Source organism: Halomonas sp. DP5N14-9, assembly GCF_019802175.1.
In the GTDB taxonomy this organism is placed as follows: Bacteria; Pseudomonadota; Gammaproteobacteria; order Pseudomonadales; family Halomonadaceae; genus Halomonas; species Halomonas litopenaei.
Genome location: NZ_JAHVHR010000031.1, coordinates 225,103 through 279,225, shown reverse-complemented (window position 1 = coordinate 279,225; position 54,123 = coordinate 225,103). Strand labels below are relative to the sequence as shown.

The window sequence follows — 54,123 nt, the reverse complement described above, 5'->3', positions numbered from 1 at the left end:
AGTGCGACCTTGGCCTTGAACTCACCGCTGTGCTGTCGACGTTTCCTGCTCATGATCAGGGTCTCCTGGTCGGTCTGATCAGAGCTTAGCGCCTGGTCCGAAATCTGGGGACCACTTCACCCGTCGCTATCGATCCCTCTTACGACAATGACATAAAAACCTCTCATTCTTGACATTTTTGCTTCTGACGTCTGCCTATACCACTGATTGTATTACTACCAAAGCATCCCTCCCCTAACCAATAGCCCCCCCCGCCCATGAGGATAGAAGCAGGCGACTGGGTGCGGGGATTCTTCCTTCAGCATACTCTTCCTATTCGCCAGAGCGTCGGATTCCCTGCAAACACCCTTCATCACTTACCGGCAAGGATTTTTACCATGAAATCTGGCTTGGATAGTTTCGTTGCCGTGCCCATCCTGTCGCCCCCGTTCGAGGAAGAAGACGATATCAGTACGGTTGCCAGCGTGGATGAGGATGGACTTCCCGGCGGTAATCTCGAAGGCCCGAGCGACCTTGGCGGGTCTGCGACGGTGGTCACCGGCACCATCCCCTACAGCTTTGGCAGCCTGGGAGCGGCAGATTTCGCGCCCTTCTCGTGGTCGTCCAGCGGCCTGCCGAGCCTGTCGTCCCAGGGCGAAGCGCTACACTACGTTGTTTCACCCAGCGGCAAGACCCTGGCAGCCAGGACCCTGGACGGCCAGACCGTCTTGCACCTGACCGTGACCGATATCGATACCGGGGCCTATCGCCTTGCCCTGCGCGCACCACTGGATTATCCCATCACAGGTAACGAGGATGATCTGGCCTTCTCGGTCAAGTACACCATTCGCGACAGCCAGAACAATCAAGCATCTGCCAGGGTAGGCATCGTGGTTGACGATGACTCCCCGACAAATACCATCGATTCACCCGTCGCCGTGGACGCTGGCGACAACGTGACCGGCTTCTGGCGCCAGCGCGGCGGCGCCGATGGCGTCGATTCCACCAAGGTGACCCTGGCCGGTAGCACCACCGAGTTCGACCTGGATCAACGCATCTTTACTCCACAGGGAAGCCTGACGGTCAACTCGGACGGCAGTTTCACCCTGAACGCGAGCCCCAACATCACCTCAGACACAGAGCTGGTCTTTCAGATTGTCACCACCGATGGTGATGGCGATAGCGTGGCAAGCGAGGGTCGCATCAGCGTCAATGCAGCACTACTGTCTGACGATCGCCCAACGACGCCCTTGAGTGATGGTGACCTTGCAACCTCATCGCCACTTGCCTTGCTCGATGAGGATGGCCTGCCGGGTGGCGAGCCCGGTGGAATCGGCGACATACCCGGCGAAGCAACCGTCGCCATGGGCAACCTCGGCTACGACTTTGGAGACGACGGCGCCGGCGACGTTGTCTGGGAAACCCACAACCTTCCTGATATCCGGTCCGGTGGCACAAGGATCGACTGGCAGCCAGGCGCTGAGGGCAAGCAGCTGACCGGACTCGACGCCGATGGCAGGACAGCACTTCACGTCGAGCTGCTGGACGTGGAGGACGGTACCTACCGCGTCACCCTGGCTCGCCCGCTGGACCATGGTGGGGTCAATATCGAGGACAATCTGGATCTAAGCTTTGGCTACCGGATCACCGACAGCGACGGCGACAGCGCCCTGGGTGAGCTGCTCGTGCGCATCAACGACGACTCGCCGGTGAAGGGACGATCAAACCAGGACACTCCCGCAGCCGAGCCACTCGATATCGCCGAGCTTCTCGATGACGGCGAGAGCGCTGGCAAACTCACTGACCCCGCCATCACTCCCATCTTGGCCGATGATCCGAGTCCCTCGCCGGTAACGGCGCAGACCTCTCTCGATAGCGAGATGGCTCCAGCGATCAAAGACGATCTGCGCACTCTGCTGGAGGATACGACGATCCCTGCCGATATCTAAGGCGTGCACCAGAAGTGCCTTGGCTCATCGACCTTTCGAATTGTGACTGACACACAGTCAGACCGCGCCCTGCAAGCAGGTCAATCGAGCGGTCCGCTTCGGGAGCGCTTTCTAGCGAGCAGGGCCGGCAGTATCCAGCCGACTCATCAGCTGCCTGAGGCCGCGCTCGAACTCGGCCTTGCCGCCGTAGGAAGGGTGACGCAGGGCGACGACCTCGCGCTCGGGAAAGGCAGCCTGGGCTGCCAGGGTGCCCTTTCGCCCTACCCCAGCCACCATCGTCGGCGTCGAGTGGGCAGCGACCAGCTGGTCCAGCCGCCTGAGCCAGTCGATGCCTTCGCGCAGCTCTGCTGCGCGTGGCGCGCGGTTGCTGTGCGTCCGCGCTATTTGATGGGGGTGGAAGGGAAAGGCGTTCCACACCAGCGGCGTCAGCCCAAGACGTGCGAAGCACTCCCAGGCGATGGTGGCGGTGGCTTCGCTGCCGCCCTCCGGTACCAGGGCGAGGTGCGGTTTCAGCGTCTCGATAAGGGGATGCTTACAAGAACGCAGTAGTGCCGGGCTCGACAACGGGATTCCGGTCTCGCCACCGCCCTTGAAGCCCAGTGCTTCGGCCACCAGCAGCAACCTGGGCCGTCCAGCGGCGGTCGTTTCCCTGGCGTGTTCCTGGATCAGCTCGAGATAGGCCTTCAGGTTGTCGGCCAATGGTTTCTTGCGCCAGGGATTGGCAACGTCTGGCCCATCCGGCCGTCTGCGCAATCGCCTGACGAATGAACGAACGGTGGTCTTTCCCAATCGCCCTGCTCCGGTGCTGATCGATCATGTAAATAACGCGATGGGCCCGCACATCAGAGGCCCTGAACGACGTCGGGGCGCCCAAAAGGCGCCCCGACGAACCGATAGTGCTTAGGCCTTAGCGCTCGCGCAGTACCTTGAGCATGCGCTTGAGCGGCTCGGCGGCGCCCCACAAAAGCTGGTCACCGACGCTGAAGGCGCTGAGGTACTCACCGCCCATGTTCAGCTTGCGCAGACGACCCACCGGGATGCTCAGGGTGCCGGTGGCAGCGGTCGGCGTCAGCCCATCGATGGTGGCGTCCTTGTCATTGGGGATGACCTTGACCCACTCATTGTGGCTGGCGATACGCTCTTCGATCTCGTCGAGCGGCACATCCTGCTTGAGCTTGATGGTGAACGCCTGACTATGAGAGCGCATGGCGCCGATACGTACGCACAGGCCGTCGATGGGGACCGGGCTGTCCTGGCGACCGAGAATCTTGTTGGTCTCGACGTAGCCCTTCCATTCCTCGCGACTCTGACCGTTATCAAGCTTGGAATCGATCCACGGCAGCAGGCTGCCGGCGAGCGGCGCACCGAAGTTGTCGGTGGGGATGGCGCCAGTACGCATCGCCTCGGTGACCTTGCGGTCGATGTCGAGGATGGCGCTGGCCGGATCCTTGAGCTCGCTTGCCACGCTGTCACGCAGGCCGCCCATCTGGTTGAGCAGCTCGCGCATGTGCTTGGCGCCGGAGCCGGATGCGGCCTGATACGTCATGGAGGTCATCCACTCGATCATGTCCGCCTCGAACAACCCGCCGAGGCCCATCAGCATCAGGCTGACGGTGCAGTTGCCGCCAACGAAGGTGCGCGCACCGGCGTCAAGCTGAGCGTCAATCACCTTGCGGTTGACCGGGTCGAGCACGATGGTGGCGTCATCGCTCATGCGCAGCGTGCTGGCAGCGTCGATCCAGTAGCCCTTCCAGCCGGCACCGCGCAGGTCTTCATAGACCTTCTTGGTGTAGTCGCCGCCCTGGCAGGTGATGATCACGTCCAGCGCCTTGAGCGCTTCGATGTCGAAGGCGTCCTTCAGCGGAGGCACGTCCACACCCACGTCGGGGCCGGCCTGACCGACCTGGGAGGTGGTGAAGAAGACCGGCTCGATGCCGTTGAAATCTCCATCTTCCACCATCCGCTGCATGAGCACGGAACCCACCATGCCACGCCAACCGACGAAACCGACTTTCAACATGTGAAGTCCTCCAGAAATCGAGTGAGGCAATCATTATACAGAAACCGGCAGCACCTTTCAGATGCCACCGGCACAGTCAGGATAAGCGACGCCCGATTGCCGGGCGCCAGCACCATTAACAAAGGCGTTAAAGCGCCGCCAGCACCGCATCCCCCATCTCACTGGTGGACACCTGGCGGGTACCCGGATAGGCGATGTCGGCGGTGCGCAGGCCCTGATCCAGCACCTTGCCCACCGCAGCCTCGATGCGCTCGGCCATGGCCGGCTCGTTGAGCGAATAGCGCAGCATCATCGCCACCGAAAGGATAGTGGCCAGCGGATTGGCGATACCCTGACCAGCGATATCCGGGGCGCTGCCGTGGCAAGGCTCGTACATGCCCTGGCCGCTTTCGTTGAGCGAGGCCGACGGCAGCATGCCGATGGAGCCAGTCAACATGGCGGCGGCGTCGGACAGGATGTCCCCGAACATGTTGCCGGTCACCACCACGTCGAACTGCTTGGGCGCGCGCACCAGCTGCATGGCGGCGTTGTCCACGTACATGTGCGACAGCTCCACGTCCGGGTACTCGGCGGACAGCCGCTCCATCACCTCGCGCCACAGGATGGTGACCTCCAGTACGTTGGCCTTGTCGACGCTGCAAAGCTTCTTGTCACGCTTGCGCGCCATCTCGAAGGCCACCCGGCCGATACGCTCGATCTCGCTCTCGCTGTAGACGTAGGTGTTGAAGCCGACGCGCTCACCGTCACGCTCCTCGACGCCGCGGGGCTGGCCGAAGTAGATACCACCGGTCAGCTCGCGCACGATCATGATATCGAGCCCGGACACCACCTCGGGCTTGAGGGTCGAGGCCTCGGCCAGCTGCGGATACAGGATCGCCGGGCGCAGGTTGCCGAACAGCCCCAGCTCCTTGCGCAGCCCCAGAAGCCCCTTCTCGGGTCGCTTGGAAAGGTCCTCGATGGTGTCCCACTGAGGGCCGCCTACGGCCCCCAGCAGGATGGCGTCCGCCGAACGCGCCTTGGCCAGGGTCTCCTCGGGCAAGGGCACGCCGTGGACGTCATAGGCGCCGCCGCCTACCAGCGCTTCCTCCACTTCCACGTCGAGCCCCTTGGCCTTGAGCGCCTCGAGCACGCGGCTGGCCTGGGCGGTGATCTCGGGGCCGATGCCGTCACCGGGAAGGACAAGAATCTTGCGGGTCATGAGATGGGGTTCCTGAAAGCTGGCAGAAAGATGAAGATCGAGAGAATCGTAAGCCCCGCCATCGGGCGGGGCCCGCTGTCGATGACAGACAGGTCTACGCCTTGGCCGGCTCGCGGAACAGCCAAGGGCGAGCGGTGCGATGACGCGCCTCGAAATCGGCGATGGCGGCCTCGTCCTTGAGGGTGATGCCGATATCGTCGAGGCCTTCAAGCAGGCAGTGCTTGCGGAAGGCGTCCACCTCGAACTCGAGGATCTCGCCGCCGGGGGTCACCACACGCTGGTGCTCGAGGTCGATATCGAGACGGTAGCCCTCGTTGGCTTCGACCTCGGCGAACAGCCGGTCGACCTGCTCTTCAGGCAGGGTAATCAGCAGGATGCCGTTCTTGAAGGCATTGTTGTAGAAGATATCGGCGAAACTCGGCGCGATGACCGCGCGGAAGCCGAAGTCCTCCAGCGCCCAGGGCGCGTGCTCACGGGAACTGCCGCAGCCGAAGTTGCGCCGTGCCAGCAGCACCTGGGCACCCTGATAACGCGGCTGATTGAGTACGAAATCCGGGTTCAGCGGGCGCTGGCTGACGTCCTGACCGGGCTGACCCTCGTCGAGGTAGCGCAGTTCATCGAACAGGTTGACGCCGAAGCCGGTACGCTTGATCGACTTCAGAAACTGCTTGGGGATGATCAGGTCGGTGTCGACGTTGGCCCGATCCATCGGCGCGACCAGACCCTCGAGGCGTTCGAACTTTTGCATGGCTCAGGCCTCCTGGCGAGCGGTGGTGGAATCAAACTGGCGCACATCGACGAAGTGGCCGGCGATGGCGGCAGCGGCGGCCATGGCAGGGCTGACCAGGTGGGTGCGACCACCGTAACCCTGACGCCCCTCGAAGTTGCGGTTGGAGGTGGAGGCGCAGTGCTCGCCGGCACCGAGCTTGTCGGCGTTCATCGCCAGACACATGGAGCAGCCGGGCTCACGCCACTCGAAGCCGGCCTCGATGAACACCTTGTGGAGCCCTTCCTCCTCGGCCTGGCGCTTCACCAGACCGGAGCCCGGGACGACCATCGCCAGCTGGATGCTGTCGGCGACCTTGCGACCACGGGCCACCTTGGCCGCCTCACGCAGATCTTCGATGCGTGAGTTGGTGCAGGACCCGATGAACACCTTGTCGAGGCGGATATCGGTGATCTTCTGGCGCGGTGACAGCCCCATGTACTCAAGCGCCCGGGTAATGCCGGTGCGCGCGGTGTCGTCATCGGCCTCGGCGGGATCCGGGACCTCACCGCTGACACCGGTAACCATCTCGGGGCTGGTGCCCCAGCTGACCTGAGGCTCGATGGACGCGGCGTCCAGCGTCACCACCTTGTCGAACACGGCGTCGGCATCGGAGACCAGCTCGCGCCAGTCGGCCACGGCGGCGTCCCACTGCTCGCCGCTGGGGGCAAAGGGGCGCTCGGCCAGATACTCGATGGTGGTGTCGTCCACCGCGATCAGGCCGACCCGGGCACCGGCCTCGATGGCCATGTTGCACACCGTCATGCGACCTTCCATCGACAGACTCTCGATGGCGCTGCCGGCAAACTCGATGGCGTAGCCGGTGCCACCGGCGGTACCGATCTCGCCGATGATCGCCAATACAACGTCCTTGGCGGTGACGCCCTCGCCCAGCTCGCCTTCGACGCGCACCTGCATGTTCTTCATCTTCTGCGCCAGCAGACACTGGGTGGCCAGCACGTGCTCGACCTCGGAGGTGCCGATGCCATGGGCCAAGGCGGCAAAGGCGCCGTGGGTGGCGGTATGGGAGTCGCCACACACCACGGTCATGCCCGGCAGCGTCGCACCCTGCTCGGGGCCGACCACGTGGACGATGCCCTGGCGCGGGTCATTGATGCGAAACTCCTCGATACCGAAGGCCTCGCAGTTGTCGTCAAGCGTCTGCACCTGGATCAGTGATACCGGATCCTTGATCCCGCTGTTGCCCTCGGAACGCTCCTTCACGGTGGTCGGCACGTTGTGGTCCGGGGTCGCCAGGTTGGCGTCCAGCCGCCACGGCTTGCGCCCGGCCAGACGCAGACCTTCAAAGGCCTGGGGCGAGGTCACCTCGTGCAGCAGTTGACGATCGATATAGATCAGCGCGGTGCCATCATCGCGCTCCTTGACCAGGTGCTGCCGCCACAACTTGTCGTAGAGTGTCTGGCCTGCCATGTGGTGTCTCCTCCGGGGGCTTGGCTCCAGGCGCCACGCTGGCGGTGGGCCTGTCGGTCGTTCTGAAGCCGCCCCTCTCGATTGATCGAAAACGGTCGTTTGCCGGTCCCGCGGACCTTGCCCGGGGATGGGATAGGTCGAGTGTCGCGCCACTCGCCAATAAAATCAATTCATGTTATTTATTCAAACGATTCCCAAGTGGAATACATCATTACCCGGCAAATCGTCGCCACTTTTCCTCGTCATCCGCCCCGGGAGCACCGCCATGGATACCCAGAGCCTGCAGGCCTTTCTCGCCGTGGCCGACAGCGGCAGCTTCTCCCGCGCGGCGGAACAGCTTCACCTCACCCAGCCGGCCGTCAGCAAGCGTATCGCCAGCCTGGAGGCACTGACGCGCGCCCGCCTGTTCGACCGTATCGGCCGCCGCGTCAGTCTGACCGAAGCCGGACGGCTCCTGTTGCCGCGGGCACGCCAGATCCTGGTCATGGTCGACGACAGCCGCCGGGCCCTGAGCAACCTGAGCGACGAGGTCAGCGGCGAGTTGACCCTGGCCACCAGCCATCATATCGGACTGCACCGGCTGCCGCCGGTGCTGGGCAGCTACGTCAAGCGCTACCCGGAGGTGCGCCTCGACCTGCGCTTTCTCGACTCCGAGCAGGCCTACCAAGGCGTGCTGGACGGCGATATCGAGGTGGCCCTGGTGACCCTGTCAGCCCACCCCGACCCTCAGCTTCGCGCCACCAGAGTGTGGGTCGACGACATGACCTTCGTTGCCGCCCCGGAGCATCCGCTCGCCCGGGAGAGCCGCGTAACCCTGGCGACCCTGTGCGAGCATGACGCCCTGTTGCCGGGGCCACTGACCTTCACCCGCCAGCTGATCCTCGAGCGGCTGGCCAGGCACGGTCTGACACCACGGGTGGGACAGTCGACCAACTATCTGGAAACCCTCAAGATGATGGCCTCGGCCGGGCTTGGCTGGAGCCTGTTGCCCGACCCCATGGTCGAGCGGGACATCGCCGGCGAAAGACTGGTCCGACTGGCCCTCGAGGAGCCTGCGATACAGCGCCCGCTCGGCTACCTGGTGCACCGCGACCGCACCCTGTCCAACGCCGCCCGCTCACTGCTCGAATGCCTCGACCAGGAAGCCGTGGCAGACCCCGCCTCACCTTGAGCGCACCACCACAGGGACGTCTGAATGACCCGCATGCCTCTCCCTCCACCGCGACACCGCCTGGCCGGCGCACTGACGTTGGCGGGCCTGCTGACGCAGATCGCAGGCCTGGGCCTCGACGGACTGCCGAGCTGGAGCGTCAGCCTGCCCTTGTGGGCCGCCAGCCTGCTGATGTGGCCGGACATTCCCCGGCGCAATCAGTGGCAGGCCGGCGTGCTGGCAGTGCTGGGGCTTGCCTTTTTGGTGCTGGCGGTGGTGGGCTTTGACGCCACCCCCGATATCACCACCTTGCTCGATGGCAACGCCTTCGTGGTGGCCATGCTGGTAGGGGTGAGCTTTATCGCCTTGATCGGGCGCCCCTCGGAGGGACCACCGAACAGCGAACCGGTGACCGGGCGCCGAGGTCTGGCCGGGACCTGGCTGGGGGTGCAGCTGCTCGGGGCCATCCTCAACCTGTCCGCGGTCTTCATGGTCGGCGATCGCCTGGAGCGCCGCGGTCGTCTGCTCGAGGTTCAACTACTGGGGCTCAACCGAGGGCTTTCCAGCGCCGCCATGTGGTCGCCGTTCTTCGCCGCCATGGGCGTGGCGGTCTCCCTGGCTCCATCGCTTGAATACACCACGGTGCTGGCCGCCGGACTGCCGCTGGCCTTTGCCGGCGGACTCTACAGCGTGTTCGAACTGTCACGCCGCTTCGACGTCAGCGAGGTCCCCGGCTTTTCACTGTCCCCCCGCAGTCTGCTGATGCCGGCCAGCGTGGCCGGACTGGTGATGGTGTTTCACTACGTCATCACACCGTCTCTGACCATCGTCAGCATCATCACCTTCCTGATGCCGACACTGGCGTTGGCCGCCAACCTGGCCAGGGGCGCTGCAGCGACCCGAGAACGCCTTGTTCGCCACCTCCATTATCGACTGCCGGGCATGCGCGGCGAAATCACCCTGTTTCTGTGTGCGGGACTTCTGACCAAGGGACTCTCGATCCTGGTCGCCGCCGCCACCAACGGTGACTGGACGCTGTTTGCCGACTTTGGCGTGGGGCCTGCCATGCTGAGTTATGTGGCCATCGTTGCCAGCGCCATTGCCGGCTTGCACCCGATCATCGGCATCTCGGTGCTGGCCTCGATGCTGGATCTGGATGGCCCCCACCAGACCCTGTTCGGTTTCGTCGCCCTGGCATCCTGGGGCGTGGGCACCGCCGTCGGCCCGCTGTCGGGCATCAACCTGTCACTGCAGGGGCGCTACGGGATCAGTGGCTATCGCATGATGAAGCACAATCTACACTACGCTCTGGTCATGTCGGCGCTGGTGCTGGTGGCGATCGCCTGCCTGGCCCAGGCCGTCTCGGCCTGAGCCGTACGCCAGACGATAGCCACCTGATATTGCGCGGACGGCGCGTTCGGCGGACGTCAGCCGACGCGCCCAAAGTAGCGATGGCCGCACTGATGGCAGGGCTCGATGCGCTTGACCCCGTGCAGTTCGACCACGGCGTCGCAGTGCACGCAGGACATGCGTCCCGGCGCCGCCAGTTCGCCGGCGGTGTAGTCGGCACGGGAGGCCTCAAGGTCGTCCTCGAGCTGCTCGCGCTCGATCACGCTGCGATCGGCGATCGACAAAAGCGAGTCGACCACCTTGCGCGACAGGATGGTCAGGTCGATGCCGAGCCAGCTGGCCACGCCCTCGCCGCCGGCAGCCAGGTAGCGCCGCATGTCCTTAAGATCACGTTCGACCCAGGCCCTGAGCAGCGCCAGTTCGTCCTTGGTGTACTCCTCGAGCTCCGCCTCGAACTCCACGGCGTCATCGAGATCCTTCTGCAGGTTGTCCCAGGTGAGGTCCTCGGCCCCTTCCTTGAGCCGGGCCAGTACCCGCTCATAGCCGTCGCGCAGACGATGTTCGCCGGACGAAGAATGTTGATCACTCATGACGGTGTCCTCCTTGATGCAGACAAGGACCGCTCGGGGTAACCCGAACGGAACACTGGCGGCCCACCATAGCCGGACCCCGGGCTGCTGGGGTATCCTTGCGGGCATCATTGCCGCGCCGGTGACAGGGCCGCATCAACCTTGATTCTGCACAACCCTGCCGCCGGACGATACCCATACCCTGCGCGCCGCCTTGGGCGCGCCTTGATTGCAAGGTACTCGAAGACCGCGATGGACGCCCAGTACAAGCCCCACGAAATCGAACACGACGCCCAGCAGTTCTGGAATGAAAACCAGTGTTTCAAGGCGATCGAGGATCAGGATCGCGAGAAATTCTACTGCCTGTCGATGTTCCCCTACCCCAGCGGCAAGCTGCACATGGGGCATGTACGCAACTACACCATCGGCGACGTGGTCAGCCGCTTCCAGCGCATGCAGGGCAAGAACGTGATGCAGCCGATGGGCTGGGACGCTTTCGGCATGCCGGCGGAAAACGCCGCGATCAAGAACCAGGTACCGCCGGCCAAGTGGACCTACGAGAACATCGACTACATGCGTGCCCAGCTCAAGGCGCTGGGCTTCGCCTATGACTGGGATCGCGAGTTCGCCACCTGCGACAGCGACTATTACCGCTGGGAACAGTGGTTCTTCACCAAGCTGGTGGAAAAGGGCCTGGTCTACAAGAAGATGTCCACCGTCAACTGGGACCCGGTGGATCAGACCGTACTGGCCAACGAGCAGGTCATCGACGGCTGTGGCTGGCGCTCCGGTGCGCCGGTGGAGCGCAAGGAAATCCCGCTGTGGTTCTTGAAGATCACCGACTACGCCGATGAGCTGCTGGCGGATCTGGACAAGGTCGAGTGGCCCGAGCAGGTCAAGACCATGCAGCGCAACTGGATCGGCAAGTCCAAGGGGGTCGAGCTGGCCTTCGAAGTCGATGGCGACGAGCCGCTCAGGGTCTACACCACCCGCCCCGACACCCTGTTGGGGGTAACCTACGTGGCGGTGGCCGCCGGCCACCCGCTGGCGATCAAGGCCGCCGAGGGCAAGCCCGAACTCGCCGCCTTCCTCGAGGAGTGCTCCCACGGCGGCACCTCGGAAGCCGAGCTTGCGACCATGGAAAAACGCGGCATGGCCACCGGCTTCGAGGCCATCCACCCGCTGACCGGCGACCGTGTGCCGGTATATGTCGCCAACTTCGTGCTGATGGAATACGGCACCGGTGCGGTGATGGCGGTGCCCGGCCACGACCAGCGTGACTGGGAGTTCGCCACCAAGTATGAACTCCCGATCCGCGCGGTGATCGCCGACGCCGATGGCCAGGCCCCGGACCTGTCCCAGGGCGCCTGGGTCGAGCACGGCAGCCTGATCAACTCCGGCGAGTTTGACGGCCTCGACTTCCAGGCGGCCTTCGACGCCATCGCCAGCCGCCTCGAGCGCGACGGCCACGGCGAGGTCAAGACCAACTACCGCCTGCGCGACTGGGGCGTGGCCCGCCAGCGCTACTGGGGCGCGCCGATTCCGGTCAAGTACGGCCCCGAGGGCCAGACCGTGCCGCTCACCGACGACGAGCTCCCGGTGGCGCTGCCGCTGGAGGTCACCGTGGACGCTTCCGGCTCGCCGCTCAAGAAGATGCCGGCGTTCAGCGATCTGGGCGATGGCTGGACCCGCGAGACCGACACCTTCGACACCTTCATGGAGTCCTCCTGGTACTACGCACGCTTCTGCTGCGCCGACAACCCGGAGGCCATGCTGGACGAGCGCGCCAACTACTGGCTGCCGGTGGATCTGTACATCGGTGGCATCGAGCACGCCATCCTCCACCTGCTCTACGCCCGCTTCTTCCACAAGCTGATGCGCGACTTCGGTCTGGTCGACTCCGACGAGCCGTTCCAGCGCCTGCTGACCCAGGGCATGGTGATCGCCGAGACCTTCTACCGCCCCGAGGCCAACGGCGGCAAGGAGTGGTTCAACCCCGCCGACGTCGAGGTCAAGCGTGACGACAAGGGACGCCCGCTCAGCGCCACCCTGATCAGCGATGGCCAGCCGGTGGAGATGGGCGGCATCGAGAAGATGTCGAAGTCCAAGAACAACGGCGTCGATCCCCAGGCCATGATCGATCGCTTCGGTGCCGACACCGTGCGCCTGTTCATGATGTTCGCCGCCCCCCCGGAGCAGTCACTGGAGTGGTCCGACTCCGGCGTCGAGGGCGCCCACCGCTTCCTCAAGCGGCTGTGGCGTCTGGTCGCCGAGCATCTGCAGGCCGGTACGCCGGCAGCGCTGGATGCCGCCGCCATCGCCTCGCTCGACGACGCCCAGCGCGAACTGCGCCGCAAGACCCACGAGACGATCAAGAAAGCCGGCGATGACATCGGCCGCCGCACCACCTTCAATACCGCCATCGCCGCGGTGATGGAGCTGACCAACGCCATCGCCAAGTTCGGCGATACCAGCCCTCAGGGCCTGGCGGTCAGCCGCGAGGCGATCGAGGCCTGCGTGCTGCTGCTGGCACCGATCACGCCCCACGCCTGCCACGCACTGTGGCGCTCACTGGGCCATGACGGTGCGGTCATCGATGCCACCTGGCCGGCGTTCGACGAAAGCGCCCTGGCGCGCGACAGCATCGAGCTGGTGGTGCAGGTCAACGGCAAGCTGCGCGCGCGCCTCGAGGTGCCCGCCGACGCCGACAAGGCCGCCGTCGAAGCACTGGCACTGGCCAACGACAACGTCCAGCGCCATACCGACGGCAAGACCCTGCGCAAGGTGATCGTGGTGCCGGGCAAGCTGGTCAACATCGTCGCCAACTGACAGCTCGCGGCGGGCGTCTCGCCCGCCGCGTCAGACTGTCGGTGATACCAGGACATGATGCCGAAGGCTGTGCCTTCGGTTTTTCCCTCACGCTGGACAAGGAGTTCCCATGCAGCGTCGTCACTTCCTTGGTCTGACCCTGGCCTCCGGCGCCGCCCTGCTGCTCGCGGGCTGCGGCTTCCACCTGCGCGGCGTCGGCGGCGAGGTGCTGTCCCTGGACAGCCTGGCGCTCGACGGTGCCGACACCCCCTTCGCCGAGCAGTTGACCAAGCGTCTGGAAAGCCTCGGCACCCGCGTCGACGAGACGGCGTCGCTGCGTCTCAACCTGGGTGGCGAAGACGTCAGCATCCGTCAGGTCGGCGTGCTCGACACCGGCTCTCAGGACCAGCAACTGGTGCTGCGGATTCCCTACTCGATCCAGCGTGCAAGCGATGGCGCCTACCTGGCCGATCGCCAGGCGGTGGAGGTGCTCGAGGAGTTCTCGATCACCGACGACAACCTGCTGTCCCAGGATGAGCTGCGCACGGATGCCCTGGAAAACGCCCGCCGCGAGGCCGTACGCCAGATGATCGACCGACTGCGCGCCATCGAGGAAGTCTGATTCACCCATGAAGGTCTTTGCCGACAAGCTGCCGGACGCGCTTTCGAAGTCCGTGCCCCCTGTCATCATCGTCGCCGGTGATGAGCCTCTGCAGCACATGGAGGCCTGCGATCAGGTCCGGGCCCGTGCGCGCGAGTCGGGCGTCGAGGAACGTGAGGTGCTCCACGTCGAGGCCAACTTCGCCTGGGGCCGCCTCACCGAGTCCGCGGCGAGCCTGTCGCTGTTCGCCTCGCGCAAGTTGATCGAGCTGCGTCTGGGCGGCGCCAAGCCGGGCCAGGAAGGCGGCAAGGCGCTCAAGGAGTACGCCGAACAGGCACAGGGCAGCGACAACATCCTGCTGGTCAGCTGCGCCAAGCTCGACGCCCGCGAGCAGAAGAGCGCCTGGTTCAGGGCGCTCGACAAGCTGGGGCTGTTCGTTCCGGTGTGGCCGGTCGACCCTTCCCGCCTGGGTTTCTGGCTGAGGGACCGCGCCCAGCGCCACGGTCTGTCTATGTCGCTGGACGCCGCCCGGCTGCTGGGTGAGCGCACCGAGGGCAACCTTCTGGCCGCCGATCAGGAACTGCAGAAGCTGGCCTTGATGCTTCCTCCCGGCGCCCAGGTATCCCCCCGTGACGTCGCCGGCGGGGTCGAGAACAGTGCCCGCTACGACGTCTTCACTCTGGTCGATGCCTGCCTGAAAGCCGAGCGCGAGCGCGTCCTGCGTATCCTCGCGGGACTGGCCGCCGAGGGTACCGAGCCACCGATCATCCTGTGGGCCCTGACCCGCGAGATTCGCACCCTGCTGTCGCTGCATCAGCACCTGGACCAGGGCCAGAGCTTCGAGCACGCCTGCAAGGCCCAGAAGCCTCCGATCTTCGACCGTCGGCGCCCCGCCTACCAGGAAGCCATCCGTCGCCTGCCACTCAAGCGTCTGCACAAGCTTCTGATGTTCGCCCAACGCCTGGACCTGTCGATCAAGGGCGCAGCGGACCTGCCGCTGGAACAGGGCATTCAGGACCTGGCGCTGACCCTCGCTGGCGGTCGTGGACTGCTGGCAGAAATGGCCTGGTCCTATCGCGTGGCGCCGTAGCCGACGATTCGTCTTCCTTGCTCTCGCATGATGTGGCCTGGCGTCCCCCCTGTGACGCCAGGATGGGATAGGTCAGCCCGGCCAATGGGGGTATGACCCCGCACTGCGGGTACTCTGCGCATAGAATAGGGCAAGCACCTGCATCATTACCCCTTGGGCGCCCAGCGCGTCTGGTCGCCAGCGACCGCGAGTGCCCCCATCATGACCCGTGTCTTCCCGCTGGTTCTGGCCGCCGGCGTCACCTTGCTTTCGACCGCCAGCGCCCTGCTGTTGCTCGGCTACCTGAGCCAGGTGCGCCAGCCCATGGGCGTTATCCGCGATGCCCTAATCATCGAAACGGCACGGTCTCAGGAAAATGTGGCGAGCATCGCTTCACTCAAGCAGTTTGCCGGCATCGACAACTCGCCCCGGGCTCACGAGCTCACGCAAGTGGCCGATACCCTCCAACACCGTCTACGGACGCTGGCGGGCACCGCCACGCGACTGCCCACCTCCCAGCGGGACAGCGTGGTCGGCTACCTGCAACGTGCCGAGCACTCGATCAACCTGATCGCTCCTTCGCCTCTCTCTGGCACCACCGCAGACATCGACGACACCTTGCCGGGGCTCGCTTCGACCATCGATGAGCTGGCCATCTATCTGGTGGAGACCGAGTCGCACCAGCGAAAGCTCGATCGACGCCTGGCATTGGTGGCTACCATCCTGACGGCGCTGGTACTGATGGTCGGCACGGTGCTGTTTGTCGCCTTGCTGCGTCTGGAACGCCACAGCAACGCGCTACACTACCTGGCGATGACCGACGACCTCACCCAGCTCTACAATCGTCGCCAGTGGCTCGACCAGGCCCCCCACCTGCTGGCCCTTCGGCGCCCAGCGGACAGCCCAGTGGCGCTGATGCTGCTGGATCTGGACAACTTCAAACGCATCAATGACGGCTACGGCCACCCCACCGGTGACAAGGTATTGAAGTCCTTCGGCGAGATGCTCAAGCGCGTGGCCAGGCGCAGCGATCTGGCGGCGCGTCTGGGGGGCGACGAGTTCGCCCTGCTGATGCCCCAGGCGGACGCCCGCAACGCCGAAACCGTCGGCGAACGAATTCGCCACGAAACCGAGCACTTCGACCTGACCCAGCCGGCGGCCGGCGCCAACCTTACGGTCAGTATCGGCATCGCCGTCTCAAGCCACGCCGATGACGACTTCTCCACCCTGTACCGACGGGCCGACCAGGCGGTCTACCAGGCCAAGCATCAAGGACGCAATTGCATCCGCCTGGGCTAGAGAAACCAACAACCTGCATGAAATTCCTGTACCACCTTCGTTATACTCCTGTTGTCGCCAACGCATCCGGCGGGCAGGATGCCACTGGATGCATGTCGCCATCACCAAGGATCGAACAATTCCCGACACCATCAACAAGGAAGCCCCCATGACTTCACGACTGCGCCGCTTGCTGTGTACCGTTCTGATGCTGTGCCTGACCCTGGGCGCCGCCAGCGCCGGGGCCGCCACCTCGGTCCCGCTGGCCTCGACCAACGACGTGCTGGCCTCCCAGCAGAGCCAGGACGCCCGAGAACGCATCCATCAGGTACTGGCCCGCGATGACGTACGCCAGCAACTCGAACTCCAGGGCGTCGACCCCGGTGAGGTCGAGGACCGCGTAGCCGCCCTGTCCGACGCCGAAGCTCAGCAGATGGCCGACCAGCTCGACCAGATGCCCGCCGGCGCCAGCGTCATTGGCGTGCTGTTCGCGGTCTTCGTCATCCTGCTGGTCACCGACATCCTGGGTCTGACCGACGTCTACCCGTTCACCCGCTAAGGACATGCGCGTGATGCGCTCATTCGTCTCGAGCGCCCGCCTGGCGGGCGCTCTTTCGTTGGTGATGTGGCTCACAGCCTGTGCCAGCGCCCCCGAACTGGACCACAGCGTCACCGCTACGCTGCCCCAACGCCAGCTCCTCGAAGACGTCCCCTTTCACCCCCAGCGTGACTACCAGTGCGGCCCGGCCACACTGGCCATGGTGCTCAACCATGCAGGGGTCGACGTCGGCGTCGATCAACTGATCCCCGAAATCTACGTGCCCAGTCGCAAGGGCAGCTTCCAGCCCGAGATGCTGGCCGCCAGTCGCCGGCACGGGCGAATCCCGTTCACTCTGGCGCCACGCTTCGCCTCGCTGCTCGAAGAGGTCGATGCCGGCCGCGCGGTGGTGGTACTGCAGAACCTGTCGCTGCCGGCCTTCCCGCTGTGGCACTTCGCGGTGGTCAACGGCTACGATCTCGAGAGCGAAGAGGTATTGCTACGCACCGGCGTCACCCGTCAGGATGCCACCGATTTCGGGCGTTTCGACGCCACCTGGCAACGTTCCGAGCGCTGGGCCTTCGTGGCACTGACGCCAGGAGAGCTGCCGGTGACGATTGCACCGGAGGCGGCCATCCAGGCCACCTCGGACTTCGAACGGGTCCAGGGGCCAGAGCAAAGCCTGCCGGCCTGGCAAGCCCTGGTCGATCGCTTTCCCGAGGAGGCCATGGGGCACTTCGCGCTGGCCAACGCCTACCATGCGGCGGGCCAGCCTGACGCGGCCATCGACGCCTGGCGCAGCGCTGTCGCCAAGGATCCGTCGCTGGCGCCGGCCTGGTTGAACCTGGGTCTCACCCTGGCGTCCCAAGGAGATGACGAAGGGGCTCGAGAAGCGCTCAGGCGTGCGGCTTCGCTTGACGGGCCCTGGCAGCAAAGCGCCAGGGAGGCGCTGAACGAACAGCAAGGAGGAGCTCGATGAGCTACGACATCGTGTTCAAGGGCGTCTACCAGGCGCCCGAGCCCGACGACGGCGCCCGAGTACTGGTCGACCGCCTGTGGCCCAGAGGACGCAGCCGCGAGTCCCTGGCGCTTACCGAGTGGTACCGGGAGGCCTCACCCAGCAATGCCCTGCGACGCCAGTATCAGCTCGAGGAGATCAGTTCCAGGGTCTTCGAGATTCGCTATCGCGGCGAGCTACGCGACCACCCCGACCGGCTGTATCCGCTGATGCGCCTGGCCCGGCGTGGCCGCTTGACGCTGGTGACCGCGGCACGCGATGTCGACAGCACCCATCTGCCCGAGCTGCGCCAGCGCCTGCTCGAGGCATTGCACCAGGAAGATCAGGAAGACGCCCTGCCCTCCTCGCCGCCTTGCTTTGCCCACGAGAGCGGCCAGCACTAGGGCTTGTCTGAAAAGTGCCTGCGCTCGGTAATACGGCGTTAAAAATCGGATCAAAATGCTCATTTACACCCCGTAAACTGCGCTTTCTCACCGATTTTTGCCTTGTCTAACCTTCGCTCGTCGACTTTTCGGACAGCGCCTAGGGCTTGTCTAAAAGCGCCTTCGCTCGTCGACTTTTCGGATAGAGCCTAGCGCTCAGGCACCGGATCCAGCAGGCGCCAATAGTCCGCCCCCAGACAAAAAAGGTGCCCAAGGGCACCTTTCTTGTCGGTCGTGCTGGCCGGCTCAGAACACCCGGTTGAGGCCATTCTGGGCGGCCACCCGGTAGGCCTCGGCCATGGTCGGATAGTTGAAGGTGGTGTTGACGAAGTACTTCAGCGTATTCGCCTCCCCTTCCTGCTGCATGATCGCCTGGCCGATATGGACGATCTCCGAGGCCTGGTCGCCGAAGCAGTGGATGCCGTAGATCTCCAGGGTATCCTGATCGAACAGGATCTTGAGCATGCCGACGGTATCGCCGGTGATCTGGGCGCGGGCGGTGTCCTTGAAGAAGGCATGGCCGACCTCGTAGGGCACCTTGGCCTCGGTCAACTCGCGCTCGGTGCGACCAAAGGAGCTGATCTCGGGGATGGTGTAGATCCCGGTGGGCACCTCGGTGACGTAGCGGAATTCCCGGTCCAGCAGCTCGTCGCAGGCGTTCAGTCCCTGATCGTAGGCAGCGCTGGCGAGACTCGGCCAGCCGACCACGTCTCCGGCTGCGTAAATGTGGGGCAGCGCCGTACGATAGTGCTCGTCGACCTGCAGCTGACCGCGGCCGTTGGCGGTGAGACCGATGTTCTCGAGGCCCAGCTGGTCGGTATTGCCGGTGCGGCCGTTGGCCCACAGGAAGGCGTCGGCGCGCAGCCGCTTGCCCGACTTCAGATGCACCGTGACGCCGTGTTCGTCACCCTCGACGCGCTCGTACTCCTCGTTGTGGCGGATCAACACACCATGCTTGCGCAGATGGTAGGACAGCGCATCGCTGATCTCGTCATCGAGGAAGGACAAGAGGCTGCCGCGGTTGTTGATCAGATCCACCTTGAGTCCGAGCCCGGAGAAGATCGAGGCGTACTCACAGCCGATGACGCCGGCGCCGAAGATGATAAGGGTACGCGGGGTGTGCTGCAGACCAAGAATGTTATCGGAGCAGTAGATACGAGGGTGGCGAAAATCGATGTCCGCAGGACGGTAGGGCCGTGACCCGGTGGCGATGATCACCTTGTCCGCTACCAGCTCTTCCTGGTTTTCACCACTGCCCCTTACCATCAGGGTGTGTTCGTCCTTGAAGCGCGCGATCCCGTGATACAGGTCGATGCGATTGCGCGCGTAGAAGTTGGTACGCATGGACACCTGCTGATCGATGGTCACCCGGGAGCGTTCACGCACCTTGGGGAACGAGAACCAGCGCGGCTCGCCGATATCCCGGAACATGCTGTTGGTGTTGAACGACATGATCTGGCGGACCTGATGACGCAGCGCCTTGGAAGGGATGGTGCCCCAGTGGGTGCAATTGCCGCCGACCCGCGCCTGCTTTTCGACCACCGCGACCCGCTTGCCATGCTTGGCCGCATTGATCGCTGCGCTCTCGCCGGCGGGCCCGGTGCCGATCACCACCACGTCATAGTTGTGGACTGCCATCGTGTCTTCCTTCTCCTGGAAACCGACCCGGATGTGAGATGCCGGGCACTGCTTATCATGAGGACGGCGCCTCGAGAGGCGCCGTCATGGTCAGGGGGCGTCGATGCTGCCGCTCAGCGACGAGTCGCGTCGTAGCCCAGGTCCAGTCCGCGATTCTCGTCGGATTGGCGGCGCTGACTGGTGGCGCGCTTCTTTGATTCTTCCTCGCACACTTCATCCTTGCCGCCGCAGATCTCGCAGCCGTCCTTCAGGCCAAGCTGGTTGAGCCCGCCGCAGGAGCCGGCGATGGGCTTGCGGCCAAGAATGACACCGATCGCCATGGCGCCGATGATCAGCAGCATGGCACCGAAAACGATAAGGTAGATGGTCATGATGGACTCCTCGCTGGATGGGGCAGGATGGCTCTGGTCACTTTCTCGCGAACACTTTGTCGCCAACACCATCGCCTGCCTTTCTCCCATTGGACAGCGGTTGGACAAGAGATATCCCTGGGCGGAACAACGAATGGCCGTCGCCATACGCCCGAGGCGTTGAAGGTACCGACTCGACAAGGTCCCGTGTCCTCGCAGGACAGTCAGCGGGGCATTCTCGAGTCGGCGCGACAATTATGCCAGAACTCCTCTCGCGGCAAAATCACAAGGCGCACAAACCAACGAGCCCCGCACGGGGCGGGGCTCGCAAGGTGCCCTTGGGCACACGGACAGGCGCGTGATCAGCCGCCGAAGTCATCCAGCATGATGTTCTCGGGCTCGACGCCGAGATCCAGCAGCATCTTGATGACGGAGGCGTTCATCATGGGCGGCCCGCACATGTAGTACTCGCAGTCCTCGGGAGCCGGATGGTCCTTGAGGTACATGTCGTAGAGCACGTTGTGGATGAACCCGGTCGGCCCTTCCCAGTTGTCTTCCGGCTGGGGGTCGGACAGCGCCAGGTGCCAGTCGAAGTTCTCATGCTCCTCGGCCAGCTTGTCGTACTCTTCGTTGTAGAAGGTCTCGCGCCAGGAGCGTGCGCCGTACCAGAAGGTCATCTTGCGCTCGCTGTTCAGACGCTTCAGCTGGTCGAAGATGTGGCTGCGCATCGGCGCCATGCCGGCACCACCGCCGATGAAGACCATCTCGGCGTCGGTATCCTTGGCGAAGAACTCGCCAAACGGCCCCATCACCGTGACCTTGTCACCCGGCTTCAGGCTGAAGACGTAGGTGGACATCAGGCCAGGCGGGTGGCTGGAGTTGGGCGGAGGTGTCGCGATCCGGATGTTGAACTTGAGAATACCCTTCTCTTCCGGATAGTTGGCCATGGAGTAGGCACGAATGACCTCTTCGGTGTTCTTGTGCGAGACGTCGAACAGACCGAATTTTTCCCAGTCGCCGCGGTACTCTTCCTCGATATCGAAGTCGGAGAACTTGATGTCGTAGGCAGGTGCCACCAGCTGCACGTAGCCGCCGGCACGGAAGGCCACTTCCTCGCCTTCCGGCAGCTTCAGGTTCAGCTCCTTGATGAAGGTGGCGACGTTGGGGTTCTCGATGACCTCGCATTCCCACTTCTTGACGCCGAACACTTCCTCGGGGACCTGGATCTTCATGTCCTGCTTGACCGGTACCTGACAGGACAGACGCCAACCGACCTTCTTCTCGCGCAGGGTAAAGTGGCTTTCCTCGGTGGGCAGGATCGAGCCGCCGCCCTCCTCGACCCGGCATTTGCACTGGGCGCAGGAGCCGCCGCCGCCACAGGCGGAGGACAGGAAGATGCCGTTGGCCGCCAGGGTGTTGAGCAGCTTGCCGCCGGCCTGGGTGGTCAGGGTGTTCTCGGGATCGTCATTGATCTCGATGGTCACATCGCCCGAGCTCACGAGCTTGGAGCGGGCCGCCAGGATCACCGCCGTCAGACTGATGACGATGATGGTGAACATGACGACGCCGAGCACGATGACTGTTGTATCAACCATGTCGGTTTCCTATTGCTAGGGTTAGGGCCTGCACCGAGGGCTAGAGCCCCCGGTGCAGGGCACTCAGAGCTGGATGCCGGAGAAGGACATGAAGCCCAGGGACATCAGACCCACGGTGATGAAGGTGATGCCCAGTCCCTGCAGGGAAGCGGGCACATCGCTGTACTTCAGTTTTTCGCGGATACCGGCCAGGGCGGTGATCGCCAGCGCCCAGCCGACACCGGCGCCCAGGCCATAGACCACGGACTCACCGAAGTTGTAGCTGCGCTCGACCATGAACAGGGTGCCACCCAGGATGGCGCAGTTCACGGTGATCAGCGGCAGGAACACGCCGAGGGCGTTGTAGAGCGCCGGCACGAACTTGTCGAGGAACATCTCGAGGATCTGCACCAGTGCGGCGATGACGCCGATGTAGGACAGCAGACCCAGGAACGACAGGTCGATGTTCTCGGCGCCGGCGATGCCGGTCCAGGACAGCGCACCTTCCGCCAGCAGATACTCGAGGATCAGGTTGTTCACCGGCACGGTGATGGTCAGTACCGCTACCACGGCGATGCCCAGACCGATGGCCGAGGATACCTTCTTGGACACGGCCATGAAGGTACACATGCCCAGGAAGAACGCCAGTGCCATGTTCTCCACGAACACCGAGGCAACGAAAAGGCTCAGATAGTGTTCCATGTTACACGGCCTCCTTCGGCTGGGTGTTTTCCTTCATCACGAACTCGTTGTCCTCGACCTGCTCCGGGTTGAGGCTGCGCAGCACCCAGATGATCAGACCGATGATGAAGAAGGCGGACGGCGGCAGCAGCAGCAGGCCGTTGGGCACGTACCAGCCACCGTTCTGCACGGTTTCCAGGATGGTCACGCCGAACAGGCTGCCGGAGCCGAACAGCTCGCGGAAGAAGCCGACGGTCATCAGGATGAAGCCGTAGCCCAGACCGTTGCCGACACCGTCGAGGAACGACAGCGTCGGGGTGTTGGTCATGGCAAAGCCTTCGGCGCGGCCCATCACGATGCAGTTGGTGATGATCAGACCGACGAATACCGACAGCTGCTTGGACATCTCATAGGCAAAGGCCTTGAGGATCTGGTCCACCACGATCACCAACGAGGCGATGATGGTCATCTGCACGATGATACGGATGGAGGACGGAATGTGATTGCGGATCAGCGAGACGAACATGCTCGAGAACGCCGTCACGAAGATCACGGCCAGACTCATGACCAGCGAGACGCTGAGGCTCGAGGTCACCGCCAGCGCCGAACAGATACCGAGGATCTGCAGGGCGATGGGGTTGTTCTTGAAGATCGGCGTCAGGATGACGCCCTTGGGAGTCGGTGCAGACATCGTCAGGCTCCTTCGCTGTCGTCAGAGGGGCTGGCGTCGGCGCTGGCCTGGCTGTCCACGCCATCGCGGAAGCGCGCCAGGTAGTGACCGAAGCCTTCCTCGCTCAGCCAGAATTGCACCAGCTTGGTCACGCCGCGGCTGGTCAGAGACGCGCCAGACAGGGCGTCGACCTCGGTGGACTCGCTGGCACCACCCTTCACCAGCTGGATGGCCGGCTCCATGGTGTCGCTCGAGGCGTAGATTTCCTTGCCTTCCCACTGCGCCTTCCAGCGCGGGTTGTCGACCTCGCCACCCAGGCCAGGTGTCTCGGCGTGGGAATAGAAGGTGATCCCGCCGATGGTGTTGCCGTCACCCTGCACAGACAGGTAGCCGCGCATCAGGCCCCACAGGCCCTGGCCACGAATCGGCAGCACGATCTGCTCGGGGTTGTTCTCGTCACCGACCAGATAGATGGTGGAGAACTGCTCCTGACGGCCGAGACCGGCGATGTCCTTCTCCCCGGACAGGGTGCGCGACTGGGCCGGATCCTTGGCGGCCTGGAAGCCGTCATAGGTCTCGGGATCGACCTCATCGGTGTACTCCCCGGTGTCGAGATCGACGACCTTGGCGGTCACCGCCTGGGAGAACTCCTTGCCGACGTCCATGCCCGGTTCGTACAGGTCGGCCACGGCCAGGATGTTGGACTTGCGGTCCAGCTCCTGGTTGCGCTCCTGGCGCGCCTTGAGTCCCACCGCCGCCGTCGACACGATGATCGAGCAGACGATACACAGGGAGAAGGCGACCGTCAGGATCTTCTTGATGGAGTTGTTACCTTGTGCCATCAGGCGGTCTCCTCGGCCACGACAGCGGTGCGCTTGGCGCGACGCTTGATGTTGGCCTGAACAAAGAAGTGATCGATGAGCGGCGCGAACAGGTTGGCGAACAGGATCGCCAGCATGATGCCCTCGGGGAAGGCCGGGTTGACCACACGGATCAGTACCGTCATCACACCGATCAGGGCGCCGAAGATGAAGCGACCCGGGTTGGTCATGGACGCCGACACGGGATCGGTGGCCATGAACACCATGCCGAAGGCGAAGCCACCCACCACCAGGTGCCAGTACCAGGGCATGGCGAACATGGCGTTGGTGTCGGAGCCGATCAGGTTGAGAATGGAGCTCATCGCTACCATGCCGAGGAACACGCCGGCAACGATCCGCCACGAGGCGATCTTCATGCCGATCAGCACCACCGCCCCGATCAGGATCGCAAGCGTCGAGGTCTCACCCACGGAGCCGGGAATGAAGCCAAGGAAGGCGTCCCACCAGCTGTACTGGTCCTGCAGTGCGGCCATACCGCTCTGATAGGCGGTGGACAGCGGCGTCGCGCCGGTGAAGCCGTCGGCAGCGACCCACACGGCATCACCGGAGATCTGCGCCGGATAGGCGAAGTACAGGAAGGCACGACCGGTCAGCGCCGGGTTGAGGAAGTTCTTGCCGGTACCACCGAAGATTTCCTTGCCGATCACCACACCGAAGGTGATGCCGAGCGCCACCTGCCACAGCGGGATGGTAGCCGGCAGGATCAGGGCGTAGAGCACGGAGGTGACGAAGAAGCCTTCGTTGACCTCGTGGCCGCGCTTGATCGCGAACAGCACTTCCCAGAAGCCACCGATGACGAAGGTCACCAGGTAGATCGGGAGGAAGTAGGTAGCGCCCAGCACGAAGTTGGACCACAGGCTGCCGGCGTCGTGGCCACCGGCGAAGGTCAGCAGGATCATCTCGCGCCAGCCGCCCATGGAGTCGTAACCCGCGGCGATGGCCTCATTGGCCTGCCAGCCGGCGTTCCACATGCCGAAGAACATGGCCGGGAAGGTGCAGAACCACACCGTGATCATCATGCGCTTGAGGTCGATGCCGTCACGCACGTGAGCCGTGGTCTTGGTCACGCTGGGAGGCGCATAGAAGATAGTGTCCACCGCCTCGTACAGCGGATAGAACTTCTCGTACTTGCCACCCTTGTGAAAGTGCGGCTCGAGATTGTCGAGTGTCTGTCGAATACCCATCATCAGGCCTCTTTCTCGATCATGGTGAGGTTGTCACGCAGGATGGGACCGTACTCATACTTGCCCGGGCACACATAGGTGCACAGCGCCAGGTCTTCTTCATCCAGCTCGAGGCAGCCGAGCTCCATCGCCGACTCGATGTCGCCGACGATCAGCGAACGCAAGAGCTGCGTGGGCATGATGTCCAGCGGCATCACCTTTTCATACGCACCCACCGGCACCATGGCGCGCTCGGAGCCATTGGTCGAGGTGGTCGGCGCATAGTTGCGCAGGCCCTTCAGGCTCGACAGGTAGATACCCAGTACCGAGTGACGATTGGCACCCGGCGACAACCAGCCCATGAAGGCACGCTTGTTGCCCTCTTCCAGCAGGGTGATCTGGTTGTGGAAGCGGCCCAGGTAGCGCAGGCTGCCTTCGGCGGTGAAGCCGGAGAACACGCCTCCGCTGATGACGCGGGTGTCATCGGCAGACTTGATCTCGTGATCCAGCAGCTCGTCAGTGCTGGCACCCACACGGGTACGCACCAGACGCGGACGCTCGGCACGCGGGCCGCCAACGGCGACCACTCGGCTCAGATCCAGCTTGCCTTCACTGAACAGCTTGCCGAAGGCGATCACGTCCTGATAGCCGATGTGCCAGACGCGACGCTGCAGCGACACCGGGGACAGGAAGTGAATGTGGGTACCGACCAGGCCCGCCGGATGGGGACCGGCGAAGCTCTCGTGGTGGACGCCCTTGACCTTGGTGCCCGGAATCTGGGCATCGGTGGCGGTGCACAGGAACACCTTGCCCTCGGTCAGTCGACCCAGCACCTTGAGGCCGTCCTCGAACGCCTCGGCCTGCTCGTTGATGACCAGCGACGGATCGGCGGCCAGCGGCTGGGTGTCGATGGCGGTGACGAAGATGTCGGTGGGTACGGCGTCGGGCGCCGGGGTACGCGAGAACGGGCGAGTGCGCAGCGCGGTCCACAGACCGGACTCCACCAGTTGGTCGACCACGGTCTGACGTTCGAGGGACTCGAGCGCATCGCGGCCATGAGCCGTGAAGGACTCGGCCTCGGCGCTGTCGTCGACCTCGATCACCACCGACAGGAGCCTGCGCTTTTCCCCGCGATTGATCGCCACTACTTCACCCGAGGCCGGCGAGGTAAAGCGCACGCCCTCGATCTTCTTGTCGGTGAACAGTAATTGGCCCAGCTTGACCTTGTCCCCCTCCTTGACCTCCATGGTCGGCTTCATGCCGATATAGTCGGTCCCCAGGAGCGCCACGTGGCGCACCGGTCGCGCATCCTCGATACGCTGCTCCGGCGCTCCCGTGATGGGGAGATCCAGGCCTTTCTTGACTTCGATCATAGACTCGCCCAGTTGATGGATCGTAGATAATGGACGGAGGTTCGGTGGAAATGAGAGGAATTCTTGTTATAAGCCACGCATCACCAGTCACGCCGAGGCGACATCGAACCACCCCGAAAAATCCCCAGCATTATAAAGACAAGCCAGTGGATTGACCACATGATCGAACGTCGCAGAACTGCGTGATTCTGCAAAACCGCTTCCATCCCAAACAGAAAAACCCCTTGCCAAACAAGGTTGGCAAGGGGTATTCGAGCTACCTCAACGCGAGACTCTCGCCCCGCTCGGCACGGACTAGGCGTGACGCGGCAGCTTACAGAAGGCCACGTTGGAGATCTGCTGCAGGATACGAATCACCTGGCAGCTGTAGCCGAACTCGTTGTCGTACCACACATAGACCACCGCGTGGCGGCCCTGGGCGATGGTCGCCTTGGCGTCGACGATGCCGGCGTGACGGTTGCCGACGAAGTCGGTGGAGACCACCTCCGGCGAGTCGACGAAGTCGATCTGTTTCTGGAAGGCCGAGTCGATGGACATGCGGCGCAGGTAGTCGTTGAGCGACTCGGCGTCGGTCTCGCGCTCGAGCGACAGGTTGAGGATCGCCATCGACACATTGGGCGTGGGCACGCGGATGGCGTTGCCGGTCAGCTTGCCACCCAGCTCCGGCAGTGCCTTGGAAACCGCCTTGGCAGCACCGGTCTCGGTCAGCACCATGTTCAGCGGTGCGCTGCGTCCGCGACGGTCACCCTTGTGGTAGTTGTCGATCAGGTTCTGATCGTTGGTGTAGGAGTGAACGGTCTCGACGTGGCCATGCTCGATGCCGTATTCGTCGTTCATCACCTTCAATACCGGCACGATGGCGTTGGTGGTGCAGGACGCCGCGGAGATGATGCGATCATCCTGGGTGATGTCGCCATGATTGATGCCATAGACGATGTTTTTCAGGTCGCCCTTACCCGGAGCGGTCAGCAGCGCCTTGGACACGCCCTTGCACTCCAGGTGCTGACCGAGGCCAGCCTCGTCGCGCCAGATACCGGTGTTGTCGACCACCACGGCGTTGTTGATGCCGTAGGCGGTGTAGTCCACATCGCTCGGCGAATCGGCGTAGATCACCTGGATCACGTTGCCGTTGGCGGTCAGGGTGCGGGTCTCCGGGCACACGCTGATGGTGCCGTCGAAGGGACCGTGAACGCTGTCACGACGCAGCAGGCTGGCGCGCTTTTCCAGATCCTTGGCGATATCGCCACGACCGCGCACCACGATGGCCTTGAGGCGCAGCAGGTTGCCGCCACCGGCCTTCTCGATCAGCACGCGGGCCAGGATCCGGCCGATCCGACCGAAGCCGTAGAGCACCACGTCCTTGGGCTCGCCATTGCCGGCGTCAGGATCGTGACAGTCGACAATCTCGGCCAGCTGCTCGCGCATGAACGCCAGCGCATCGCCACCGCCCTGCTTCTTGAATGCCACACCCAGCTTGCCCACATCGACGTGAGCCGGCCCCAGATTCAGCTGGGTCATCGCCTGTACCAGCGGGAAGGTATCCTGCACCGACAACTCGGTACCTTCGATCTTCCTGACGAAACGATGGTCCTTGAGGATGCGGATGACGCTGCGGTTGAACAGCGAACGTCCGAACATGGTGGTGACCACGTTATTGCGACGATACAGGCTGCCGATCAGCGGGATCATCTGCTCGGCCACGGCCTGGTTGTCGTGCCATTGCTGGAAGACGATATCGGGTTGCTGGCTCACGAGAGACCTCTAAGTCTGATGGGGAAACGAGCGTATTATCAGCTCCCCCCTTGAAAGGGGCAATGACTGTATGGTCGCACCTCCTGTAGGCCCGTTACACAAATCGCGGTTTGACTACATGAGCGAGATCGGGCTGGTATGATGCCTGCTCGACCTCTGAACGCCAGCGAAACGACATCCTCTATGCCTACCTTTTCGCCGCTCGATCCGCCGCATCCCCAGGGCGCCCGTGACACCCTGTACCTCACCACGCCCGCCGGCAGCGCCAGCGCCCTGGCGCTTTCGCGCCTGGCTGCCGACGCGCCACTACTGGTGATTACCCAGGATACCGCCGAGGCACTGAGGCTCGAGAACGAACTGGCCTTCTATGCCGACGTGCCGGTACTGCCCTTCCCCGACTGGGAGACGCTGCCCTACGACAGCTTTTCGCCCCATCAGGACATCGTCTCGTCGCGGCTGCGCACCCTCCGGCATCTGCAGGATGGTGTGCACGGCATCGTGCTGGTACCGATCAATACCCTGATGCAGCGTCTGCCGCCGGTGGACTATATCGCCGGACGGGTGCTAACCTTGGAGGTCGGCGCCACCCTGCAACGGGAGACCTTCCGCGAACAGCTGTCACGGGCGGGCTACCGGGCGGTAGAAACCGTCTTCGAGCCGGGTGAATACACCCTGCGTGGCGCCCTGATCGATCTCTTTCCCATGGGCAGCGACCATCCGCTTCGCATCGACCTGTTCGACGACGAGATCGACACCCTCAGGAGCTTCGACCCCGACACCCAGCGCAGCCTCGACAAGGTCGAGCGGATCGACCTGCTGCCGGCGCACGAGTATTCGCTGTCACGCTCGGCCATCGCCTGCTTTCGTGAAGGCTTCGAGACCCTGTTCGACGTCGACCCACGCCAGTGCCCGCTTTATGTCGATGCGCTGAAGGGCATCCCCTCACCCGGTCTCGAGCAGTATCTGCCGTTGTTCTTCGAGGCCACCGCTTCACTGTTCGACCATCTGCCCGCGGACACCCGCGTCGCCCTGATGTCCGGCTGCCGCGAAGCCGCCGAGCACCACTGGCAGGCGATCACCAGCCGCTACGAAAATCTCGGCGTCGATCCGACCCGCCCCCTGCTGCCGCCCCACCGTGCCTTCATCCCGGAAGCGGAACTGTTCGGGCTGATCAAGACCCACCCCAGGGTCGAGCTGACGGCAGACAGCGAGCATCCCCACGCCCATCCCTCGGATGCCAGCGACGCCCCCCAGGTGGCGATCAATGCCAGGGCAAAGGATCCGCTGGCGGCGCTCAGAGGCTTTCTGAACGAGCACGCAGAGCGGCGGGTGCTGTTCGTGGCCGAGTCCCGGGGGCGTCGGGAAGCGCTGGAGGAGACCCTGGCCCCCGCTACCGGTGCACTGGACGCCGCGGACGGATTTTCCGACTTCCTCGCCGGCAGCTCTCGCCTGGCCATCGCCGAGGGGCAGCTCTCCAGCGGCCTGTCGCTCGGCTCCCCCGCGGTCAGTGTGATCACCGAGACGGAACTGTTCGGCGAGATCGTGCGCCAGACCCGCCGCCAGGCCAAGGCCACCGACGACAACGAACTCGCCGTACGCCATCTTTCCGAACTCAAGGTCGGCGCCCCGGTGGTCCACCAGTCCCATGGCGTCGGCCGCTACCGCGGGCTGGAAACGCTGGAAGCCGGCGGCCAGGCGGCCGAATTCGTCAGCCTCGAGTACGCCGACGGCGCCAAACTCTACGTGCCGGTGGACAGCCTGCACCTTATTTCCCGCTACGCCGGTGCCGACGATGAACTGGCACCGCTGCATCGACTGGGCTCGGAACAGTGGGAAAAGGCCAAGCGCAAGGCCGCCGAGAAGATCCGCGATACCGCCGCCGAGCTGCTCGACATCTATGCCCGCCGCGAGGCCCGGGAAGGCTTCGCCTGTGCCGCCCCGGATGAAGAGTACGCTCGCTTCGTCGCCAACTTCCCGTTCGAGGAGACGCCGGATCAGCGGGTCACCATCCAGGCGGTGATCCAAGACATGACCGCACCGCGCCCGATGGACCGTGTCGTCTGCGGCGACGTCGGCTTCGGCAAGACCGAGGTCGCCATGCGTGCCGCCTTTCTTGCGGTACAGTCCGGGCGCCAGGTGGTGGTGCTGGTGCCGACCACCCTGCTCGCCCGCCAGCATTTCGAGAACTTCCGCGACCGCTTCGCCGATACCGCGGTGGATATCGAGCTGCTGTCCCGCTTCACCAGCAGCGGCAGTCAGACGGACACCCTCAAGCGCGTTCGCGAAGGCAAGGTCGATATCGTCATCGGCACCCACAAGCTGTTGTCTCGGAAGCTCGACTTCCCGGAGCTGGGGCTGGTCATCATCGATGAAGAACATCGCTTCGGCGTGTCCCAGAAGGAAAGGCTCAAGACCCTGCGTGCCGAGGTCGACGTACTGACCATGACCGCAACGCCGATCCCGCGAACCCTCAACATGGCCATGAGCGGCATCCGCGACCTGTCGATCATCGCCACCCCGCCGGCCAGACGCCTGTCGGTGAAGACCTTCGTCCAGCAGCGCGAAGAAGCCGTGATCAAGGAGGCGATCCTGCGCGAGATACTGCGCGGCGGCCAGGTCTACTACCTGCACAACGAGGTCAAGACCATCGAGACAGCCGCTGAGAAGGTCCGCGAACTGGTGCCCGACGCCCGCGTCGCGGTAGCGCATGGGCAGCTGCCCGAGCGCTCGCTGGAACGGGTGATGTCCGACTTCTATCACAAGCGCTTCAACGTGCTGGTGTGCTCGACCATCATCGAGACCGGCATCGACGTGCCCAGCGCCAACACCATCATCATCGAGCGTGCCGACAAGTTCGGACTGGCCCAGCTCCACCAGCTGCGCGGCCGGGTAGGCCGCAGCCACCACCAGGCCTACGCCTACCTGCTGGCGCCGCCGCCTCGCTCGATCACCCGAGATGCGGTCAAGCGCCTCGAGGCGATCGGCCAGGCCGAGGACCTGGGCGCTGGCTTCACCCTGGCCAGCCACGACATGGAAATCCGCGGCGCCGGCGAACTGCTGGGCGACGAACAGAGCGGCCAGATGGAAGCGGTGGGCTACAGCCTCTATATGGAGATGCTCGACCGGGCGGTGAAGGCCATCCGTGAGGGTCGCACCCCGAATATCGAGGCGCCACTGCAGGAAGGCGTCGAGATCAGCCTCAACCTGCCGGCGCTGATTCCCGACGACTATCTCCCCGATGTCCAGCAGCGTCTGGTGATGTACAAGCGCATCGCCAACGCCGACAACGAGGCCGAGCTCAAGGAACTGCGTGTGGAGATGATCGATCGCTTCGGGCTGCTGCCCGCCCCGGTCAAGACGCTGCTGCGCCAGACCCGCCTCAGGCAGCGTGCCGAAAGGCTCGGTATCGTGCGCCTGGAAGCGGGCGCCGAGCGCGGGCGCGTGCTGTTCGGCGGCCAGACCGCGGTGGATCCGCTGACGCTGGTGGGGCTGATCCAGGGGGCGCCGGAACGCTATCGACTGGAGGGCGCCGACACCCTGCGCTTCCAGGCCGATATGGCCGTCGAGGAGACCCGCTTCGAGGCCGTCGAGGCGCTGCTGGACCAACTCAATCGAAAGACTCAGGCGGCCTGAGCTATCCCTTGCAAGGGACTGGCGCAACGCCGCATTAGCGGGCAATCTATGTACATAGGACACCGCAAATTCCGGCCGGGTGATCCCCGGCTTTCACCCATTATCGAGACTGCTGCAATGACTTCGACTTCACTTCGCCGGCCACTCGTCCGCCTCGCCACCCTGTGTGGCGTTGTGGGCGCGCTGGCGGCACCTCTGGCGGCGGCCGACGACCTGCCCCGGGGCCACTACCTGCTGCCCGAAGAAGGCGACCTGATCGGTGAGGTCTACACCGTCGAAGCCGACGAGGAAGACACCCTCATCGATATCGGACACGAGCACGGCATCGGCTTCAACGCCATCACCCGCGCCAACCCCGACATCAGCATCTGGTATCCCGGCGAGGGTACCGAAGTGACCATCCCGGCCCAGTTCATCCTGCCCGATGCACCGCGCAACGGCATCGTGGTCAACGTGGCCGAGATGCGCCTCTACTACTACCCGCCGGCCAAGGAAGGCGAGCCGCGTACGGTGCAGACCTACCCGATCGCCGTGGGCCGCATGGACTGGAAGACGCCGCTGGGCTCCACCACCATCACCCAGATGGTCAAGAATCCGTCCTGGTATCCCCCCGCCTCCATTCGCCGCGAACACGCCGAGGCCGGCGACCCCTTGCCCGGCGTGGTGCCGCCCGGACCCGACAACCCCATGGGCACGCGCAAGATGCGCCTGGGCATCCCCGGCTACCTGATCCACGGCACCAACAAGCCCGAGGGCGTCGGCATGCGCGTCACCCACGGCTGCATCCGCATGCTGCCCGACGATGTCGAGAATCTGTTCGATCAAGTCGCGGTGGGCACCCGTGTCCGACTGGTCAACGAACCGCTGAAGCTCGGCTGGTCCGACGAGCACCTCTATGTCCAGGCCTACCCCTACCTCGACGAAGAAGAAGGCGCGCCGATCGAGGACATGACCGCCGCTATCGAGGAGGTCGAGGCCGCCGTCAAGGACAAGGACTACGACGTCGACTTTGCGCGCCTGCGTAGCGCCATGGAGACGCCCAGCGGCCTTCCGGTCGCCATGCAGACCACCACCCCGGCAGAACCCAAGCCGCTGCCTGGCAGCCTCTATGACCATATCGAGTTGATCGCCGACGAGCCTGCCCTGCTGGGACAGGTCAGCCACGAAGGCTGAACCGGCAACCACAGGCACCACATCAAGCACGTGACGCGCACGGCGCCCCGACAGGGGCGCCTTTTTTTGGCGCCAACATTTCCAGCGGGGGCCTCGCCGGCATGGTGGCGACACCATGATCCAGCTCAAACGACGCATCCGCAGCAGTCAGCCGTCAGGCAGAGGAGAGGCAGCCGTCAGGCGACAAGCGACAGGACAGGCAGCCGTCAGGCAGAGGAGAGGCAGCCGTCAGGCAGAGGAGAGGCAGCCGTCAGGCAGAGGAGAGGCAGCCGTCAGGCAGAGGAGAGGCAGCCGTCAGGCGACAAGCGACAGGACAGGCAGCCGTCAGGCAGAGGAGAGTCAGCCGTCAGGAGACAAGCGACAGGACAGGCGGCCAGACAGGCAGCCGTCAGATGAAGGAACAGGCAGCGGTCAGACGATTGGCTGGCAGCTCCCGCCCACCATCAATCGTCATGCAATGATCACACGCCACAAACGACTGAGGCCCCACCTTTCGGTGGGGCCTCAGCCTATCGTTTCATGACCTGGACGACCTGATTTCGATGAAACCCTGACGTCCTGTCGGTCAATCCCGCGAACGGGATGCGAAACGATTACTTGCGCATGGAGCGCTCGAACATGCGGTTCATCTCTTCGCGGTTCTGCTGAGACAGCTGCAGGGCCGCTTGAGCGTCACGCTGTGCCTGGTTGGCAGTGTTCTGAGCCTGAGTGGCGATGCTGCGAGCTTCTGCAGCGTCGGCCTGAGCGGACTCAGCGGTCATGCGGACTTCTTCCAGAGCGCTGGAAGAAGCACAGCCAGCCAGAACGGCCAGAGAAGCGGCGGCGGCGGTCAGCTTCAGGGTAGTCTTCAGAGTCATGGTGTTCTCCTTGAGTCTTCCTTGGTACTGCGTTGGTGACAGTAACATACCCGATCAGGGTATGTATCCATCAGGCTTCCTGCAAAGGCAGGCCTTTCTTGCAGCGACTTGTGCTGCTAAGCACAGGAGTCAAACGCTGTTTTATAATACACAACGGCGCTTGTCCATAGTCTTGAACGTCCCTTGCGCCCCTAAAGACTAGCGGATGACGACGCGAGTGCCAACATCAATCAAGCCGGAAAGTTCCCGAATTTCATGATTGGTCACGGCGACACATCCGTTGGTCCAGTCAAAGTTGCGATGGATGTCCATGTCTCCATCGCCGACTCCGTGTATGCCGATATAACCGCCCAGGATCGTCTGCTGGGGCGGGCTACGATGCCGGCGATAGTAGTCGAAATAGTCGTCGTAATCCTGCTGACTGTACAGCCCCGTCTCCAGCGCCATCCTGGCGTGGGTGGGCGTCGGATAGTCCAGGCCGATGAAGATGTCGAACTTGCTGTCGAAGTTGAAGCGATTGACGTGGAACTCGCCTCTTGGCGTGGTCTTGTCGCCCATGACCCGCTGGGACTTGGCGCCCCCTCTACCGACCGAAATCGGTGAGTATCGAGCCAGCTCCACCCCCCCGCGATACACCGTCAGGCGAGACTCCTGGTTATCGATCAGGACCCAGATCTCGCTGGAGGAGTCCGGGACAATGGCACGGCGAAGCTGGTCCTCCACCATGTCCATGCTGGCACTGACACCCAGAGGGAGTAGCAGCATGGCACCAAGTATCATTTGGATGAAACGGCGACGTTGACTCTGGGCGAACATGGATAAACTCACTGTGAATAAACGAAAACATCTGTGACGCAGTGTAATCCCGATTCTGCGGAACTTCACGCGGAACCTGGCCGATTTCACGGCAGGCAAACGAGCTCTGTCGCAGCTATCAAACGACGGCGCACAGAAGCGTCGCCGGCCGACGACACTCTGCCTTTACCATTCCTCACTGGTCTGGCGTAAGGCGGCGATCTCGACCTTGGCCGCCTCGAGGCAATGCTGCAATTCCTGCCCCAGATCCGCCTGCCGGTCCACGGCAATTACCCCGGACAATGCCGGCGAGCGAGGTCGACTCGCACCTTCATCGCCATGCAGCGCCTCGAGATGACCGATGACACGGTATAGCCAACTGCTGCCGTCGCGGGCCAGCTCACGTAGCCGATGAACCTCGGCCACGGCGGGTGGGTCATCACCCAGCAACAGGCTTCGCCAGTCATGTTCCGCCAGATGAGCGTGCTCGCAGACGTCGCGCAGCAGGGCGTCGATCGCCAGCTCGAACAACGCCAGGGCGCCCTCCTCGCTGGCCCTCTTTCTGGCGCCCTGGTGCTCGTCATCACCCGGCGCCACGTCCAGCAGCAACTGCGCCTGATACAACAACTGATTGGTGCGGGCCCGCGGTGTCACTTGCGCTTGTCCTCCACCACCCACTTGTTACCGTCCCAGCTCGCCTTCCAGCCACTGGCCTTGCCATTGTCGCCGTCGGTCATCACGAACTGCTCCTTGAGCTTGCGCGAGAAACGAATCTGAGCCGGGCGCCCATCCGGGTCCTGGTCCGGCGCATCGAGCAGGTAGTGGTACTTCTCCGGCAGCTCGGCGGCGTGAGGCTTCAGTTCCTTGACCAGAGGCGGACGGGTCTCCCGGTTCTTCGGGAACTTGCTGGCGGCCAGGAACAGCCCGCTGGCGCCATCGCGCAGCACGTAGTGGTCTTCCACCTTCTGGCAGGCCAGTTCCGGCATGGGAATCGGATCCATCTTGGGCGGTGCCACTTCACCGTTGCGCAACAGCTTGCGGGTATTCTTGCAGCTGTCACTGGTGCAGCCGAAGTACTTGCCGAAACGCCCGGACTTGAGCTGCATCTCGGAGCCGCACTTGTCACACTCGATGACCGGGCCGTCGTAGCCCTTGATGCGGAACTTGCCCTGTTCGATCTTGTAGCCGTCACAGTCGGGGCTGTTACCGCAGATATGCAGCTTGCGCCCTTCATCGATCAGGTAGCTGTCCATGGCCGTGGAACACACCGGACAGCGTTCCTTGGCACGCAGGGCATCGGTCTCGGCTTCTTCGCCGGCATCGGCGGCGACGGCTTCTTCACCCGGCAGCAGGTCGATGGTGGTCTTGCAGCGCTCCTTGGGCGGCAGGTTGTAGCCGCTGCAGCCGAGGAAGACACCGGTCGAGGCGGTACGAATCTGCATCTTGCGCCCGCAGGTGGGGCAGTCGATATCGGTGGGTACCGGCTGATTGGGCCGCATCCCCTCGTCGCTCTCGGCCTTGGCCAGCTCCCCGCGAAACTCCTGATAGAAGGCGTCGAGCAGCTCACGCCAGCTACGCTCGCCCTCGGCGATCTCGTCGAGGCTATCCTCCATGCGCGCGGTGAAGGAGTAGTCCATCAGGTCGGGGAACGACTCCTTGAGTCGCTCGGTGACGATGTCGCCCAGCTTCTCGGCGTAGAACCGCCGGTTCTCGAGCTTGACGTAACCGCGATCCTGGATGGTGGAGATGATGGCGGCGTAGGTCGAGGGGCGACCGATGCCGCGCTTCTCCAGCTCCTTGACCAGGCTGGCTTCGGTGTAACGGGCCGGCGGCTTGGTGAAGTGCTGCCTGGGGTCCAGCGCGTCGAGGTGCATCGGGGTGCCCTCGCCCAGATCCGGCAGCGCCTGATCCTCCTCCTTGCGCCCCATGGGGGTCATCACCCGGGTGTAGCCATCGAACTTGAGCACCCGGCCCTTGGCCTTGAGCTCGTAGCCGTCCACCACCACGCTCAGGGTCGACGACAGGTATTCCGCCGGGGTCATCTGGCAGGCGACAAACTGCCGCCAGATCAGTTCGTACAAGCGCTCGGCATCCCGCTCCATGCCTGCCAGGTCGGTCGAGCGACGGGACACCTCGGACGGCCGGATGGCTTCGTGAGCCTCCTGGGCGCCTTCCTTGCTGGAATAGCGGTTAGGGGCTTCGGGCAGGTAGCGATCGCCGAACTCCTCACCGATATAGTCACGCACGCTCTCCACCGCCTCGCGGGACAGGTTGGTCGAGTCGGTACGCATATAGGTGATGTAGCCCGCCTCGTAGAGCCGCTGGGCCAGGGTCATGGTCTTCTTCACCGAGAACCCCAGCCGGCCACTGGCGGCCTGCTGCAGCGTCGAGGTGATGAAGGGGGCGTTGGGCTTGGACCGGGTCGGCTTGTCTTCCCGCGAGGTGATCGCAAGACTGGCCTTGCGCAGCGCAGCGATGCGCTCGAGGGTCTCACTCTCGCTGGTGGGCCTGAACGTCTTGCCATCCTGACGTACCAGCTCGAAACGGATGGCCTCGCCGTCCGGCGTCACCAGATCGGCATGAACGTCCCAGAATTCCTCGGGCACGAAGGCGCGAATCTCGCTTTCGCGCTCGCTGATCAGGCGCATGGCCACCGACTGGACACGACCGGCCGAGAGCCCGCGGGCTACCTTGGCCCACAGCAGCGGCGACAGCATGAAGCCCACTACACGATCGAGGAAGCGGCGAGCCTGCTGGGCCTCGACCCTGGGCATGTTCAGCTGACCGGGGTCGGTGAAGGCTTCCTGGATGGCATTCTTGGTGATCTCGTTGAACACCACCCGGCGATAGCGTTGCTCGTCCCCACCGATGGTCTCGCGAAGGTGCCAGGCGATGGCTTCCCCTTCGCGGTCCAGATCGGTCGCGAGATAGACGGTGTCGGCTTTCTCCGCCAGCTTCTTGAGCTCGGCCACGACCTTTTCCTTGCCCGGCAGGATCTCGTAGTTGGCCTGCCAGCCATGGTCAGGGTCGATACCCATGCGTCGTATCAGCTGGCTATGCGCCTTCTGCTGCTTGTAGACCGCCTTTTCCTCAGCCGACATCTTGCGCGTCGCGGCCGCCTGGCGAGCCCGCTCCTTGGGATCGGAAGCCGCCTTGCCAGAGCCGCTGGTCGGAAGATCACGGATGTGACCCACGCTCGACTTCACGATGAACTCGTTGCCGAGGTACTTGTTGATCGTCTTCGCCTTGGCGGGCGACTCGACGATGACCAGAGACTTGCCCATAGTACTCCACAGTAGTCAGGGCGCCGCGCTCCTTGGCGAACGCCAGTATGTGCCACTCCCGCCGATGGTGGACGGGAAAAATGCGCTTACCCTAACCCAGCGCCGAACGTCGCGCCAGTCACATCGGTTCGAGCCCCAGGCAGGCTAGACGCATGCCCAGCCGTTTCCCCACGACTGACGCCCTGGCGTCCACCTGACATCGCCAAGAGACTAGCCCTTACCTCGACGGCCGACAAGCCGCCCCTCAGAACCGACTTGCCCCTGCACGAAGCAGGGGCAAGCGGAATGGTCGATGTCTCACACTCGATCATCGAAGGCGGTCAGGCGCTTGACTAGCGCTTGCGCCGCTGCCCTCGGGGCGATCCAGTGCTGCGCCGACGGGTCGCTGCAGGCGCCTTCTCGGCGTCATTGCCTCCCTCGCGAGAGGCTGGCGTGGCGGCCTGGGCAGCCTTGGGCTCGGCCTCAGCCACAGGCTTGGTCTCGACCTCAGGCTTGGCCTCAGGATTGGCCTCAGTTTTAGCGTCAGCCGCCGGTTTGGCCTCGGACTTGGTCTCGGGCTTGGCCTCAGGTTTAGTTTCAGCCGCCGGCTTGGACTCGGGCTTGGTCTCGGGCTTGGCCTCGGTTTTAGCGTCAACCGCAGGCTTGGGCTCGGGCTTCGCCTCAGGTTTAGTTTCAGGCTTCGCTTCGGCAGCCGGCTTCGCCTCGGTCCTCGCCTGGGCCTTTGCCGCAGGCGCATCAGCAGGCTCGGCGTCGGCCTTGGGCGCGGCCTGGGCCTGCCCTTCGACGCGGGAAGCTTCGCTTGCAGATTGACGAGTGCCGCGCTTGGCTGACGTGCCGCTAGCCGGCGACGTCTTGGCGCTGCTGTTACCACTGGCCCCACTGGCCCCACCACCACTGCGGCGGGCCGTACGACGCGTTGCCGGACGGGCCTTGCCAAACAGCGCCTTGATACGCTCGAAACGAGCGGCGGCGTGCTCGCTGAGCTCACCGCTGGCCGCCAGTACATGCTCGATATGCTCGATATGGCCGTCGATCGTCCTGGCATCGAGCCCCTTGAGCAGCTCGGGAATGGCCTCCAGCGCAGCCTCACGATCCTGCTTCAGGATAAAGAACTGATCGCGCATCAGATGCTTGAAGTCTTCCAGCCGCAGCTCCGGCTCAAGCTCGCTGCGCGACGCCTGCAGGCGGCGGAAATTGCGGCCATCGGTAGCAGGAGCACCACCCAGCACGAAGATCACCGAGCGCATCACGGCCTCGTGGGCGCCGCCTTGCGCCACCTGCTCGCGCACTTCCTGCTGGCGACGCTGGATAAAGCGACGACGCTCCGGCTCGGAGCCAGGCACCTGACGCTCACCCTCCACGGCGCCTTTCAGCCCCACCAGCGACTGCAACAGCGGCTGACCGTAGAGGTCAAGGAAGGCCTTCTCGAGGGCGCGATCGCGCAGTACCCGCCAGGCATCCAGACTCCGCGAGATCAGGCTCGACCCGATGTCCTCATACACTCGGAAGATGTTGTCATCACCGAGTTCATGACGATGCTTGCGCACCGACTCCGCCATCACCGGCAACGACGACATCATCGGATTACGATCGGACAGCAGGCGATAGCCCATGCGATTGGGGTGCATCTTGCGCATCCAGCGAGCCGACTCGGGTGTCGACACGGCACGAATCCAGGGTTGCAGGAACTGACGATAGAGCCCCAGATTGATCTCCGAGACCCTGGCCACCGTGGCGAAACGCAGCTCGTCCTCGGGGCTATGCTTGACCACCTGATTCAGGTCGTCGAGGTCCCGGGTAGAGAACTCCAGCAGGTAGTCCCGCTCGATCAATTCGGCGTCGGGCCGCTCGCTGGCCTTGGACACGGTGGTCTCGTAGAGCCCCGGCGGCAGCACGTCGATGTAGTCCATGTTGGCGGTGAACTCGGCGTGTTCCTTGCGCGAGACGCTGCCGGAAACGAAGATGCCGAGGTGGCCGGTCTTGTCATGGACGCAGTAGACGATGGTCTGCTCGTTGGCGATGATGTCGTCGACGCCGTCGTAGAGATCACGCACCCAGCCAAGCGCCTGAGGCGGCGGCGTGATGTCATCACCTTGTGAGCAGAACACCACCACCGGGGAGCGCACGTTGCGAAGATCGATACGGCGCCCGTCGGACGTCACAAGCTGGGCCGTGGACAGGCGATTGCCGACAAACAGGTTGTCGACGATGTACTGGATCTCTTCTCCACCCAGCACCACATGGCCGCCCCACCAGCGCTCGAACTGAAGATAGCGATCGGCTTCGGTATCGACATGGGCGTACAGGTTGTACTGCTTGTCCCACCAGGTGTTGGCCGGATTGAGGCGTTCGAAGTTCTGCACCAGCCAGGCCCCGTCGAACAGGCCATCGCCCATGTCCGAGAGCATATGGGTGGCCCAGCTGCCGCCGGTCATGCCGCCGGTATAGCGCATCGGCGCCTTGCCGCGCTCCCCGGCCCAGTAGGACAGCGGTGCACCGGCGATCAGGATCGGTCCGAACAGCTCGGGCTCGAGCGCTGCCGCCATCATGATCTGCCAGCCCGCCTGACAGTTGCCCACGACCATCGGTTTTTCGCTATCGGGATGCAGCTCCGCGACGTGGCGCAGGAAGGTGACCTCGGCTTCAACCACGTCCTCGACCCGCTGCCCCGGGACGGGATAGGGCATGAAGGCGATGAAGTAGCAGGGATGGCCGGCGCGCAGTGCGATACCGATCTCGCTGTCGGGCTTGAAGCCACCGATACCCGGGCCATGCCCGGCGCGCGGGTCGACCACCACGAAGGGGCGTGCCAGTTCATCGGTCTCTACACCCTCGGGCGGGTGCACGCGCAAAAGCTCATAGTTGACGGGGCGAGGCAGGGTCTCGCCTTCCATCACGATGTCGGTATCGAAGCCAAGTACGGTGGGGCGGGTCTTCTCGATATGTTCGAGGTATTCGTTGCCGCGCTGGCGCATGACATCCCAGTAGAGGATGCTGCGCTCGACGCTGTCACGCCAGTAGTCGGCCGCGGCACGGCCGAAGCCGAAGGGGTCGAACAGTGGAGCAAAGGGTTCCGCCAGCGCGAACAGGGGCGCGGTGGCGCTTGGCATCAACGCATTCATATAGGCTCCCAGGGTTGCGTGATGCGCAGCAGGCGATCCTTGCGTCTGCGCACTTGTTGCAGTGCAATATAGCGCAATAATGCAGGTACTGCGAAGCCCCCTCCTTTCGGAGCTGCACATCGTGTAGGAGATTCACTGTAGAGCGGGTACGCTCAAAAACACAACGCCCGGCAATGCCGGGCGTTGTGGGTAGCTGAAATACCGCTTTCGCTCTACTTCACTTCGATACCGTGTGCCTGCTGATCGGCATGGTAGGACGAGCGCACCAACGGGCCGGAAGCCACGTGGGTGAAGCCCATGGCGCGCCCCTGCTCGGCGAACCAGTCGAACGTGGACGGCGGCACCCAGCGATCCACCGGCAGGTGATTGCGAGACGGCTGCATGTACTGCCCCAGGGTCAGCATATCCACGTCGTGGGCACGCAGGTCGCGCATCACCTCGATGACCTGCTCGTCGGTCTCGCCGACACCCAGCATCAAGCCAGACTTGGTCATCACTTCGGGACGGCGGACCTTGTAGCCCTTGAGCAGGTCCAGCGACCACTGATAGTCGGCCCCCGGCCGCACCTTGCGATACAGACTCGGCACCGTCTCCAGGTTGTGGTTGAAGACGTCGGGCGGCGTGGTCTCGAGGATGTCCAGCGCCACCTCCATGCGACCACGAAAGTCCGGCACCAGTACCTCGATCTCGATGCTCGGGCTATCACGACGAATCTCGCGGATGCAGTCGACGAAGTGCTGGGCACCGCCGTCACGCAGATCGTCACGGTCGACGGAGGTCACCACCACATAGTTCAGGCGCATCTCGGCGATGGCCTCGGCCAGTTCGCGCGGCTCGCGCTCGTTCAGGGCGTTGGGACGCCCGTGAGCCACATCACAGAACGGGCAGCGGCGGGTACAGATATCGCCCATGATCATGAAGGTGGCGGTACCGCCGTTGAAGCACTCGCCCAGGTTGGGGCATGAGGCTTCCTCGCAGACGGTGTGCAGGCCATGACGTCGCAGGGTCTCCTTGATACGGGTGACTTCCTTGGACACCGGCATGCGTACCCTGAGCCAGTCCGGCTTGCGCGGAATCTCCTCCGTGGGGATCACCTTGACCGGGATCCGCGCCACCTTGTCGGCGCCGCGAAGCTTCACTCCCCTTTCGCTGCGGGCGTTCTTCTTGGCCTTGGCGGCGGCGGCCGCCGCCTGGATGGCGGAACTGTCTGTCATTTCACTGTCCTGTGAGGATCGCTCGGGAGACACGTTGCTGTGACGGCCTTCGGCGTGCCCTGTGCGATCAGTCAAAATTGTGGGCGTCGAGCACTCCCGGCAAGCCGGGGCGCTCGATCAGTTCGCGTTGTCCCAGTCGCGTCGCCAGCGTGCGCAATAGCCGACGCGCTTCGGCTTCCATGTCCAGCCTCGAAGAGACCAGATCGGCCAGCCGGGTCATCTCGAGTCCAGCGTAGCCACATGGGTTGATAAACGAAAATGGCGTGAGATCGACCTCGAGATTGACCGCGATGCCATGAAAACTGGCACCCCGTCGAATCCTCAACCCCAACGAGGCAATCTTGCGTTCACCGACGTACACGCCAGGCGCGTCAGGCCGGGCGCTTGCCTCGATGCCATGCTCGCCCAGGGCATCGACCACGCTGTCTTCCAGCGCACTGACGAGGTCTCGGACCCCCAGTCTGGCACGCTTGACATCGATCAGCGGGTACAGCACAAGCTGACCCGGGCCGTGGTAGGTCACCTGCCCGCCGCGATCGGTCTCCACCACCGGAATCTCGCCCGGCATCAACAGGTGCTCGGGCTTGCCTGCCTGGCCCTGGGTGAACACCGGCGGGTGCTGGACCACCCAGATCTGGTCAGGCGTATCGCCATCTCGGGTGTCGGTCAGTTCGCGCATCGCCTGCCACACTGGCCGATAGGGCTTGAGCCCCAGATGATAGACGTCGATCGCCTCCATCACACCACCATGTGCACGCGGCCTGTGGCCTTGAGTTCGTCGAACAGCGCCTTGAGCTGGGCTTCACCGGTGGCGCGCATGGTCAACCGCACCGACTGGAAGCGCCCGTTGCGACTGTCGACCACCTCGAGGCTGCTGCCCTCGAAGGTAGGATCATGGCGATGCACGATCTGGCTGACGGTGGCGGCGAAGTCCTCGGCAGCATCTCCGACCACCTTGATCGGATAGTCGCAGGGAAAGGTGATGGTGACATCCGCCGGATCCGGCCCTGCCTGGGTGCGCAGATCGCGAAAGGTCCTGTCGTTCATCCGATGCCCCTTACAATGGATACCCGAGTATTCTACTCAACCTTGGCATCACGACCAAGGACGCCGGCCGAGGCGGCTCACCTCGGCCGGCGTCACGGCGACCACAGGGCGCGCATTGACGCCAGGGCCGCACCACAGGGACGATCAGTCGAACCAGCCGCCGACCAGGTCGCTGAAGAAGCGCTGGACCTTGTCGATCATGCGCTTGAACAGCCCACCCTGCTCTACCGCTTCCAGCGCCACCAGGTCACGCTCGCCGACCACCTCGTCCCCGAGGCGCACCTCCATGGTGCCGACCCGCTGGCCGGCGGCGATGGGTGCGGTCAAGCCACTGTCGATGTCCAGGCGCGCGGTGAGCTCGTCATTGCGGTTGCGCGGCACGGTCATGTAGACGCCATTGTCGACGCCCACCTTGAGCTCGTTGGTGCTGCCTTCCCACACCCGCGGCGTATTGAGTACGGCGCCACGGTCATACAGTTTCAGCGTCTCGTAGTAGCGGAAGCCATAGCTCAAAAGCTTCTGGGTTTCCTGGGCGCGGGCTTCTTCGGAGCTGGTCCCCATCACCACCGAGATCAAGCGCATGTCATCACGCTGGCCCGAGGACACCAGGCAGTAGCCGGCCTCTTCGGTCCAGCCGGTCTTGAGGCCGTCGACGCTGGGGTCGCGCCACAACAGACGGTTGCGGTTGGCCTGTTCGATGCCGTTGTAGGTGAAGTGCTTCTGGCTGTAGATGGCGTAGTGTTCCGGGTAGTCCAGAATGATGTGCCTGGCCAGACGCATCAGGTCCCTAGCCGAGGAGTAGTGATTCTCCGACGGCAGCCCGGTGGCGTTCTCGTAGTGGGTGTTCTCCATGCCCAGCTGGGTGGCGTGCTGGTTCATCAGGTCGGCAAAGGGGTCCTCGCCGCCGGCCAGATACTCGGACATGGCGACGCTGGCGTCGTTGCCGGAGACGATGACGATACCGTGGAGCAGTTCCTCGACGGAGACACGAGTACCGACCTCGACAAACATCTTCGAGCCGCCGGTACGCCAGGCCTTCTCGCTGATCGGCACCATGTCGTCGGGCTGGATGTTGCCCCGATCAAGCTCACGTTCGACCAGGTACGCCGTCATCAGCTTGGTCAGGCTGGCCGGCGGCAGGCGCTGGTCAGAATTGTGCTCGGCCAGGACTCTTCCGCTGTTGGCGTCGATCAGGATCCAAGACTTGGCCGCCAGCTGAGGCGGTGCCGGGATCATGACCTGGGGCTCCGGCACGTCCGGTGTCGGCGAGTCGGGCTGCTGAGCACTCGTCAGGGGTGCCACCAGGGCCGCACATACAAAGGCCACGGGCAACCAGCGGCGAGTAAAGGATGACTTAGCGATCATGGTGAAATGTCTCGTTACAACAATCAGGGAAAGCGGTGATCAGGGCCACCGCACAATGCTTCCAACAGCCGGCCTCACTGGAACCGCCGGCATCGACCGACCGGACGATCAGCGAGGCGTCGGCTGTACTTCGTCGATACCTAGCGAGCATCGACGACAAAGGTCTGCGCGAATCCCGCCTGGCGCAAGCGTTCGCGGACCGGCTCCGCCTGCCCACGGCTCGCCAGCGGCCCGACCTGCACCTTGTGCAGACCGGCGGCGCTGGCCACACGCACCTGCTGATTCAGCCGCGTCTCAAGATCCGCCTTGAGGTCTTGGGCGCTGTCCGCCGACCCCAGGGCTGCCACTTGAATATAGATGCCGGGAGTCCCGGCCGCGGGCGCCTGCGGGGCGCTCTGGCCTGCTGCCGGCGACGCGGCGGACGGCGTGCTGGGCGCCGCATTGGCTTCAGCACGGGCTGTGGTACTGGCTGTGGTACTGGCTGTAGTTCTGGTCCCAGTACTGGCCGCAGCGCTGGCTGGCGCGGCGAGCACACCCCCGCTGGCCGAGTCGCTCGACGCACCCGCGCCGCGACTGGCCTGCCACTGATCGGGATCGATCACGCTGACCCGCACCCGGCCCGTGCCATGGTCGAGAATATCGAGACGTGCGGCCGCTGCGTAGGACAGATCGATCTCGCGGTCGTCGTGGAAGGGACCACGATCGTTGACTCGCACGATCACCGACCGCCCGTTGTCCAGGTTGGTCACCCGGGCGAAGGTCGGCAACGGCAGCGACTTGTGCGCCGCCGTCATCTTGTACATGTCATAGATCTCGCCGTTGGAGGTCGCGTAGCCGTGGAACTTCTGACCGTACCAGGAAGCGGTACCCTCGCGCTGATAGCCACTCGGGTCATCCAGCACATGGTAGGTCTTGCCCCACACCTCATAGGTCGAGCGGTTGCCGGCGCGTGAGCGTGGCTCGTCGCGCGGCACCGCGTCCGGCACCTGACTGACGTCCGGCGGCGTCTCGGGATAGGCGTCGCCGCTCATGGCATAGCGCCCACCCGCCGTCGCCCGCGAATCCTGAGGCGTCGTGGCCGCGTCCTGAGTGGTCTCCGGGGCGGTCCCGCCACCGCCGGCACAACCGGTCAGGGCCACCAGCAGCGACAGGGTCGGCAACAAGGGCGCGCGCAGGGTCATGAACTCACCTCCGTGTCCAGGGCATGCCACCACTGGGGCTTTCCCAGCGAGCGCACCTCGGCGATGGCCTCCGACAGTTCCGTGACCGCCATGGCGTAGAGGTGGCTATGGTTGTAGCGGGTGATCACGTAGAAGTTGCCCCCACCCAGGCGGTAGTGGGTGCTGCCGTCTTCCATGTCCAAAGCCAGCGGCACCACCTTGGCATCCCCCGGCAGCGGCTCCACCGGCTGGATGCCCTGGGCTTCCAGTTCGGCAACACGGGCATAGGGCGGATCGGTGCGGTTGAAGCGAATCGAGGATGGCACCGAGCTGGGGCCTTCGGCCTCCCAGTACAGGGTGCCACCCGCCTGCCAGCGGTGCTCGGCGAAATAGTTGGCCACGCTGCCGATGGCATCCACCGGATCGGTCCACAGGTTGCGCTGGCCGTCGTCGTTGAAGTCGACCGCGTAGGCCTGATAGCTGGTGGGAATGAACTGGGGATAGCCCATGGCACCGGCGTAGGAGCCCTTCAAGGCTCCGGGATCGACGTTCTGCTGGTAGGCAATGTCGAGAAAGGCCTCGAGCTCCCCCTCGAAGAACTCACCGCGCCGGGGATGATGAAAGGCCAGTGTGGACAGCGAATCGAGCACCCGATGATCACCGGTGATACGCCCGTAGCGGGTCTCGACGCCGATAATCGCGGCGATCACCTCTGGCGGCACACCATAACGCGCTTCAGCGCGATCGAAGGCGTCACGATGGGCCTCGATGAATGCCGCGCCCTCGTTGATGCGCTCTTCACCGAGGAAGATGCCACGATAGCGCTCCCAGGTCAGGTGATGCTCGGCGGCACCGCTCATGGCCTCGAGCACCGACGGCTGGAACTCTGCCCTGGCCATGGCGCGCTCCAGCCACTGGCGCGAGACGCCCTGGCGCTCGAGCCGATCCATCATCGCGTCGACCTCCGGCGAGGCGAAATCCTGCGCCTGGGCCGCCAGCGACAGCGAGGCCAGAAGCCCACACAACGCCGCGCCGAGGCCTTTCCTTCCCTGGACCAGGGGTACTGTCATCGATCTTCTCCCTTGGGGAACCCGCAGGCGCCGCCGCCCCTGCAAAGCCGGCAAGCGCTTCGCTCGCCGGCCCCACCGTGGCCACTGTCGCCGCCTCTCTCTGGGCTCCCGTTAGCCTGGTCGCCAGCCCCTAGGGCTTGTCTGAAAAGTGCCTGCGCTCGGTAATACGGCGTTAAAAATCGGATCAAAATGCTCATTTACACCCCGTAAACTGCGCTTTCTCACCGATTTTTGCCTTGTCTAACCTTCGCTCGTCGACTTTTCGGACAGCGCCTAGCGTGGCAGCAACCGGCGATGTGCATTGACCGCCATGAGAATACCGAAACCGGCCATCAAGGTCACGCTGGACGTCCCCCCGTAGCTCACCAGGGGCAGCGGTACGCCGACCACCGGCAGGATGCCGCTGACCATGCCGATATTGACGAAGACGTAGATAAAGAAGGTCAGCATGATGCCGCCTCCCAGCAATCTGCCGAAGGTATCCTGGGCGGCACCCGCCAGCCACAGTCCACGCGCGACGATCAGCAGGTACAGCAGCAGGAAGGCCAGCATGCCGACCAGCCCGAATTCCTCGCCCAGCACGGCCACGATAAAGTCGGTGTGCCGCTCCGGCAGGAACTCGAGCTGCGACTGGGTGCCCTCGAGCCACCCCTTGCCCCAGACGCCCCCGCTGCCGATGGCGGTGGTCGACTGGATAATGTTCCAGCCGGCGCCCAGCGGGTCGCTTTCGGGATCGAGAAAGGTCAGCACGCGCTGACGCTGATAGTTGTGCATGTTCATCCACAACAGCGGCAGCGCCGCCCCCGCCAGCGCCACCATGACACCGATAAAGCGCCAGGACAGCCCCGCCAGCAGGATCACAAATACCGCCGCTGCCGCCACCAGCAGCGAGGTGCCAAGGTCCGGCTGGCGCGCGATCAGGCCCACCGGCAGAGCGATCAGCAGCGCGCAACCGGCCAGCGCGCGCCAATTGGGAGGCAGCTCGTGGCGACTGAGCCAGGCCGCCACCATCATCGGCATGGCGATCTTCATCATCTCGGAAGGCTGAAAGCGCACCACGCCGGGAATCACCAGCCAGCGCTGAGCGCCCATGCCGACGTCACCGAGGATCTCCACCGCCACCAGCATCACCAGGCCGGCCAGGTAGGCCGGCAACGCCCAGCGCATCAGCGTCGCCGGCGAAAACTGTGCCAGCACCAGCATGACCGCCCAGGCCACGCCGAAGCGAATCGCCTGGGCGGTGACCACGTGAACGTTCTCGCCACTGGCGCTGTAGAGCACCGCCAGGCCACTGCACATCAACACCAGCAGCATGCCGAGCAACCAGGGATCGACGTGCATCCGTTGCCAGAACGAGGTGCGTCGGGCGATACCGCTGGCCGGGGGACGCACCGGGTGGCCGCGCAACGAGCGCACAAAATCGATGGCCATCAGTCTTCCTCCTCGGCGGCGGTCTCGTCGGTGCGCGGACGACCGGCGTTGTGGTCGAGAATCCAGGCATCGGCCATGGCCCGAGCCAGCCCCGCGGCGTGGGTCGACCCGCCACCGGCGTTCTCGACGATGACCGAAATGGCGATTTGAGGGTCCTCCACCGGCGCAAAGGCCATGAACAGCGCATGGTCGCGCAGACGCTCGCGCAGTTCAGCGGCGTTGTACTTCTGGTTCTGTCCCAGCGAGAACACCTGGGCGGTACCCGACTTGCCGGCCATGCGATACTGAAGGCCTGCCCCGGTGCGCCGTGCCGTGCCCTCGCGCCCGGACAACACCTTTTCCATGCCGTTGAAGACCCGGGTCCAGTAGTTCTCGGGGGCCTCGATATCCGGCGGCGTGTCGGGCAGATCAACCGGCACCGGCTGGTCGCCGATGCGCTTGGCCAGCCGCGGGCGCACCCAGTGGCCGCGATTGGCGAGCACGGCGGTCGCGGCCGCCAACTGCAGCGGAGTGATCTGCAGATACCCCTGGCCGATACCCACCGACAGCGTCTCGCCGGGATACCAGGGCTGATTGAAGCGTGCCTTCTTCCAGTCTCTGGATGGCAGCAGACCATCCCCCTGCCCGGCCACGTCGGCGGCGACCCGGCTGCCGAAGCCGAAGGCCCCCAGGTTCTCGTCGATACGATCGATGCCGAGCTCGTGGGCCAATGAATAGAAATAGGTGTTGTTGGACACCGCCAGGGCGCGTTCGAGATTCACCCGCCCATGCCCCCAGCGCAGCCAGTTGCGGTAGCGCCGGTCGTCATTGGGCAGCTGATAGTAGCCCGGGTCGTAGATGACCTCGTCCGGGGTAACGGCCCCTTCGATCAGCCCGGCCATGGCCATGAACGGCTTGATCGTCGACCCCGCCGGATAGCTGCCCCGGGTCGCCCGGTCGAACAGCGGCAGATCGATATCGCTCTGCAGCCCGCGGTAGGACTTGACGTCGATGCCGGTGACAAACTGGTTGGTGTCGAATCCAGGCACCGAGGCCATCGCCAGAATTTCGCCGGTCTGGGGCGCAATGGCGACGATGGCGCCGCGCCGACCATCGAGCAAATCCACAGCGAGCTGCTGCATGTCCATGTCCAGGGTCAGGGTCAGGTCCTGCCCCGGCTCGGGGTCGGTGTGCCCCAGCTCACGCAGCACCCTCCCCCGGGCGTTGGTCTCGACCTTTCTCAATCCCGCACGACCGTGCAGCTGATCCTCGTAGAAGCGCTCCACCCCGGTCTTGCCGATAAAGTGGGTACCGGCGTAGTTGCCCGGATCCAGGCTCTCGAGTTCTTCGGCGTTGATCCTGCCCACGTAGCCAAGCGCATGGGACATGATCTCGGCGTCGGGATAGAAGCGCAGCAGCTGGGCCTGCACCTCCACTCCCGGCAAGCGGTGGCGATTGACCGCGAGCCTGGCGATCTGCGACTCGGTCAGATCACTCATCAACAGCGCCGGCTGGTAGGGACGCTGACGCTGGCGTGAACGCACCTTGAAGGCGTCCACCTCTTCGTCCGGCAGATCCAGCAGCTCGACCAGCAGCTCCAGGGTGGCATCGAGATCATCGACCCGCTCACGCACCAGGGTCAGGTTGTAGGTGGGACGATTTTCGGCCAGCAATTGGCCGTTGCGGTCGTAGATCAGCCCGCGGGTCGGGGGCAGCGGCTCCACCCTCACCCGGTTCTTCTCGGATCGGGTGCTGTAGACCTCGTGCTGGACGATCTGCAGATAGCACAACCGCCCCACCAGCAGGCCGGACAGCAGTACCACGACCACCCCGGCAAGCGTCGCACGCACACGAAAGATGCGCAGCGCGTTCTCGGGGTTCTTGAGGGTTTCGCGACGCTTACGCATGCGAGAGGCAATCCTTGTCTGACGCAGGAGCCATCATCGGTGGTAGGGGTGTCCCACCATCAGGGTCCAGGCACGGTAGAGCTGCTCGGCCAGCACCAGCCGCACCAGTGGATGGGGAAGGGTCAAGGGTGACAGCGACCAGCGCTGGTGGGCGCGGGCCGACAGCGTCGGGGCCAGGCCATCCGGGCCACCCACCAGCAGCACCACATCACGCCCGGCATGACGCCACTGATCGGCCTCATCGGCCAGCCGCTCGGTGGTCCAGGGCTTGCCGAGCACCTCCAGCGCCACCAGATGCTCATCACCCTTGAGGCGTGCCTCGATGCGCTCGGCTTCCTGGGCCACGGCACGCGCGGTATCCGCGTTCTTGCCGCGATGGCCCGGGGCGATCTCTTCGACCTCCAGGCGAAAATCCCGCGGCAGACGCTTGCGGTACTCTTCGACACCGTCGGTCACCCAGCCTGGCATGCGTGTTCCCACCGCCAACAGGCGGACCTTCATGCCTTGGCCTCTTCCTCTGATGCCGGTGCATCGCTGGGAAGGTCCGACCACAGTCGCTCCAGGTCGTACAGCGCACGGGTGTCCGGCATCATCACGTGGACCACCACGCCGCCGAGATCGACCAGCACCCAGTCCGACCCGTTTTCACCCTCGACGCCCAACGGCTGAACGCCATTGTCCTTGGCGTTGGTAATGACGCTGTTGGCCAGCGCCGACACATGTCGTGTCGAGGTCCCGCTCGCCACCACCATCCAATCGGTCACGCTGGTCAGCCGAGACACGTCGAGCACCTCGACGTCCTTGGCCTTGATATCGTCAAGCGACTCGATCACGAGCGCCTTCAATGCTTCAATCTGCATAGCCCCTCATCACTGGGTAGTCATCGACCTCCCATTGTACCTGTTGGGAAGCCGAGTGGCAGCGCCAATCCAGCGCCTGATCGAATTTCTCGGACCGTGTTGCCTTGGCTGCCGCGCTCAGACCGCGCGGTACAGGCGTTGCGCCTGGATGCGCTCTTCCACCGCCGGCGGCAGCAGGTAGCGCACGCTCTTTCCCTGCATCAGGCTATGCCTGACGAAGGTGGCCGAGATCGCCATCCGCGACGGCAGCGACAGGCGCAGCAGTCGGCCCTGGGGCTTGGCCATCAGGGCATCGCCATGCTCGACCTCGCGCCCCTCGATCAGCGCCTGAAGCGCTTCGGGCAAGGGCGCTTCGTGATCGGGGCGTTCGACCACCACCAGATGGGCAAGCGCGAAGATCCTTTCCGGGTTGTGCCAGTTCGCCAGCTTGAGAAAGGCGTCGTGACCAAGGGCCATGACGATGCGCGCCTCGTGGCCGTAGCGCTCACGCAGGGACTCGAGCGTCTGCACGCTGAACGACGGGCCCTCCCGTTCCAGCTCGCAGGGGTCCGCCGCCAGCCCCGGGGTATTGCCGATCCCCAGGCGCAACAGCTCGAGCCGTTTTTCGGCGGTGACCTGGGGCTGATCGCGCAACGGAGGCTGAGCCGCGGGGATCATGTGCACGCCATCGAGCGACAGCGCAGCGCGAAGCTCAAGCGCGGTGCGCAGGTGGCCTAGATGGACGGGATCGAAGGTGCCGCCAAGCATGCCGATGTGCGCAGGACGGCCCTCGACGTCAAAGCGAACGGCGCCACTCACTGTCGAATCTGGCCATCGCCGAAGACCACATACTTGCGCGTGGTCAGCCCTTCGAGCCCCACCGGCCCCCGGGCATGCAGTCGGTCGGTGGAGATGCCGATCTCCGCACCGAGCCCGTATTCGAAGCCATCGGCAAACCGGGTCGAGGCGTTGACCATGACCGAACTCGAGTCGACCTCTGCCAGAAAGCGGCGTGCCAGGCTGTAGTTCTCGGTGACGATGGACTCAGTGTGACGCGAGCTGTAGCGCTCGATATGCGCCATGGCCTCGTCGATGTCATCGACTACCCTGACCGACAGCACCGGCGCAAGGTACTCGGTGGCCCAGTCCTCGTCACTCGCCGTGAGCCAGTGATCGACGATCGCCCGGGCGCGGGCACACCCCCTCACCTCGACGCCCTTTTCCGCGTAGTCAGCGGCCAGGGTCGGCAGCAGTGCCTGCGCTACCTGTGCATTCACCAACAGCGTTTCCATGGCGTTGCACACGCCGTAGCGATGGGTCTTGGCGTTGACCGCGATGGCACGGGCCTTGTCCAGGTCGGCGGCGGCGTCCACATAGACGTGACAGATGCCGTCCAGATGCTTGATCACCGGCACCCTGGCCTCACGCGAAATACGCTCGATCAACGATTTGCCACCACGGGGAATGATCACATCGACAAATTCGTCCATGCTGATCAAGCGACCCACGGCGGCACGGTCGGTGGTCGCCACCAGTTGCACGGCGCCCTGGGGCAGTCCGGCTTCGGCCAGCCCAGAGGCAATGCAGCGGGCCAGCGCCTGGTTGGACGCGCTGGCCTCGGAGCCCCCGCGCAGAATGCAGGCATTGCCCGATTTCAGGCACAGGCTGGCGGCTTCCATGGTGACGTTGGGGCGAGATTCGTAGATGATACCGATGACACCCAGGGGCACGCGCATCATGCCGACCTGGATGCCGCTGGGCCGAGTGCTCAGGCCATCGATCTCACCGACGGGGTCGGGCAAGGCAGCGACCTGGGTCAGGCCCTCGATCATGGCGTCGATGCGGCCGTCATCCAGGGCTAGGCGATCAAGCAGAGCCTCGTCGAGCCCCTTGTCGCGACCGCGCGCCAGATCCTGCCGATTGGCCGACAGGATCTCTTGACGAGACGCGTCCAGCGCCTGAGCCATCGCCTTGAGCGCCTGGTTCTTGCGCGCGGGTGGCAGGCGACGCATATCGGTGGCAGCAACACGGGCCGCCTGGCCCATGGCGGTCATGTAGGCGTCGATATCGGCGACGCACTCGGCGGTGGCATTGGCGGATGAGTCGGACACGGTGAAACGAGTCTCCTGGTAGAACGAGGTCTCCGGGCAAAGAAAGAAAGCTTGCACCGGGATGACAACGCGGACGTGATGCGGATCGTGAACCACAGAAAGGATCATATTAAGACAGCATGCGGAACAAGTACAAAGTCGGCCTGTTCAAGCTGAACCTGTTCGCCGCGGCCGCACTGCTGGCCCTTTGCGCGGCGACCTCGGCGCGGGCGCTGGACACCACGCTGCTTGGTCTGGCCGCGCTATGGCTCGGGATCACCGGCATCGTCATCGAGTTCAGCCACCGCCGCCATGCCTACCGCGCCTGGCTGGTGGTGGCCAGCGTGCTGCTTGCCGCCCTGGTGATACTCTCGCCCGACGCCAACGGTGCCTGGCTGTGGGCCTGGCCTTTCCTGTTGATTCTGCCCCAACCCCAGTGGATGCTGATACTCAACGCCAGCCTTGCCGGGATAAGCTGGTGGAGCCTGATCACCCAGATGAGCCTTCACCATTGGGGCCTGGCTGGCGCGCTCTTGCTGTGCCTGTGCTTTCTTGGGATCGGACGTGCGCTGCCGGGCGGACATTCGCAACGCCTGATGCGCAGGAGAGCCCGTCTGGCGCCCGGACTGCCGCTGTGGTCGGCCAGCCAGCTGGAACGCGACCTGGCTCGGGAAAACAGCCGCGCCACCCGTGACGGCGTCCACGCCGAACTGGTGGTGATCCAGATCCATGGACGTTCTCTGTGGCGAGTCGCCCAGGACATCTGCACACGCATCAAGCGGTTCGAGAACGCCTATCGGCTAAACGGACACACCGTCGCCGTCATGCTGACCAGTCGAGACGCCGTGCAGGCCAGGCAACGACGCCAGGAACTGCTGGAAGACATCGCCGTGCCGATCACGGTACGCACCGTATCGATTGCCAATCTG

General features: G+C 64.1%; 45 protein-coding genes (1 of these 45 only partly in view). 13 read left to right on the top strand and 32 right to left on the bottom strand.

Annotation, left to right across the window (positions count from 1 at the left end):
- Window positions 1–377 precede the first annotated feature (377 nt).
- Entirely contained in the window at window positions 378–1,928 is a 1,551-nt protein-coding gene (locus KUW00_RS18725; protein ID WP_222569847.1) for a hypothetical protein, read from the top strand.
- A gap of 111 nt (window positions 1,929–2,039) precedes the next feature.
- Here KUW00_RS18725 and KUW00_RS18720 read toward each other — a convergent pair whose 3' ends face one another.
- From KUW00_RS18720 to leuC, 5 genes are all read right to left on the bottom strand, one after another.
- Entirely contained in the window at window positions 2,040–2,627 is a 588-nt protein-coding gene (locus KUW00_RS18720; RefSeq protein WP_222569846.1) for a uracil-DNA glycosylase, read from the bottom strand.
- 208 nt (window positions 2,628–2,835) lie between these two features.
- Window positions 2,836–3,948, bottom strand: a complete 1,113-nt coding sequence (gene asd, locus KUW00_RS18715) for an aspartate-semialdehyde dehydrogenase (protein WP_045992648.1) — start codon at window positions 3,946–3,948, stop codon at window positions 2,836–2,838.
- A gap of 127 nt (window positions 3,949–4,075) precedes the next feature.
- A complete protein-coding gene (gene leuB, locus KUW00_RS18710; protein WP_222569845.1) occupies window positions 4,076–5,146 on the bottom strand; it encodes a 3-isopropylmalate dehydrogenase in 1,071 nt (356 codons plus the stop codon).
- Between the two features lie 94 nt (window positions 5,147–5,240).
- The gene (gene leuD / locus KUW00_RS18705; protein ID WP_045992650.1) at window positions 5,241–5,894 is read right to left on the bottom strand and encodes a 3-isopropylmalate dehydratase small subunit; all 654 of its coding nucleotides are present in this window, start codon (window positions 5,892–5,894) and stop codon (window positions 5,241–5,243) included.
- A 3-nt stretch (window positions 5,895–5,897) separates the two neighbouring features.
- Window positions 5,898–7,343, bottom strand: a complete 1,446-nt coding sequence (gene leuC / locus KUW00_RS18700; RefSeq protein ID WP_045992651.1) for a 3-isopropylmalate dehydratase large subunit — start codon at window positions 7,341–7,343, stop codon at window positions 5,898–5,900.
- 265 nt (window positions 7,344–7,608) lie between these two features.
- Between leuC and KUW00_RS18695 the strand changes: the two genes are divergently transcribed.
- Complete coding sequence (locus tag KUW00_RS18695) at window positions 7,609–8,514, top strand: LysR family transcriptional regulator (RefSeq protein WP_222569844.1); 906 nt, start codon at window positions 7,609–7,611, stop codon at window positions 8,512–8,514.
- 24 nt (window positions 8,515–8,538) lie between these two features.
- A complete protein-coding gene (locus tag KUW00_RS18690; RefSeq protein ID WP_409996304.1) occupies window positions 8,539–9,864 on the top strand; it encodes a hypothetical protein in 1,326 nt (441 codons plus the stop codon).
- A 56-nt stretch (window positions 9,865–9,920) separates the two neighbouring features.
- Here the strand turns inward: KUW00_RS18690 and KUW00_RS18685 are convergent, their stop codons facing one another.
- Window positions 9,921–10,433, bottom strand: coding sequence for a zinc ribbon-containing protein (locus KUW00_RS18685; RefSeq protein ID WP_045992653.1), 513 nt, complete (start codon window positions 10,431–10,433; stop codon window positions 9,921–9,923).
- A gap of 231 nt (window positions 10,434–10,664) precedes the next feature.
- On the opposite strand from KUW00_RS18685, the gene leuS reads away from it, so the two are divergent.
- From leuS to KUW00_RS18650, 7 genes are all read left to right on the top strand, one after another.
- Complete coding sequence (leuS, locus tag KUW00_RS18680) at window positions 10,665–13,241, top strand: leucine--tRNA ligase (protein WP_222569843.1); 2,577 nt, start codon at window positions 10,665–10,667, stop codon at window positions 13,239–13,241.
- Window positions 13,242–13,350: 109 nt separating this feature from the next.
- On the top strand, window positions 13,351–13,842 hold the full coding sequence (lptE, locus tag KUW00_RS18675) for an LPS assembly lipoprotein LptE (RefSeq protein WP_108132826.1): 492 nt from the start codon (window positions 13,351–13,353) through the stop codon (window positions 13,840–13,842).
- A gap of 7 nt (window positions 13,843–13,849) precedes the next feature.
- Window positions 13,850–14,911, top strand: coding sequence for a DNA polymerase III subunit delta (gene holA, locus KUW00_RS18670; protein WP_222569842.1), 1,062 nt, complete (start codon window positions 13,850–13,852; stop codon window positions 14,909–14,911).
- A gap of 201 nt (window positions 14,912–15,112) precedes the next feature.
- A complete protein-coding gene (locus tag KUW00_RS18665; RefSeq protein ID WP_222569841.1) occupies window positions 15,113–16,189 on the top strand; it encodes a GGDEF domain-containing protein in 1,077 nt (358 codons plus the stop codon).
- 148 nt (window positions 16,190–16,337) lie between these two features.
- Window positions 16,338–16,727, top strand: coding sequence for a PA2779 family protein (locus KUW00_RS18660; RefSeq protein WP_045992681.1), 390 nt, complete (start codon window positions 16,338–16,340; stop codon window positions 16,725–16,727).
- 13 nt (window positions 16,728–16,740) lie between these two features.
- Window positions 16,741–17,685 carry a PA2778 family cysteine peptidase gene (locus KUW00_RS18655; RefSeq protein ID WP_240184229.1) on the top strand — a complete coding sequence of 315 codons (945 nt, stop codon included), beginning with the start codon at window positions 16,741–16,743 and terminating at the stop codon, window positions 17,683–17,685.
- On the top strand, window positions 17,682–18,107 hold the full coding sequence (locus KUW00_RS18650) for a DUF488 domain-containing protein (RefSeq protein WP_124803686.1): 426 nt from the start codon (window positions 17,682–17,684) through the stop codon (window positions 18,105–18,107). Before KUW00_RS18655 ends, KUW00_RS18650 begins: the two co-directional genes overlap by 4 nt.
- A gap of 285 nt (window positions 18,108–18,392) precedes the next feature.
- On the opposite strand, the gene sthA is transcribed toward KUW00_RS18650, so the two are convergent.
- The 9 genes from sthA to KUW00_RS18605 form a co-directional block, all read right to left on the bottom strand.
- Window positions 18,393–19,784, bottom strand: coding sequence for a Si-specific NAD(P)(+) transhydrogenase (sthA, locus tag KUW00_RS18645; protein WP_222569840.1), 1,392 nt, complete (start codon window positions 19,782–19,784; stop codon window positions 18,393–18,395).
- A 113-nt stretch (window positions 19,785–19,897) separates the two neighbouring features.
- Entirely contained in the window at window positions 19,898–20,155 is a 258-nt protein-coding gene (nqrM, locus tag KUW00_RS18640) for a (Na+)-NQR maturation NqrM (protein WP_045992660.1), read from the bottom strand.
- A gap of 341 nt (window positions 20,156–20,496) precedes the next feature.
- Entirely contained in the window at window positions 20,497–21,729 is a 1,233-nt protein-coding gene (gene nqrF, locus KUW00_RS18635; protein WP_045992661.1) for an NADH:ubiquinone reductase (Na(+)-transporting) subunit F, read from the bottom strand.
- Between the two features lie 63 nt (window positions 21,730–21,792).
- On the bottom strand, window positions 21,793–22,410 hold the full coding sequence (gene nqrE / locus KUW00_RS18630; protein WP_045992662.1) for an NADH:ubiquinone reductase (Na(+)-transporting) subunit E: 618 nt from the start codon (window positions 22,408–22,410) through the stop codon (window positions 21,793–21,795).
- Window position 22,411: 1 nt separating this feature from the next.
- Window positions 22,412–23,080 carry an NADH:ubiquinone reductase (Na(+)-transporting) subunit D gene (locus KUW00_RS18625; RefSeq protein ID WP_045992663.1) on the bottom strand — a complete coding sequence of 223 codons (669 nt, stop codon included), beginning with the start codon at window positions 23,078–23,080 and terminating at the stop codon, window positions 22,412–22,414.
- 2 nt (window positions 23,081–23,082) lie between these two features.
- Window positions 23,083–23,901 (bottom strand): Na(+)-translocating NADH-quinone reductase subunit C, encoded by an 819-nt coding sequence (locus KUW00_RS18620; RefSeq protein ID WP_108132830.1) that lies wholly within the window; start codon window positions 23,899–23,901, stop codon window positions 23,083–23,085.
- Window positions 23,901–25,127 (bottom strand): NADH:ubiquinone reductase (Na(+)-transporting) subunit B, encoded by a 1,227-nt coding sequence (locus tag KUW00_RS18615; RefSeq protein ID WP_045992665.1) that lies wholly within the window; start codon window positions 25,125–25,127, stop codon window positions 23,901–23,903. Before KUW00_RS18615 ends, KUW00_RS18620 begins: the two co-directional genes overlap by 1 nt.
- On the bottom strand, window positions 25,127–26,476 hold the full coding sequence (locus tag KUW00_RS18610) for a Na(+)-translocating NADH-quinone reductase subunit A (RefSeq protein ID WP_108132831.1): 1,350 nt from the start codon (window positions 26,474–26,476) through the stop codon (window positions 25,127–25,129). The genes KUW00_RS18615 and KUW00_RS18610 overlap by 1 nt, the downstream gene beginning before the upstream one ends.
- 294 nt (window positions 26,477–26,770) lie before the next feature.
- On the bottom strand, window positions 26,771–28,228 hold the full coding sequence (locus KUW00_RS18605; RefSeq protein ID WP_045992667.1) for a glyceraldehyde-3-phosphate dehydrogenase: 1,458 nt from the start codon (window positions 28,226–28,228) through the stop codon (window positions 26,771–26,773).
- Between the two features lie 183 nt (window positions 28,229–28,411).
- Here KUW00_RS18605 and mfd point away from each other — a divergent pair, with 183 nt between their 5' ends.
- Window positions 28,412–31,861 carry a transcription-repair coupling factor gene (gene mfd / locus KUW00_RS18600; RefSeq protein ID WP_222569839.1) on the top strand — a complete coding sequence of 1,150 codons (3,450 nt, stop codon included), beginning with the start codon at window positions 28,412–28,414 and terminating at the stop codon, window positions 31,859–31,861.
- Window positions 31,862–31,978: 117 nt separating this feature from the next.
- Window positions 31,979–33,034, top strand: coding sequence for a L,D-transpeptidase family protein (locus tag KUW00_RS18595; protein ID WP_108132833.1), 1,056 nt, complete (start codon window positions 31,979–31,981; stop codon window positions 33,032–33,034).
- Between the two features lie 593 nt (window positions 33,035–33,627).
- Here the strand turns inward: KUW00_RS18595 and KUW00_RS18590 are convergent.
- From KUW00_RS18590 to KUW00_RS18510, 17 genes are all read right to left on the bottom strand, one after another.
- Entirely contained in the window at window positions 33,628–33,891 is a 264-nt protein-coding gene (locus tag KUW00_RS18590; RefSeq protein WP_045992670.1) for an Lpp/OprI family alanine-zipper lipoprotein, read from the bottom strand.
- 198 nt (window positions 33,892–34,089) lie between these two features.
- A complete protein-coding gene (locus KUW00_RS18585) occupies window positions 34,090–34,656 on the bottom strand; it encodes a murein L,D-transpeptidase family protein (protein ID WP_231498647.1) in 567 nt (188 codons plus the stop codon).
- A 216-nt stretch (window positions 34,657–34,872) separates the two neighbouring features.
- Window positions 34,873–35,340, bottom strand: a complete 468-nt coding sequence (locus KUW00_RS18580) for a DUF6586 family protein (RefSeq protein WP_045992672.1) — start codon at window positions 35,338–35,340, stop codon at window positions 34,873–34,875.
- On the bottom strand, window positions 35,337–37,970 hold the full coding sequence (gene topA / locus KUW00_RS18575) for a type I DNA topoisomerase (RefSeq protein WP_045992673.1): 2,634 nt from the start codon (window positions 37,968–37,970) through the stop codon (window positions 35,337–35,339). Before topA ends, KUW00_RS18580 begins: the two co-directional genes overlap by 4 nt.
- A gap of 332 nt (window positions 37,971–38,302) precedes the next feature.
- The gene (locus tag KUW00_RS18570; RefSeq protein WP_222569838.1) at window positions 38,303–41,092 is read right to left on the bottom strand and encodes a DUF3141 domain-containing protein; all 2,790 of its coding nucleotides are present in this window, start codon (window positions 41,090–41,092) and stop codon (window positions 38,303–38,305) included.
- A gap of 212 nt (window positions 41,093–41,304) precedes the next feature.
- On the bottom strand, window positions 41,305–42,306 hold the full coding sequence (gene lipA / locus KUW00_RS18565; RefSeq protein WP_222569837.1) for a lipoyl synthase: 1,002 nt from the start codon (window positions 42,304–42,306) through the stop codon (window positions 41,305–41,307).
- A gap of 67 nt (window positions 42,307–42,373) precedes the next feature.
- Complete coding sequence (gene lipB, locus KUW00_RS18560; RefSeq protein WP_045992675.1) at window positions 42,374–43,045, bottom strand: lipoyl(octanoyl) transferase LipB; 672 nt, start codon at window positions 43,043–43,045, stop codon at window positions 42,374–42,376.
- Window positions 43,045–43,353 carry a YbeD family protein gene (locus KUW00_RS18555; RefSeq protein ID WP_045992676.1) on the bottom strand — a complete coding sequence of 103 codons (309 nt, stop codon included), beginning with the start codon at window positions 43,351–43,353 and terminating at the stop codon, window positions 43,045–43,047. Before KUW00_RS18555 ends, lipB begins: the two co-directional genes overlap by 1 nt.
- Window positions 43,354–43,497: 144 nt before the next feature.
- Window positions 43,498–44,718: a D-alanyl-D-alanine carboxypeptidase family protein gene (locus KUW00_RS18550; RefSeq protein WP_083970391.1), complete on the bottom strand. Its 1,221-nt coding sequence runs from the start codon at window positions 44,716–44,718 to the stop codon at window positions 43,498–43,500.
- A 140-nt stretch (window positions 44,719–44,858) separates the two neighbouring features.
- Window positions 44,859–45,899 (bottom strand): septal ring lytic transglycosylase RlpA family protein, encoded by a 1,041-nt coding sequence (locus tag KUW00_RS18545; RefSeq protein WP_222569836.1) that lies wholly within the window; start codon window positions 45,897–45,899, stop codon window positions 44,859–44,861.
- Complete coding sequence (mltB, locus tag KUW00_RS18540) at window positions 45,896–46,948, bottom strand: lytic murein transglycosylase B (RefSeq protein ID WP_222569835.1); 1,053 nt, start codon at window positions 46,946–46,948, stop codon at window positions 45,896–45,898. The genes KUW00_RS18545 and mltB overlap by 4 nt, the downstream gene beginning before the upstream one ends.
- Window positions 46,949–47,221: 273 nt before the next feature.
- Entirely contained in the window at window positions 47,222–48,379 is a 1,158-nt protein-coding gene (gene rodA, locus KUW00_RS18535) for a rod shape-determining protein RodA (protein WP_108132837.1), read from the bottom strand.
- Complete coding sequence (gene mrdA / locus KUW00_RS18530) at window positions 48,379–50,265, bottom strand: penicillin-binding protein 2 (protein WP_045994182.1); 1,887 nt, start codon at window positions 50,263–50,265, stop codon at window positions 48,379–48,381. The genes rodA and mrdA overlap by 1 nt, the downstream gene beginning before the upstream one ends.
- A gap of 33 nt (window positions 50,266–50,298) precedes the next feature.
- Window positions 50,299–50,766, bottom strand: a complete 468-nt coding sequence (gene rlmH / locus KUW00_RS18525; RefSeq protein WP_108132839.1) for a 23S rRNA (pseudouridine(1915)-N(3))-methyltransferase RlmH — start codon at window positions 50,764–50,766, stop codon at window positions 50,299–50,301.
- Window positions 50,763–51,125: a ribosome silencing factor gene (rsfS, locus tag KUW00_RS18520; RefSeq protein ID WP_108132840.1), complete on the bottom strand. Its 363-nt coding sequence runs from the start codon at window positions 51,123–51,125 to the stop codon at window positions 50,763–50,765. The genes rlmH and rsfS overlap by 4 nt, the downstream gene beginning before the upstream one ends.
- A 117-nt stretch (window positions 51,126–51,242) precedes the next feature.
- The gene (gene nadD / locus KUW00_RS18515; protein WP_045994184.1) at window positions 51,243–51,872 is read right to left on the bottom strand and encodes a nicotinate-nucleotide adenylyltransferase; all 630 of its coding nucleotides are present in this window, start codon (window positions 51,870–51,872) and stop codon (window positions 51,243–51,245) included.
- A 47-nt stretch (window positions 51,873–51,919) separates the two neighbouring features.
- Window positions 51,920–53,158 (bottom strand): glutamate-5-semialdehyde dehydrogenase, encoded by a 1,239-nt coding sequence (locus tag KUW00_RS18510; protein ID WP_083970559.1) that lies wholly within the window; start codon window positions 53,156–53,158, stop codon window positions 51,920–51,922.
- A 176-nt stretch (window positions 53,159–53,334) separates the two neighbouring features.
- Between KUW00_RS18510 and KUW00_RS18505 the strand changes: the two genes are divergently transcribed.
- Window positions 53,335–54,123, top strand: the 5' portion of a protein-coding gene (locus tag KUW00_RS18505) for a hypothetical protein (RefSeq protein ID WP_222569834.1). The gene runs 75 nt beyond the window's last position; 789 of the gene's 864 nt are visible here — the first part of the coding sequence; its start codon is at window positions 53,335–53,337; its stop codon lies off the right edge, out of view.

What these genes read in the sequence shown, in the direction of transcription:
- holA (WP_222569842.1), top strand. Translation starts at nt 13,850, where the DNA reads ATGAAGGTCTTTGCCGACAAGCTGCCGGACGCGCTTTCGAAGTCCGTG.
- nqrM (WP_045992660.1), bottom strand. Translation starts at nt 20,155, where the DNA reads ATGACCATCTACCTTATCGTTTTCGGTGCCATGCTGCTGATCATCGGC.
- KUW00_RS18550 (WP_083970391.1), bottom strand. Translation starts at nt 44,718, where the DNA reads ATGATCGCTAAGTCATCCTTTACTCGCCGCTGGTTGCCCGTGGCCTTT.
- KUW00_RS18555 (WP_045992676.1), bottom strand. Translation starts at nt 43,353, where the DNA reads ATGAACGACAGGACCTTTCGCGATCTGCGCACCCAGGCAGGGCCGGAT.
- KUW00_RS18510 (WP_083970559.1), bottom strand. Translation starts at nt 53,158, where the DNA reads ATGACCGCCATGGGCCAGGCGGCCCGTGTTGCTGCCACCGATATGCGT.
- KUW00_RS18665 (WP_222569841.1), top strand. Translation starts at nt 15,113, where the DNA reads ATGACCCGTGTCTTCCCGCTGGTTCTGGCCGCCGGCGTCACCTTGCTT.
- rsfS (WP_108132840.1), bottom strand. Translation starts at nt 51,125, where the DNA reads ATGCAGATTGAAGCATTGAAGGCGCTCGTGATCGAGTCGCTTGACGAT.
- KUW00_RS18685 (WP_045992653.1), bottom strand. Translation starts at nt 10,433, where the DNA reads ATGAGTGATCAACATTCTTCGTCCGGCGAACATCGTCTGCGCGACGGC.
- nqrF (WP_045992661.1), bottom strand. Translation starts at nt 21,729, where the DNA reads ATGGTTGATACAACAGTCATCGTGCTCGGCGTCGTCATGTTCACCATC.
- KUW00_RS18660 (WP_045992681.1), top strand. Translation starts at nt 16,338, where the DNA reads ATGACTTCACGACTGCGCCGCTTGCTGTGTACCGTTCTGATGCTGTGC.
- nadD (WP_045994184.1), bottom strand. Translation starts at nt 51,872, where the DNA reads ATGCTTGGCGGCACCTTCGATCCCGTCCATCTAGGCCACCTGCGCACC.
- KUW00_RS18585 (WP_231498647.1), bottom strand. Translation starts at nt 34,656, where the DNA reads ATGCTGCTACTCCCTCTGGGTGTCAGTGCCAGCATGGACATGGTGGAG.
- mltB (WP_222569835.1), bottom strand. Translation starts at nt 46,948, where the DNA reads ATGACAGTACCCCTGGTCCAGGGAAGGAAAGGCCTCGGCGCGGCGTTG.
- leuC (WP_045992651.1), bottom strand. Translation starts at nt 7,343, where the DNA reads ATGGCAGGCCAGACACTCTACGACAAGTTGTGGCGGCAGCACCTGGTC.
- KUW00_RS18725 (WP_222569847.1), top strand. Translation starts at nt 378, where the DNA reads ATGAAATCTGGCTTGGATAGTTTCGTTGCCGTGCCCATCCTGTCGCCC.
- KUW00_RS18615 (WP_045992665.1), bottom strand. Translation starts at nt 25,127, where the DNA reads ATGATGGGTATTCGACAGACACTCGACAATCTCGAGCCGCACTTTCAC.
- KUW00_RS18695 (WP_222569844.1), top strand. Translation starts at nt 7,609, where the DNA reads ATGGATACCCAGAGCCTGCAGGCCTTTCTCGCCGTGGCCGACAGCGGC.
- lipB (WP_045992675.1), bottom strand. Translation starts at nt 43,045, where the DNA reads ATGGAGGCGATCGACGTCTATCATCTGGGGCTCAAGCCCTATCGGCCA.
- topA (WP_045992673.1), bottom strand. Translation starts at nt 37,970, where the DNA reads ATGGGCAAGTCTCTGGTCATCGTCGAGTCGCCCGCCAAGGCGAAGACG.
- KUW00_RS18625 (WP_045992663.1), bottom strand. Translation starts at nt 23,080, where the DNA reads ATGTCTGCACCGACTCCCAAGGGCGTCATCCTGACGCCGATCTTCAAG.
- lipA (WP_222569837.1), bottom strand. Translation starts at nt 42,306, where the DNA reads ATGACAGACAGTTCCGCCATCCAGGCGGCGGCCGCCGCCGCCAAGGCC.
- KUW00_RS18655 (WP_240184229.1), top strand. Translation starts at nt 16,741, where the DNA reads ATGCGCTCATTCGTCTCGAGCGCCCGCCTGGCGGGCGCTCTTTCGTTG.
- asd (WP_045992648.1), bottom strand. Translation starts at nt 3,948, where the DNA reads ATGTTGAAAGTCGGTTTCGTCGGTTGGCGTGGCATGGTGGGTTCCGTG.
- mfd (WP_222569839.1), top strand. Translation starts at nt 28,412, where the DNA reads ATGCCTACCTTTTCGCCGCTCGATCCGCCGCATCCCCAGGGCGCCCGT.
- KUW00_RS18595 (WP_108132833.1), top strand. Translation starts at nt 31,979, where the DNA reads ATGACTTCGACTTCACTTCGCCGGCCACTCGTCCGCCTCGCCACCCTG.
- mrdA (WP_045994182.1), bottom strand. Translation starts at nt 50,265, where the DNA reads ATGCGTAAGCGTCGCGAAACCCTCAAGAACCCCGAGAACGCGCTGCGC.
- rodA (WP_108132837.1), bottom strand. Translation starts at nt 48,379, where the DNA reads ATGGCCATCGATTTTGTGCGCTCGTTGCGCGGCCACCCGGTGCGTCCC.
- lptE (WP_108132826.1), top strand. Translation starts at nt 13,351, where the DNA reads ATGCAGCGTCGTCACTTCCTTGGTCTGACCCTGGCCTCCGGCGCCGCC.
- nqrE (WP_045992662.1), bottom strand. Translation starts at nt 22,410, where the DNA reads ATGGAACACTATCTGAGCCTTTTCGTTGCCTCGGTGTTCGTGGAGAAC.
- KUW00_RS18620 (WP_108132830.1), bottom strand. Translation starts at nt 23,901, where the DNA reads ATGGCACAAGGTAACAACTCCATCAAGAAGATCCTGACGGTCGCCTTC.
- rlmH (WP_108132839.1), bottom strand. Translation starts at nt 50,766, where the DNA reads ATGAAGGTCCGCCTGTTGGCGGTGGGAACACGCATGCCAGGCTGGGTG.
- KUW00_RS18545 (WP_222569836.1), bottom strand. Translation starts at nt 45,899, where the DNA reads ATGACCCTGCGCGCGCCCTTGTTGCCGACCCTGTCGCTGCTGGTGGCC.
- KUW00_RS18650 (WP_124803686.1), top strand. Translation starts at nt 17,682, where the DNA reads ATGAGCTACGACATCGTGTTCAAGGGCGTCTACCAGGCGCCCGAGCCC.
- KUW00_RS18610 (WP_108132831.1), bottom strand. Translation starts at nt 26,476, where the DNA reads ATGATCGAAGTCAAGAAAGGCCTGGATCTCCCCATCACGGGAGCGCCG.
- leuB (WP_222569845.1), bottom strand. Translation starts at nt 5,146, where the DNA reads ATGACCCGCAAGATTCTTGTCCTTCCCGGTGACGGCATCGGCCCCGAG.
- sthA (WP_222569840.1), bottom strand. Translation starts at nt 19,784, where the DNA reads ATGGCAGTCCACAACTATGACGTGGTGGTGATCGGCACCGGGCCCGCC.
- KUW00_RS18590 (WP_045992670.1), bottom strand. Translation starts at nt 33,891, where the DNA reads ATGACTCTGAAGACTACCCTGAAGCTGACCGCCGCCGCCGCTTCTCTG.
- leuS (WP_222569843.1), top strand. Translation starts at nt 10,665, where the DNA reads ATGGACGCCCAGTACAAGCCCCACGAAATCGAACACGACGCCCAGCAG.
- KUW00_RS18690 (WP_409996304.1), top strand. Translation starts at nt 8,539, where the DNA reads ATGACCCGCATGCCTCTCCCTCCACCGCGACACCGCCTGGCCGGCGCA.
- leuD (WP_045992650.1), bottom strand. Translation starts at nt 5,894, where the DNA reads ATGCAAAAGTTCGAACGCCTCGAGGGTCTGGTCGCGCCGATGGATCGG.
- KUW00_RS18570 (WP_222569838.1), bottom strand. Translation starts at nt 41,092, where the DNA reads ATGAATGCGTTGATGCCAAGCGCCACCGCGCCCCTGTTCGCGCTGGCG.